The 57,671-nt window shown below is 34.3% G+C and carries 49 protein-coding genes and 1 pseudogene (1 of these 50 only partly in view); 19 read left to right on the top strand and 31 right to left on the bottom strand.

All coding sequences use genetic code 11. The features are described 5' to 3' along the window. The 3 genes in view from HX004_RS10975 to HX004_RS10965 are tightly spaced (at most 33 nt apart) and all read left to right on the top strand, a layout consistent with a single transcriptional unit that may run on beyond the window. A protein-coding gene (locus HX004_RS10975) for a dihydroorotase (RefSeq protein ID WP_286442540.1) crosses the window boundary here: on the top strand, positions 1–951 show its 3' portion. Its footprint begins 303 nt before the window's first position; 951 of the gene's 1,254 nt are visible here — the last part of the coding sequence; the start codon falls outside the window, past its left edge; the stop codon is at positions 949–951. 33 nt (positions 952–984) lie between these two features. Beyond that, on the top strand, positions 985–1,329 hold the full coding sequence (locus tag HX004_RS10970; RefSeq protein ID WP_286442539.1) for a hypothetical protein: 345 nt from the start codon (positions 985–987) through the stop codon (positions 1,327–1,329). Positions 1,330–1,331: 2 nt separating this feature from the next. Next, positions 1,332–1,982, top strand: coding sequence for an alpha/beta hydrolase (locus HX004_RS10965; RefSeq protein WP_286442537.1), 651 nt, complete (start codon positions 1,332–1,334; stop codon positions 1,980–1,982). 416 nt (positions 1,983–2,398) lie between these two features. Here the strand turns inward: HX004_RS10965 and HX004_RS10960 are convergent, their stop codons facing one another. Beyond that, on the bottom strand, positions 2,399–5,239 hold the full coding sequence (locus tag HX004_RS10960; RefSeq protein ID WP_286442536.1) for a T9SS type B sorting domain-containing protein: 2,841 nt from the start codon (positions 5,237–5,239) through the stop codon (positions 2,399–2,401). 206 nt (positions 5,240–5,445) lie between these two features. On the opposite strand from HX004_RS10960, the gene HX004_RS10955 reads away from it, so the two are divergent. Beyond that, positions 5,446–5,766 carry a hypothetical protein gene (locus HX004_RS10955; protein ID WP_286442535.1) on the top strand — a complete coding sequence of 107 codons (321 nt, stop codon included), beginning with the start codon at positions 5,446–5,448 and terminating at the stop codon, positions 5,764–5,766. Positions 5,767–5,784: 18 nt separating this feature from the next. Here HX004_RS10955 and HX004_RS10950 read toward each other — a convergent pair whose 3' ends face one another. Beyond that, positions 5,785–10,380: a choice-of-anchor J domain-containing protein gene (locus HX004_RS10950; protein WP_286442534.1), complete on the bottom strand. Its 4,596-nt coding sequence runs from the start codon at positions 10,378–10,380 to the stop codon at positions 5,785–5,787. Between the two features lie 356 nt (positions 10,381–10,736). Here HX004_RS10950 and HX004_RS10945 point away from each other — a divergent pair, with 356 nt between their 5' ends. Beyond that, positions 10,737–12,203 carry an amino acid permease gene (locus HX004_RS10945; RefSeq protein ID WP_286442533.1) on the top strand — a complete coding sequence of 489 codons (1,467 nt, stop codon included), beginning with the start codon at positions 10,737–10,739 and terminating at the stop codon, positions 12,201–12,203. A 212-nt stretch (positions 12,204–12,415) separates the two neighbouring features. Here the strand turns inward: HX004_RS10945 and HX004_RS10940 are convergent, their stop codons facing one another. Further along, positions 12,416–13,084: a MarR family winged helix-turn-helix transcriptional regulator gene (locus HX004_RS10940; RefSeq protein WP_286442532.1), complete on the bottom strand. Its 669-nt coding sequence runs from the start codon at positions 13,082–13,084 to the stop codon at positions 12,416–12,418. A 395-nt stretch (positions 13,085–13,479) separates the two neighbouring features. Between HX004_RS10940 and HX004_RS10935 the strand changes: the two genes are divergently transcribed. Beyond that, entirely contained in the window at positions 13,480–15,675 is a 2,196-nt protein-coding gene (locus HX004_RS10935; RefSeq protein WP_286442530.1) for a S9 family peptidase, read from the top strand. A gap of 153 nt (positions 15,676–15,828) precedes the next feature. Here HX004_RS10935 and HX004_RS10930 read toward each other — a convergent pair whose 3' ends face one another. Beyond that, entirely contained in the window at positions 15,829–16,362 is a 534-nt protein-coding gene (locus HX004_RS10930) for an SMI1/KNR4 family protein (protein ID WP_286442529.1), read from the bottom strand. Between the two features lie 101 nt (positions 16,363–16,463). Further along, positions 16,464–18,017 (bottom strand): helix-turn-helix domain-containing protein, encoded by a 1,554-nt coding sequence (locus HX004_RS10925; protein ID WP_286442528.1) that lies wholly within the window; start codon positions 18,015–18,017, stop codon positions 16,464–16,466. Between the two features lie 680 nt (positions 18,018–18,697). Between HX004_RS10925 and HX004_RS10920 the strand changes: the two genes are divergently transcribed. Next, positions 18,698–19,186 (top strand): hypothetical protein, encoded by a 489-nt coding sequence (locus tag HX004_RS10920; protein ID WP_286442527.1) that lies wholly within the window; start codon positions 18,698–18,700, stop codon positions 19,184–19,186. A 38-nt stretch (positions 19,187–19,224) separates the two neighbouring features. Here HX004_RS10920 and HX004_RS10915 read toward each other — a convergent pair whose 3' ends face one another. After that, positions 19,225–19,611: a hypothetical protein gene (locus HX004_RS10915; RefSeq protein ID WP_286442526.1), complete on the bottom strand. Its 387-nt coding sequence runs from the start codon at positions 19,609–19,611 to the stop codon at positions 19,225–19,227. Between the two features lie 318 nt (positions 19,612–19,929). Between HX004_RS10915 and HX004_RS10910 the strand changes: the two genes are divergently transcribed. Then, positions 19,930–20,622 carry a TetR/AcrR family transcriptional regulator gene (locus HX004_RS10910; protein WP_286442525.1) on the top strand — a complete coding sequence of 231 codons (693 nt, stop codon included), beginning with the start codon at positions 19,930–19,932 and terminating at the stop codon, positions 20,620–20,622. 59 nt (positions 20,623–20,681) lie between these two features. Here HX004_RS10910 and HX004_RS10905 read toward each other — a convergent pair whose 3' ends face one another. From HX004_RS10905 to galE, 4 genes are all read right to left on the bottom strand, one after another. Continuing rightward, positions 20,682–21,326, bottom strand: a complete 645-nt coding sequence (locus HX004_RS10905) for an HdeD family acid-resistance protein (RefSeq protein WP_286442524.1) — start codon at positions 21,324–21,326, stop codon at positions 20,682–20,684. A gap of 120 nt (positions 21,327–21,446) precedes the next feature. Further along, entirely contained in the window at positions 21,447–23,009 is a 1,563-nt protein-coding gene (locus HX004_RS10900) for a phosphoethanolamine transferase (protein WP_286442523.1), read from the bottom strand. 197 nt (positions 23,010–23,206) lie between these two features. Continuing rightward, a complete protein-coding gene (locus HX004_RS10895; RefSeq protein ID WP_286442522.1) occupies positions 23,207–23,695 on the bottom strand; it encodes a DUF4199 domain-containing protein in 489 nt (162 codons plus the stop codon). 20 nt (positions 23,696–23,715) lie between these two features. Then, complete coding sequence (gene galE / locus HX004_RS10890) at positions 23,716–24,729, bottom strand: UDP-glucose 4-epimerase GalE (protein WP_286442521.1); 1,014 nt, start codon at positions 24,727–24,729, stop codon at positions 23,716–23,718. A 438-nt stretch (positions 24,730–25,167) separates the two neighbouring features. Here galE and HX004_RS10885 point away from each other — a divergent pair, with 438 nt between their 5' ends. Next, positions 25,168–26,568, top strand: coding sequence for a glycosyltransferase family 2 protein (locus HX004_RS10885; RefSeq protein WP_286442520.1), 1,401 nt, complete (start codon positions 25,168–25,170; stop codon positions 26,566–26,568). Between the two features lie 423 nt (positions 26,569–26,991). Here the strand turns inward: HX004_RS10885 and HX004_RS10880 are convergent, their stop codons facing one another. After that, entirely contained in the window at positions 26,992–27,450 is a 459-nt protein-coding gene (locus tag HX004_RS10880) for a PaaI family thioesterase (protein ID WP_286442519.1), read from the bottom strand. Between the two features lie 57 nt (positions 27,451–27,507). Then, on the bottom strand, positions 27,508–28,416 hold the full coding sequence (locus tag HX004_RS10875) for a hypothetical protein (RefSeq protein WP_286442518.1): 909 nt from the start codon (positions 28,414–28,416) through the stop codon (positions 27,508–27,510). A 316-nt stretch (positions 28,417–28,732) separates the two neighbouring features. Between HX004_RS10875 and HX004_RS10870 the strand changes: the two genes are divergently transcribed. Further along, a complete protein-coding gene (locus HX004_RS10870; protein ID WP_286442517.1) occupies positions 28,733–29,311 on the top strand; it encodes a hypothetical protein in 579 nt (192 codons plus the stop codon). 61 nt (positions 29,312–29,372) lie between these two features. On the opposite strand, the gene HX004_RS10865 is transcribed toward HX004_RS10870, so the two are convergent. Next, the gene (locus HX004_RS10865) at positions 29,373–30,206 is read right to left on the bottom strand and encodes a universal stress protein (protein ID WP_286442516.1); all 834 of its coding nucleotides are present in this window, start codon (positions 30,204–30,206) and stop codon (positions 29,373–29,375) included. A gap of 270 nt (positions 30,207–30,476) precedes the next feature. Between HX004_RS10865 and mnmE the strand changes: the two genes are divergently transcribed. From mnmE to HX004_RS10835, 6 genes and pseudogenes are all read left to right on the top strand, one after another. After that, positions 30,477–31,868 carry a tRNA uridine-5-carboxymethylaminomethyl(34) synthesis GTPase MnmE gene (gene mnmE, locus HX004_RS10860; protein ID WP_286442570.1) on the top strand — a complete coding sequence of 464 codons (1,392 nt, stop codon included), beginning with the start codon at positions 30,477–30,479 and terminating at the stop codon, positions 31,866–31,868. Positions 31,869–32,048: 180 nt separating this feature from the next. Continuing rightward, the gene (locus HX004_RS10855; protein ID WP_286442515.1) at positions 32,049–33,182 is read left to right on the top strand and encodes a site-specific integrase; all 1,134 of its coding nucleotides are present in this window, start codon (positions 32,049–32,051) and stop codon (positions 33,180–33,182) included. A gap of 99 nt (positions 33,183–33,281) precedes the next feature. Next, entirely contained in the window at positions 33,282–33,575 is a 294-nt protein-coding gene (locus HX004_RS10850; RefSeq protein ID WP_286442514.1) for a type II toxin-antitoxin system HigB family toxin, read from the top strand. A 3-nt stretch (positions 33,576–33,578) separates the two neighbouring features. Further along, positions 33,579–33,935, top strand: a complete 357-nt coding sequence (locus HX004_RS10845; protein ID WP_286442513.1) for a helix-turn-helix domain-containing protein — start codon at positions 33,579–33,581, stop codon at positions 33,933–33,935. Between the two features lie 157 nt (positions 33,936–34,092). Beyond that, a pseudogene (locus tag HX004_RS10840) lies at positions 34,093–34,320 on the top strand (tyrosine-type recombinase/integrase); the annotation flags it as partial. A gap of 120 nt (positions 34,321–34,440) precedes the next feature. Beyond that, positions 34,441–34,734: a helix-turn-helix transcriptional regulator gene (locus HX004_RS10835; RefSeq protein ID WP_286442512.1), complete on the top strand. Its 294-nt coding sequence runs from the start codon at positions 34,441–34,443 to the stop codon at positions 34,732–34,734. 320 nt (positions 34,735–35,054) lie between these two features. Here the strand turns inward: HX004_RS10835 and HX004_RS10830 are convergent, their stop codons facing one another. The 16 genes from HX004_RS10830 to HX004_RS10755 all read right to left on the bottom strand — a co-directional run bounded on the left by HX004_RS10830 (position 35,055) and on the right by HX004_RS10755 (position 48,698). Then, complete coding sequence (locus tag HX004_RS10830) at positions 35,055–35,987, bottom strand: restriction endonuclease (protein ID WP_286442511.1); 933 nt, start codon at positions 35,985–35,987, stop codon at positions 35,055–35,057. 91 nt (positions 35,988–36,078) lie between these two features. Then, positions 36,079–37,098 (bottom strand): hypothetical protein, encoded by a 1,020-nt coding sequence (locus HX004_RS10825; protein ID WP_286442510.1) that lies wholly within the window; start codon positions 37,096–37,098, stop codon positions 36,079–36,081. Between the two features lie 32 nt (positions 37,099–37,130). Next, positions 37,131–38,411, bottom strand: coding sequence for a hypothetical protein (locus HX004_RS10820; RefSeq protein WP_286442509.1), 1,281 nt, complete (start codon positions 38,409–38,411; stop codon positions 37,131–37,133). 151 nt (positions 38,412–38,562) lie between these two features. Then, the gene (gene traN, locus HX004_RS10815) at positions 38,563–39,435 is read right to left on the bottom strand and encodes a conjugative transposon protein TraN (RefSeq protein ID WP_286442507.1); all 873 of its coding nucleotides are present in this window, start codon (positions 39,433–39,435) and stop codon (positions 38,563–38,565) included. Positions 39,436–39,465: 30 nt separating this feature from the next. After that, entirely contained in the window at positions 39,466–40,749 is a 1,284-nt protein-coding gene (traM, locus tag HX004_RS10810) for a conjugative transposon protein TraM (protein ID WP_286442506.1), read from the bottom strand. After that, on the bottom strand, positions 40,727–41,005 hold the full coding sequence (locus tag HX004_RS10805; RefSeq protein ID WP_286442505.1) for a hypothetical protein: 279 nt from the start codon (positions 41,003–41,005) through the stop codon (positions 40,727–40,729). The genes traM and HX004_RS10805 overlap by 23 nt, the downstream gene beginning before the upstream one ends. Positions 41,006–41,016: 11 nt before the next feature. Next, positions 41,017–41,640 (bottom strand): conjugative transposon protein TraK, encoded by a 624-nt coding sequence (gene traK / locus HX004_RS10800; RefSeq protein ID WP_286442504.1) that lies wholly within the window; start codon positions 41,638–41,640, stop codon positions 41,017–41,019. 29 nt (positions 41,641–41,669) lie between these two features. Further along, positions 41,670–42,665 (bottom strand): conjugative transposon protein TraJ, encoded by a 996-nt coding sequence (traJ, locus tag HX004_RS10795; RefSeq protein ID WP_286442503.1) that lies wholly within the window; start codon positions 42,663–42,665, stop codon positions 41,670–41,672. A 2-nt stretch (positions 42,666–42,667) separates the two neighbouring features. After that, positions 42,668–43,267 (bottom strand): DUF4141 domain-containing protein, encoded by a 600-nt coding sequence (locus HX004_RS10790; protein WP_445640815.1) that lies wholly within the window; start codon positions 43,265–43,267, stop codon positions 42,668–42,670. A gap of 88 nt (positions 43,268–43,355) precedes the next feature. Continuing rightward, positions 43,356–45,872, bottom strand: coding sequence for a TraG family conjugative transposon ATPase (locus HX004_RS10785; RefSeq protein ID WP_286442501.1), 2,517 nt, complete (start codon positions 45,870–45,872; stop codon positions 43,356–43,358). Beyond that, entirely contained in the window at positions 45,856–46,200 is a 345-nt protein-coding gene (locus tag HX004_RS10780; RefSeq protein ID WP_286442500.1) for a DUF4133 domain-containing protein, read from the bottom strand. Before HX004_RS10780 ends, HX004_RS10785 begins: the two co-directional genes overlap by 17 nt. Before the next feature lie 11 nt (positions 46,201–46,211). Continuing rightward, a complete protein-coding gene (locus HX004_RS10775; protein WP_039328054.1) occupies positions 46,212–46,520 on the bottom strand; it encodes a DUF4134 domain-containing protein in 309 nt (102 codons plus the stop codon). A gap of 171 nt (positions 46,521–46,691) precedes the next feature. Next, positions 46,692–47,207, bottom strand: coding sequence for a hypothetical protein (locus tag HX004_RS10770; RefSeq protein WP_286442499.1), 516 nt, complete (start codon positions 47,205–47,207; stop codon positions 46,692–46,694). A gap of 3 nt (positions 47,208–47,210) precedes the next feature. Next, positions 47,211–47,483, bottom strand: a complete 273-nt coding sequence (locus tag HX004_RS10765) for a DUF3408 domain-containing protein (protein ID WP_286442498.1) — start codon at positions 47,481–47,483, stop codon at positions 47,211–47,213. A gap of 11 nt (positions 47,484–47,494) precedes the next feature. After that, positions 47,495–47,926, bottom strand: a complete 432-nt coding sequence (locus HX004_RS10760; RefSeq protein ID WP_286442497.1) for a DUF3408 domain-containing protein — start codon at positions 47,924–47,926, stop codon at positions 47,495–47,497. Positions 47,927–47,930: 4 nt separating this feature from the next. Next, complete coding sequence (locus HX004_RS10755) at positions 47,931–48,698, bottom strand: ParA family protein (protein ID WP_286442496.1); 768 nt, start codon at positions 48,696–48,698, stop codon at positions 47,931–47,933. An 893-nt stretch (positions 48,699–49,591) separates the two neighbouring features. On the opposite strand from HX004_RS10755, the gene HX004_RS10750 reads away from it, so the two are divergent. The 3 genes from HX004_RS10750 (at position 49,592) to HX004_RS10740 (ending at position 54,585) form a co-directional block, all read left to right on the top strand. Then, positions 49,592–52,030 (top strand): HD domain-containing protein, encoded by a 2,439-nt coding sequence (locus tag HX004_RS10750; protein WP_286442495.1) that lies wholly within the window; start codon positions 49,592–49,594, stop codon positions 52,028–52,030. Between the two features lie 264 nt (positions 52,031–52,294). Next, on the top strand, positions 52,295–53,308 hold the full coding sequence (locus HX004_RS10745; protein WP_286442494.1) for a nucleoid-associated protein: 1,014 nt from the start codon (positions 52,295–52,297) through the stop codon (positions 53,306–53,308). Beyond that, positions 53,308–54,585, top strand: coding sequence for a hypothetical protein (locus tag HX004_RS10740; RefSeq protein WP_286442493.1), 1,278 nt, complete (start codon positions 53,308–53,310; stop codon positions 54,583–54,585). Before HX004_RS10745 ends, HX004_RS10740 begins: the two co-directional genes overlap by 1 nt. Positions 54,586–55,028: 443 nt before the next feature. Here the strand turns inward: HX004_RS10740 and mobB are convergent, their stop codons facing one another. Beyond that, positions 55,029–56,297, bottom strand: coding sequence for a conjugal transfer protein MobB (gene mobB, locus HX004_RS10735; RefSeq protein ID WP_286442492.1), 1,269 nt, complete (start codon positions 56,295–56,297; stop codon positions 55,029–55,031). A gap of 3 nt (positions 56,298–56,300) precedes the next feature. Continuing rightward, complete coding sequence (locus HX004_RS10730) at positions 56,301–56,729, bottom strand: plasmid mobilization protein (protein ID WP_286442569.1); 429 nt, start codon at positions 56,727–56,729, stop codon at positions 56,301–56,303. Between the last annotated feature and the right edge of the window lie 942 nt (positions 56,730–57,671).

Genomic DNA, 57,671 nt, shown 5'->3' with positions numbered 1-57,671 from the left:
AATCAAAGTATTGTGAGCTTTATCAAACAAAAGGCCTTCGGACAAACGACAGAGGCTTTTCCGATTGGTGCTTTAACCATGAAAAGCGAAGGAACGGATTTAGCAGAATTATACGATATGAAAAACGCTGGTGCAGTGGCATTTGGCGATTATAAAAAAGCAATTGACAATGCGAATGTCTTAAAAATCGCCTTGCAATATGTACAGGATTTCGATGGATTGGTATTGGCCTTTTCACAAGATAAGAGCATCAAAGGAAAAGGAGTGGTTCACGAAGGTGTTACCAGCACAACCTTGGGCTTAAAAGGAATTCCTCCTTTAGCAGAGGAATTGCAAGTAGCACGCAACTTATTCTTATTGGAATACACCGGAGGCAAAATGCACATTCCGACAATATCTACGGCTAAATCCGTGGAGCTTATTCGCGAAGCAAAAGCAAAAGGATTACACGTAACTTGTAGTGTGGCGGTTCACCAATTGGTATTAACCGACGCTAAATTAACTGCTTTTGACAGCCGCCATAAAGTAAGTCCTCCATTGCGAGATGAAGCAACCAGACAAGCGCTATTAGCTGGTGTATTAGACCATACTATCGATTGTATTACAACGGATCACACGCCTTTGGATATTGAACACAAAAAACTAGAATTTGACCTTGCTACTTCGGGAACTATCGGATTAGAATCTGCATTTGCTGCGCTCAATACGGTTTTACCTATCGAAGTAATCGTAGATAAATTAACCGCAGGGCGTGCAATATTCGGACTACCTACAGTTCATATCCAAGAAGGAAATGAGGCAAACCTCAGCTTATTCACTACAGAAGGAACATGGACGTTTACAAAAGAAAATATTCTTTCTAAATCGAAGAACTCCGCATTCTTAGGTAGTGCTATGCAAGGAAAAGTGCATGGAGTAATTCGCCAAGATAAGCAAACCTTTAATTTTTAGTTTAACTAAAAAAACAATTTATATTCAAGTATTATGATTAAAACTTTTACGGCTAAAGAAATTGAAAGCGGAAAGAATATGGCCTTGGCATCCCACCTTACGATTTTAGGGTGTATGATTGTCATCTTTATGAATATTGAGCCTAAGAACAAATACGCTGGATTTTACATCAAACAGACCTTTGGTTTACACTTGATGTTTTATGTATTCGGGTATTTTGTATCTAATGTAGATTCTCTATTTGCAACTGTTCCCTTTTATGTTTGTTTTGTTGTTTTATGGTTCTATAGCTTTTTGGGATCCATTCAAGGAGAAGTACGTGTACTACCTGGTTTAGGTGGTTATTTTCAAAAATGGTTTGACAAATTATCTGCGTAAATATGGAAACATCATTATCAATCAATTACTTGATTCAAGAACCTAAAATAAAAAAAGATAAAAATCCTTTAATCCTCTTACTACATGGTTATGGAAGTAACGAAGAAGATTTATTTTCTTTTGCCAGTGAGCTTCCAGAAGAGTATTATATTGTATCGGCTCAAGCGCCCTACCCTGTTCCGCCTTACGGTTATGCGTGGTACGCCATTCACTTTGACGCCGATGCCAATAAATTTTCAGATGACCAACAAGCCATTGAATCTCGCGAATTAATCGTAAAATTCATTGACGAATTGGTTCAAACCTACCCTATTGATGCAACAAACATCAACTTGGTTGGATTTAGTCAAGGAGCTATATTAAGCTACGCTATTGCGTTATCTTATCCTGAAAAAATCAATAAAGTAGTGGCTTTAAGCGGCTATTTTAATGCAAATATCATCAAAGCAGGTTTTGAACAAAACGATTTTAGTCAATTGCAATTATTTGCCTCTCATGGTACGGTGGATCAAGTCATCCCTGTAGATTGGGCTAGGAAAACATCACCCATCTTAGATGCCTTACAAATCAAACACCAATACAAAGAATACCCTGTCGGTCACGGCGTTCATCCCTTGAACTTTACTGACTTTAAGAATTTCTTGATTGGTTAATTGGTTATGAGTTATCGGTTATGAGTTATATCGATATTGTATCATACAATAAGGCCAATTGCCATTGGCCCCTACGTATCCTATCGTCCCTACAACATACAAAAAAAACCACTCCTATAAAGGAATGGTTTTTTTATTATTGAAAATCTTCTGTTAACTGTATAGTGTGAGCGCGGGATGCGACCCCTCCTATCGTCGGGGTGACATACGGAGTGGAATAACGAACTGGAATAACGGAATGGTTAATTGGTTAATTGGTTAATTGGTTAGGTTAGTTAATTTTTCTGATTTAAGGATGTGTCTTCTTTAATCGATTATCTGACAAAAAAGTAACTTGCAAAAAAGCACCCCCCCCTATAAAGGAATAATTTTTTTTATTATTGAAAATCTTCTGTTAACTGTTAACCGATAACCATTTAATAATTCAGCTGTACCCAGCCTGTTCGTTGTTTTCCGTGTGAAATTAAAATATAATAATACGTCGCAGCGGGTAGTTTATTACCAGACTTATCCTGCCCTTCCCATTGATTGGTATATCCTGGACCATGACTATATACCTCTACTCCATTGCGATTAAAAATCTGAATTTTAGCGATGCCATAATCGGATAAGTCAAAGGTATCATTAATTCCATCCCCATTGGGAGAAATTCCCTTTGGAATAGGGCAATCGTCAAATTGAATCTTAAAGCTACTTTCGTCCGAACAAAACACCTCTTTCCCTCCATTATGCGCATAAATATAGAGGGTTGTGGGTTCAAAGATGATTGTTCCTGCCTTCAATTCCATTCCTTTCCCTTGGGGTTCGGTGTGATAGGTATTTCCCGTTGACAGTTCAGGTAATACAAAATTCTGGCACAGGAGGCGTTGATCTGCAATTACATCGGCTGTAATAGATTCATATAACGTTAATTTAAATTCGCTCTGCCCCCAACAATTAAATTCATTTTCTTGATAAATATACAGTACTGAATCTCCTTTAATTGCATAGCGTTCTCCCCCTTGATAGGATACACCCTGTCCTTGGGGTTGGTCATAATACATTTCCCCTTCTTTTAATTCAGGTAAAACATAACTTTCACAGGCTTCAATAGTGTTCAAGGTAGTTACCTCAATTGGTTTAGAGCGTATGGCTTGAAAAGTACTTACTTTTTCACATTTTGTTTTTCTGTTGATGACTTTGACATATATTTTTTCCTTACCGCTTACGGCAATGACATCAGACATCGGGATGGTTAGTTCCTCATCCTTATAGTATTCAATATCAAAGTTTATATTGCTATTATTATGTGTATTTATAGCCTCTATAATTAACGTTTTCTTCGGTATCAAATCAATGTTCACTTTGCCTTGGGGATCATTTGCATGACCACAAACCTCAATATTCGTTAAAGTGGGAATTTCAAAATCTTCTCTGAGGAAGCTAATCGTTCGTTCCACAATAAAATCGTCCACTTCACAACCGCTGTAGATCGCTTTTGCTGTATAGATAACCTCCTCTGAGATAACCACATCAATGATGGGGGATTTAGAGAACGGTTCTCCATTTTTATACCATTGAAATTGCACGGTAGATTCTCCATCTGGTATAAAGCGCCAAGCCTCATTTCTTGTCGTCCACGGACCTGTATTACGTCCTGGAGGAACCTGAAATTGAGCTGTTGTTCTTCCTTGAATACCAATTAATCCATTTCCACTATTATGACTGAGATTTACAGGTCTATTTTTGACGTAAACGTCAATAATATTGGTTCCTTCATATAATATAATCTGAGAGGTTTGCGTACTTCCTTCAATGTCGTTGGGATTAAAAGGCACGTTAAACAAGCCCATATGGTACATATTCACCACCAACGCTCGACAAGGATAATTTCCCAACACTTGATAATTAAACGAATAATCTGGTGGCGATGTATTGGGATATAAATCTTGATACACCCCAAATACGGCGTCTACAAATGGACCAAAGGAATCTGTATTTTGAATAAAGGGAAGGGATTGTGAATATTGCCAAGCACTAAATGTATTAGGCCTATACATTCCTCCTGGGACTTCATTTTTAATACTAAAAGAAACCGCTCCATTGGTAGAAACCAGTGCTTTATTGAATTTTTTACCATAAAAGCAAAAATCAAACCCTAGGTTTATCACATTTGACCAGATATCATCTGCAGTCATGGAGATTCCACTTCCTCCTACAAAAGGAAAAGGAGGATCGTAGTCAATAGATTCTATTCTATACTTATCCGTCATTTTAATATCAACAACATCCATCTTCAATCTTCGCGTTATTGGTTCTGTTCCACACAGGTAATAGATATCCGTAGCAGAAGACTCTACCCCCTCTACTTCAATATCGAGGTCAGCACACATCGGAGGAGTAAAGAACGAATAAGCAACAGGCCCCACCCATTTGGTTGTCGTTATTCCATCTTCTCCTTGACAAACGGCACGTACATAGAATTTAAAATACTTTTCTTCTTCTACATTTTCTAGCAATAACATGGGGATGTCTTCCACTCGAATTCCCACTGTTGTAGCTGTGGGCTCAGGCTGACCTTGTTCTATGGTATAAACCTCCCAAACACGTTCATCACCTCGTGGCGTCCAAGATAAGCGTACTGTCGTTGTTCTACCAATAAATTCAGCTTGCGGATTCGCAGGACTAAAGCAACTTGTTCGAGGTCCAAAAGTCAATCGAATGTTTGGTCGTTGACTACTAGAAGCAAGATTTGAGGTTGGTGCATTGCTATCACTGCTTGCCGTAAAATGCATGGCTGCACTAGGCGAATGAGCAATTCTCAATCCATCAATACCATCTCCATTTCCACTTCCGCCAACATTAGCCTCTACTAAAACCAATAAGCTCTTTCCAGGTGTCAAAAACGGAAAAGATTCGTCAAATACAATGGGATTAAAACCTAAAACTGTAGGTGTAAAAGGCCCATCATACATTAAGGTAGCCCCTTGTATAAAGGTACTCCAGTTGGTCGCTGTGAGTGAGGTTGCGTCCACCTCTTTCAAATAAATTTTAATTGGTCTTGCTGGTCTTATTGTACCAATAGACCAAGCGATTTCGTTGATATATCCAGTTCGACCGATTTCCGCAGCGGTATAAAGTGCTGCGGACCGTTCAAACCCATACCAATTACTCAACGGCTGTCGGAAGGTCGCTGTTCCCGTTCCGATAGTTACTTCTTGTCCAAAAGCAACAAAAAAGTGGAGCAGGCATAAGAAAAGAATGGTAATTTTTTTCATCTGTATGTATTTCGGATTTTGGTTATTTCCCAAATATATACTAACAAAAATAAATTATTAACATAAAAATAACAGATTAAGTAAATTTAATTTCTCTTTAATCTGTTTTTAATTGATTTTTAATCTTATTCTAATCTGTGTCTTTTTCTTCTATAACTGTTCACTGTATGGTGTGAGCGCGAGATACACCCCCTCCTATCGTCGGAGTGACATACGAGCTGGAGCAACGGACTGGTTATGTCATAGACCAATTGCCTTTGATTTTTCCATTTATTGATATTTTATCATGTCATAAGACCAATTGCCATTGGTCCCTACGCATCTCATCGTCGCAACAACAACAACAACAACAACAACAACAAAAACAACAACAACAACAACAACAACAACAACAACAACAACCAACAACCAACAACGAACAACCAACAACGAACAACGAACAACCAACAACCAACAACGAACAAAAAAGCCAATCCTATTTTAAGGATTGGCTTTTTTATTTTAACTTATCTTCTGTCAACCGTTAACTGTTCACGGTTAACCCACTAGTAATTCAACTGTACCCAGCCCGTTTTTAATTTACCATGGGATACAATCACATAATAATAGGTACCAGCAGGTAATTTATTGCCTGATTTATCTTGTCCCATCCATTCCGTTTTATATCCTAAACCATGTGAATACACTTCCACTCCATTTCGGTTAAATACTTGAATTTTTGCGACTCCGTGTTCGGTTAAATCAAAACTATCATTGATACCATCACCATTTGGAGAGAATCCTTTTGGAATAGGACAATCTTCAAAATCGATAGTAAAGCTACTTTCATCATAACAGAATACTTCTTTATTGCCATTTCTCGTTACAATGTAAATGGTCATAGGAACGATGACTTCATAATCTTTAAAAAGTTCGATTCCTCCTTCATTTGCTTCTGTATAATATTTACTATCCTTAGGCAATTCTGGCAATGTGAATGTTTCACAAGCAAGCGTTTTACTTTCTAATACAGGAGCAACTACTTCCGGTAACACTTCGACATTAAAACTAGATTCGCCATAACACAGTTTTTCATCTTCGTGGTAGACATAAAGTGTATTTTTACCCACCACATTATAGATATCTCCTGCATTATATCGAGTTCCAGCACCATAAGGTTCCGTATAGTATGCCTCTCCTTCCGCTAAAGCAGGTAGAGACACTTCTTTACAAACGAAAATATCTTTGATTTTCGTTGCCCCTAATTGGCTATTCACTCCCAAGTTAAAGCTTACAATCTTCGAACATTCGGTAATCTTATTCGTAACCTTCATAAAGATAACATCGGTAAGAGGAGTTAGGGTTTCATACATTACCTCTAGCTTATTCACATCATTTTCAGCATCTGCCTGTGATTTGTAATAATCAATCGTCACATCCTCTACGTCAAAATCTTTAATGATATTGGCAATATTCTCATCCAAGTTGTAGTAATACGTACTACCTGGTTTTTTCGCACAATCATATAGGGTTTTAGGTGCATTGAGAATCATGGGTTCTTTTAAGAAGTTAAAACTCTTTTCGATAACCATCTCATCTCCATTACAGTGTTCATACTTAATTCTACCCGTATACGTTGTCGATTCTGTAATCGTTACCGTAATATCTGTATCTGTAGTAAGTACTTCGCCATCTTTCAACCATTCAAAACTCGCGATTGACTCACCATTTGGTGTAAAACGCCACGCTTCATTTTGTGCTGTCCAATCACCTGTATTTCTATCTGCTGGAAAGTGAGCTAAAGTACCGTCTTGGTTTTGCATCCCTATTAAACCATTACCGTCATTCCAGTCCTCACATGGTATTCTATTTTTCACATACACCTCTACAATATTGGTTCCTTCATACAATACAACCTGAGTAGTTGCAGTACTTCCTTCAATATCATCTTCATCATATCCACAATTAAACATACCCATTTGATAAATATTAAACACTAAGGCACGACATGGATATGAACCCAGAATCTGATAATTTACTGAATAATTATCTGGTGATTCTTCAGGATTAGTATCTTGTAAAACACCAAATATTGCATTGGCAAACGGAGGATCTCCAAAATCTCCTACAAAAGGAATAGGATCATTAAATGCCCATCCACCTCGAGAACCTGGTTCATATAAACCTCCTGGAACAACTCCCTCAATACTAAATGTAATTGCCCCATTGGCGGAAATTAAGACTTTGTTGTAACTATTACCATAAAAACAAAAATCGAATCCTAAATCAATGATGTTCGACCAATCGTCATCCATAGTCAAATTTACAGCATCTCCTCCGAAAAATGGGAATGGTGGCGCATAGTCAATCGCTTCAACTGCATAATCCGTTGTTGCTTTGATATCGTAATAATTCGCTTTTAAATCTAATGTATACGGATCATCGGAACAGATGATATAATCGCCATCCACCGAAATATTTAATTCAATATCATCTAAGGTAATCCCAGCACATCCAGGAGGGTGGAAAATAGAGTAATCTTTGGGGCCTGTCCACCATCCTTTTTCGGTATCTGAACAAATTGGGCGTACAAATACTTTAAAGAAAGTTTCTTCTGGTACATTCTCTACGATATAAGAAGGGTCTCCCTCTACAATAATTCCCGTATCCGATTCCGTTGGATATGGCTCTCCATTTTCAATAATAAAAACTTCCCATTTGGTTTGCCCTGGTCCTGGAGTCCAGGTAATTTCAAAATTACTAGTATTTTCAATTAACAGAGCATTCAGCTCCGTAACATCTTTACACGTATAGGGTTTCACTACGAGATTATCTACAGCCGCAGGTGGTTGTGTACCCGAGAAAGGATCTTGGATCCATTCAAAAACAAGACGCATATTTTGGCCTGCAAATGCCGTTGCATTGACAACATTTCGCTGAACTGTAAATTGATTAGTATTAGCAAAAAATACGGTTGGATCTAATTCAATTCGATTAGCCGCTGGGGTAATGGCAACATCTACTGTTGGTGTAAATGACGTTGGTACCATCCAAATCTTCATAAAATCACTTGGTTCATCATCCCATCTAGGGTTAAACTCACCCACTGCTCGCCATACAAAAGAAATATCGAGCTGCTGTGTATTGGCAGGTACGATAAAATCTTTAAACGCGTGAATCACAGTTTCTTCATCCACGGTATACCTATTCATAACCCCGTGGTTATTCGTTACATATAAAGAACGAGTTCCGTTTGCACTTACCGCATTTCCGGCTACCCACTGCTGAAAATCACTGTGATTGGTTTGAAAATACACATCTCCTTCAAAAGACTCATTGTAAGGTAGTGCCTGAGGGGTCATATTTGGAATATTAACCGCTATAGGCCCAATCCATTTACTTTTTGTCGTAGCATCACAAGAGGTTCTCATCCACACATAGTAAAAAGACCCCGTGGTAAGGTTGGTAAATGTATAAGTATTTCCTGTAGCGCTATGCGTAGGTGTATCCGTATCCAATGCTAATGGCAATGGATTTGTTTTAAGTATAAACTCGTAGGTATTCACATCGGTAACAGGTGTCCACCCCACAGTAAAACTAGTTGAAGTAACGGCATTTACTTCCAAGTTTTGCGGTCTGCTACAAAGCACATTTCTCAAATCGACATTGTCAATAGCTGCAGGAGGTTGTGTACCCCCGCTTCCGTCATTTCTCCATTCAAATACAAGGCGTATGTTTTCTCCTCGATAAGGCGTTCCATCAAAAAAGATTAGTTCACTCTGAAACGCATTATTCAAATAATAGTTGGATTGCCCTAGTTGAAGTACCCCTTCCGCATCTTCGTCAATTTCTTCATTGGCTACTATTATATAATCGACAGGTACAATCCACACTTTAAAATAGTCACTAGGCCAAAACTCACCCTCTCCCATACACATCCAATCAAACGTTAGTTGGAGTTCATTAACACCAGCATCAATTGTAAAATCTTTATAGGCATGAGCAACTGTTGATTCCCAATCCTCATCATCTGTTTCATAATGATGAGAAACTCCTTCATCATCGCTGATGTACATGGCGTGCGTTCCACCGTTATTTACAGCAGTTCCCACTACCCATTTATTCACTCTGTTTCCGAGAAACACAAAATTATTTGTTCCTTCAAAACCATCCGTAAAAGGCAGACTTACGGGAATGATTTGCGTGCTAAAGTTCACTGGTCCAACCCAATCAGAAAACTCATCCTCTGCACATTTAGCGCGAACATATACTTCGTATGCTGTATTGGCTGTAAGTTGAGTTGCACCATACGTAGCAGCTTGTACTTCTACACCTGTAGTGGGCTCACCCGTACCCGCCAATTGTACAGCTACTTCCCATTCATCCTCTTGATACCCTTCAGTCCAATTAATTTGTGCACTATTTACTGTGCGATTAGAAACCGTTATCCCCAAAGGAGTAGGACAAGGTGGAATATCCTCTATAATCACATTGTCTACATATAAACGCCAACCATCTAATCCTCCAGGAGGCACGTGCCAAGCAATATTCACATTTCCTGTAAAAGGTGCTCCATTTTCATCAACTAGATACACAATTTCTTCGCGATATTCTATATTATTATATTCGCGAAGTGGCACTAATTCGTGAACAAAACTAGCCGTTGCTGTTCCATTTGTTGACAATACAACTCTAAAATCATTGGGTTCATTCTGCGATTGTACGCGGTAGAAATAGCGCAATCTTTGATTTCCATTAAGCTGAATGGTTGGTGTAATTAACCAATCATCATTATCTCCTCCATTGTAATCAGTATACAACATCGCTACTTGATCTCCTATATAAGGATTGCTATCGTAGTTCAAATCCCATGTATTATCATTCTCGTTCCCATCCACAACCGTCCAACATTCTTTTGTTGGAGAATCTGAAGCAAAAGTTTCAACAAAAGGAAGTGTTGTGATAACATCACAAACGGGATCGTCAAAAAATAATGCTGCATCGCGATTCAACGTACTTTGATTCGGGTTAACACTCGTATCAAACCAATACACGCTCATATCCTCCATCCAAGTTTTCAGTTTGGGTGAGGCTAAAACAAATGCTGGTATTGTCAAAAGTGCAAGTATTACCACTTTGAGCAACTGTTTTCTTCTTACCATAAATCTTATTTTACTATTACTACTATGAACGCCTAAATTAAATAAAAATTTAGTTAAAAAAACATTTAGCTAATTATACAATCAAAAAATATTTCAAATAAAAAAATCAAATCAAGATTAATAACACAAAATAAAAGAGAATACCACAATTTTAAGCCACTTCATCTTTATATAAAATATTAATTTTTTAACATTTCAATTCAAGCGGTTTACCTGTCTTGAGCCAAGGAAGAAGGAACAACACAACTATAAAAAAGAAAGGTTACACTGTTATTTCCTATCTTTTTCGTATAATCTGCAGGAAAAATTCCCATACCACTTGATTAATAATTACATTTGTTAGAAATGAATCAACGATGACGGAACAAGACAACACTAATTCTGGCGTACAACGCAAACTCAAAGCTCGACACTTAACCATGATTGCCATAGGCGGTTGTATTGGAACGGGTTTATTCATGGCCAGTGGTGAAGCGATTCACCAAGCAGGACCTGGAGGAGCAGTATTAGCCTATGCCGCTATTGGCGTAATGGTTTATTTCTTGATGACGTCTCTTGGTGAAATGGCTACGTATTTACCTGTATCAGGATCATTTAGCACCTATGCTTCCCGATTTGTAGATCCTTCTTTGGGCTATGCTTTGGGTTGGAACTATTGGTTCAACTGGGTCATTACGGTAGCTGTAGACGTGTCCATCGCCGCTTTGGTTATCTCCTATTGGGAGCCGCTCAGCTTCTTACCTCCTTGGGCGTGGAGTTTACTTTTCTTTGGGATTATACTGGGATTAAACACCTTATCCGTTAAAGCCTATGGAGAATCAGAATATTGGTTTGCTTTTATTAAAGTGATTACCGTCATTGTCTTTTTAGGCGTAGGATTATTGACCATTTTTGGTATTCTAGGCGGAGAATACATTGGTTTTAAAAACTTTACGATTGGAGACGCTCCTTTTATTGGAGATGGATTTTCCGGTAAATTTCTTACTGTTTTAGGGGTTTTCTTAATTGCGGGGTTTTCTTTTCAGGGAACTGAACTTATTGGAATCACAGCAGGAGAATCTGAAAATCCTGAAAAGAACATTCCAAAAGCGATCAAACAAGTGTTTTGGCGCATCCTCATATTTTACATTCTCTCTATTTTTGTCATTGGTTTGATTATCCCCTATACTAGTCCGGAGCTTTTAGGTGCCGATATTACAGAAATTGCCAAATCACCTTTTACGCTTGTATTTGAAAAGGCTCATTGGGCATTTGCTGCAGCTTTGATGAATGCAGTAATTTTAACCTCTATTCTATCTGCAGGAAATTCGGGCATGTATGCTTCAACGCGTATGCTATATGCCATGGGGAAAGACGGCATGGCCCATCGTTCATTTGGTCGAACGAATCAACACGGTGTTCCTATTCTAGCCTTATTAGCCACTGCTTTGGTTGTTTTACTTATTTTCATCATACAATCTGTTACCCCTAAAGCCGTAGATTTTATCTTAGCTGCCTCAGGATTAACCGGATTTATTGCTTGGTTGGGAATAGCAATCAGTCACTACCGTTTTAGACGTGCCTATGTTGCTCAAGGGCACAATCCTAAACAATTGATATACCGCGCGAAACTCTTTCCGTTTGGCCCTATCTTCGCTTTTATTCTGTGCTTATGTGTGATTATTGGTCAAGATAGTAAAATGATTTTTGAAGGAATTGTCGATTGGCAGGGCATCTTCATTACCTATATGGGAATTCCCTTTTTCTTATTCTTCTACTTCTATCATAAATTGAAGTACAAAACAAAGGTGATTCCTTTAAAAGAGGTGGATTTGAAAAGATAGTTATGAGGTTTGTGCTTTGCTTTTTTGCAAGTTGCTTTTTTGTTAGATTATCGATTAAAGAAAGTATATCCCTAAATCAGAAAATTAACTGTTAGCTGTTAATTTTTAATGGATTAGGATGTTTAGGAAGGTTAGATAGTTTAACCGATTAACCAAATTTCAGATTAAAGAAAATATATTCTTCAATCAGAAAATTAACTGTGAACTGTTAACTAACTCTCCTTTTTACTGTGATTCAAAACAAGATGCAACAATTCAGTTTTACTTTTATTTTCTTTGAAGACCTCTTCGTGAAAGTCCATCAATTTAGTTAAAGAAAGGAGTAGCTGCTGTTTTTCACTGTGTCCTAATTTTCCATTAATCATTTGAGAAACCTGCTGAATTTCATTCATTTGATTCAACAGTTCGCGTTGTCCTACTGCTGTAATTTCAATAATTTTACTTCTCTTGTCTACCTCAGAATCGCTTTGGTCTACAAATTCCAGTTGAATTAGTCGATTGATAATCTGCATTCCCGTCGGTTTTTCTTGTGCAATGATACGAATCAACTCCATTTTTGTCATAGCGCCATACATCCACAAATTAAACAAGACCATCCAATTTTCTTGTGTCGCGATGGGAATATCTGCTAATAGCGATCGCCAATACATTTTACTGTAATTGGCTACTTTCACTAAGGCAATTGTAATATGTTGCTCTGTCGTTACAACGGTATCTCCCAATACTAAATCCTCGTTTATTATAGGATCCTCTTGTTTTTCTCGGATCCACTTTTTAAATCCATCAATAGTTTGGGCATATTTAGGCAATAACCCTCCCGCTGTATCCTTTTCAAATTCAAAAAGAAGATGCATAAATTCAATTAATAATTTGTGGTTCATCCTAACCTAAACGTTTAAATCATACAAAGCAACAACTGCATTGCCTTATCAAATATAGATATTTAAAAACATCGGTTTTTTTACTGTATTAGTATCAAACAAAACTCACTGCACCTATTTTAACCAATACATATTTCATTCCACAGCGAAATATCTACTGTTTTTCCTCAAACATTCGCAATTTGAGAATTCTTTGTTTTTGCAAAAAAACTAATCTTAGCCTCATTTAGAAGAAATACTTCTAAAAAAGCCATTATTTTGGGCTATTTTGAGGTTGCCACTTCTTCTTCTTTTGTTTTGCTTCGAAAAGATAGGTCATACAACTGCAACATCATATTGGTCACAAAAGAGAAAAACCCTACCTTAGTGCACGATAAAAATAATCACACAATAGCATGAAAAAAATACATTTACTTGCTCTAGCTATACTTTCGAGTAATTTTCTTTTTGCACAGCGCAATTTGACTATGCAAGAAGCTACTTTAGGGCAGTATACTTCTTTTGCTCCTCAAAAGCTTACACAACCTAGTTGGAAAGAATCCAATGCTTTAACGCATTTAAATACCCAACGAGATAGTATGTTTATTCGTACTTCATCGACTCAATGGCAATCTTCTTTTTTACTATCTGCGGCCGATTTGAACCAGGCGATTGAACAATCCATGGCAGAAGTTAAGTTTAAGGTTACTTCTTTTCCTTCCGATTTACAGTGGAAAAACGAAACCATACTCACCTTTTCAATAGTAGATACAGCGGGTAAATTCAGATGGTTATTACAGTACCACACACAAGATAAAAAAGTAGAAGTTATCCAAAAAGTACCCGCTCAAGGTCAAGACTATATTGTATCGAGAAACAGCGACTATGTTGCTTGGTTAAAGGACAACAACATCGTGATTAACGATAAAAAAGGACAACAACTGGAAGTAACTCAAGATACAGATGCAGCGATTGTCAATGGTAGTTCGAATACACACCGCAATGAGTTTGGAATCAACAAAGGAATGTGGTGGAGTCCAAAACAAGAACAATTATTGTACTACAGAAATGATCAGTCGCAAGTGACAGACTATCCTTTGGTGCAATGGAATCCGAGAGTGGCGGAGAATCAAAACATCAAATACCCCATGGCTGGCATGGCGAATGAGCGTGTTTCCTTGGTTGTATACGATGTATACACCCATGCAAAAGTTACCTTACAAACAGGAGAAGCAGATCAATTTTTGACGATGGTCACTTGGGATCCATCAGGAAATTATGTGTATGTAGGAGTTTTAAACCGCGAGCAAAATCACTTGAAATTAAACAAGTACAATGCTGCAACCGGGGCATTTGAAGCGACCTTATTCGAAGAGAAATCAACCACTTATACAGAGCCTTCACAGGGATTAATCTTCAATCCAGCGGATGGAAAATCCTTCCTTTACCTCTCTGAAAAAGGAGGATACCGTCAGCCGTATTTATATTCAACAGAAGGCAAGTTACTACAAGCTTTAGGACATGAATCTGTCATTGTAGAAGAGATTTTAGGCTTCGACAAAGAAGGTAAACATCTATATTACAAGGGAATCACCAATCAAGGTTTAGATAGACAGTTGTTTAAAGTAAACCTTAGAAAAGCAAAAACAGAATTGCTAACAACGCGTACAGGTACACATGAGGTGGTATTCAATCAAGATAAAACCTTATTCCTAGATACCTTTACTAGTATTGAAGTACCGAATCAGGTTGCTGTTGTACAAGCTTCAAATCAAAAAGAAACAACGTTATTTACAGCTAAAGATCCCTATCAAGGTGTAATTGATATGCCAAAAATGGAATTGATTACGTTAACTGCCGCAGATGGAAAAACACCTTTAAATGCGAGAGTAATCTACCCGACTAATTTTGATGCAACCCAAACATATCCTGTGATGGTATATGTATATGGAGGTCCACATGCTCAGCTTATCACCAATACTTGGTTGGGAGGTTCCTCTTTATTCTTCCAATACATGGCACAACAAGGTTATCTTGTTTTTACCGTTGACAACAGAGGAAGTTTCAACAGAGGAAGAGACTTTGAACATGTGATTCACCGTCAATTGGGGCAAAATGAAATGGCTGATCAAATGCAAGGTGTGAAATATTTACAATCACTTCCGTATGTAGATCAAGAAAAAATTGGGGTATATGGTTGGAGTTTTGGAGGTTTTATGACCACAACCTTATCTGTTACTCATCCTTCAATTTTTAAAGTTGGAGTGGCTGGTGGACCCGTAATGGATTGGAAAATGTACGAAATCATGTATGGCGAGCGCTATATGGATACACCAGAAGAAAATCCGCAAGGCTATGAACGCACAAGTTTATTAAACAAAGCGGCTCAGTTAGATAATAGATTGCTTATCATTCACGGGGCTCAAGATCCCGTTGTGGTACAACAACACTCTATGTTGTTCATTGAGGCATGTATCAAAGCTAATAAACAAGTCGATTATTTCTTATATCCAACGCATGAACACAATGTGCGTGGAATTGATCGCGTTCACTTGAATACTAAAATTGCACAGTATTTCTTTGATCATTTAGCGAAACCTCGAAGTAAATAGGCGTTAATTCAAGACAAAAATAGAGCGGGTAATCTTCGGATTATCCGCTTTTTCTATTAAAAAAAGAGCCTGTATACGAATATACAGGCCTGACAAACTAAAAAAACGCATCAATTCTTACTCCAGTGAATAAGTAATTTTTCTTTTTTATTTTTAACAGAGAAACAATTCCAAAGAATTGGTCTGAATTTCCACCATTTGACAATCTGTATACAACAAGTTAAAAATCAACTCTTCATCCATCCACAAAGGTGTTTTTCCAAGCTGTTCCAGCCGCTCCTCAATTAATTCTTCTAAGCTATCTACATCGGCATAACACAAGGCATTCAACCAAACAATATGACCTTTGCGTTTTCCTTTCGTGATTTCAGCATATTGATTGCCTACTTGATCTTGTGCAAAAACAAACAAATAATCTGATAGAATACAATCTTCATTTCGCTCTATGATATCCCATACTTCATTTATTCCATCTAACGTATACCATTGAATCCTGGTTGTTTCACCTTTAAACTCTCTTTTAGCAGCATAACAAATCTCTTCCCCTTTACCCTGCGTTTGAATCAACAACCATTTGCGCATTTCTTCTGAAAAGCCAAATCGATGTTGTAGCCTATTGATTTCTTGGTTTACAGTAATGGTAACACCAGAATCAACGAAAAATAAATGTTTGTGATATTGTTCCATTGTTTTTTTTTTGACTATTTAAATTTCATCAAAAAAAATGACACCTACTAGTGACAACCAATAAGATAACCTTTTGATAACCTCAACAAAACACAACCCTTTTACAAGTTAGAATTGGTTTTTTCTTGAATTTTTTCAATAAAAGCCGAAGGAGAAATTCCCTTAATTCGCTTAAAGGTTATGGTAAAACGACTGTGAGAAGCAAATCCACATAAATCAGCCAAATAGCTAATTTTGTATTTAAGTGTTTCTGGATTTTCTTGTAGCAACAAGACAATATAATCTATGCGCAACGTATTGATATAGCTGGAAAAGTCTTGTTGTTTGTGATGTTTAATAACATAAGATAAGTATCGGTGATTGACTCCAATCTGACTCGCAAGCTTACTCAAAGAGATTTCGTGTTTTAAAAACTCCTTTTTAACTTCGAAGGCTTGAATCCCTTTTAGAATCAGTTCTTCCGTTTCTTTTGAAATATAACCGTGATCTACAGCAGTATCCACAGGCTTAGAGATTACCTCTTGCTGAGTAACAGAATGTGAAGTCGATTGAATTTGTTGCGGATAAAGATTTTCTTGCTCCTTGAAATATTTTCTTCTACGGTAATAAAATAAAGAGATAAACAAAATTACCCCACTTCCAATAGATAAACTATATAATACATATTTTTTGTAAGCATTTTTGACCTCACCTTCTTTTTCATAATAAGATCCTACGAGAAAATCGGCAATTTTTGTTTGCACACTTAACTGTTGATCGACTAACTGGAGGTATTGTTCATTGTATAAGACGTACTGTTCATTGTTTCCAATTTTTTTAGCATAGTCAATCAAAGAAGAGAGTACTTGTTTTTTCAGCTCTACAAAATCGGCTTGTTCTCCTACTTCTTGAGCCCTAAGAAGAAGTGAAAAAGATGTTTCATAATCTTGGACAATTAAATGGGCCATACCTAAGCTATTGTATATAAAGCCTTTTAATGGACTTGCAGGAAAAGCCGATTGCTGAAGTTCTACCAGGGCCAATTGCAACACTTCAATCGCCTTTGTAGTATTTTCTAGGCGAATATAATTTTCACCAATCAATTGATCTGTACTTGCCAAATGAAAAAGGCGCAATTCGACATCTTCAATTTTTTCAAATTCTTTACGTCCTTCCGCCAAGCACTTAATTGCTTCATTATACAAAGCTGCATTCATATGATAATAAGCCTGCTCTTGCAATAAATTCCCCTTTAAAACACTTAACTCCAATGGGTTTTTAATCGAATTGCTCCAATATTTTGCTTTGATTAACGACATTTTACCTAAAGTTTCGATGCCATTTTCACGATATAAAGTCGATAGAGCCCCGTGAATACGCGCTTGTAGATTGGGATGTTTGTATTTTCCCGCTAAGCTATCTGCTTGTTTTAGAGTGGCAATAGCTCGATCGCGGTTGCCATATTGGCGCAACAAAGAAGCGCGTAACATATAAACTTCTATTTGTTCTTCACTCGTTAAAGAAGCCTTTTCAAGCTTTGATAGATGGGATAACGCAACTTGTGGAGTCGACGTCGACATCACCTTTGATAACTGCTGATACAAGCTATCAAAGGTGTTATTTTGAGCATGGCTAGCCGTGGTAACCAGAATACAAAATATTATTTTAAAGTTCATTAAAATTGCAATTTTTAAGCAATATAGCATAGGATATTGCTTCTATATAATAAATATTAGTTCTTCTAGGGGCTATCGTTACTTGAATGCAGGAAGGTAAACCTTCCTTAAAGGGGTGCACTAAATTGCAGCAACTCAAAAAAGCCTATGTCATAAACATAGGCTTACTATCAAACACAAATATAGTAATACAACAATCAAAAATGGGGACCTGAATTTATTTCAATGCAGATTTATTGTCTATCTAAATTTAGTGTTTTCAATTTAGTCTTAAATCTGTTATTTTATTTAAATAAAATAATTGTTTTATGTTTCTTTTACAAATATTTAACTAACATTCAACAAAATAAAGAAAAGCACTTTACGAATTGCGCAAAACAGCAAACAGCAAAGAATCTAAAACACTAAAAATCAAGAAAGTAAATTGAGTAAAAAAAATAAAAAAATTTTCATATTGTAAAGTTAAAACTACTATTATTCTCTAAATAAGGAAAACAAAATAAAGAGTTAAAAAAATAAACACTTCATTTTTTAACTTTTTAGCTCAACAAAGACTCTGTAAGGTACGAGACCTATCTTTGTCTCCTATGTCCCCTTTTGGTACCCTCTTTCGGTTTCAAATTCTAAGAAAGGAAGAAAAAAAAGACGTATATTTAAAAGAATAACAAAACTGTTCTGCTATGAAAACAACTGAATTATCTGCTCAGATCCAACTCTTTTTGGATTACAACGAGCCAATTGTGCTACAAGTGTATGCGATTATTGGCGATACCTTAGAACTCGTACCTCTCTTTCTCACCCGAGACGAGATTGCGCATTTAAGTCTTTTATACAGTGATCAACTTTCTAAAGTACTAAAGAAAAATCAACATCATTTAGAGGCTTCTAATGAATCAATAGAGGAAATTTTCTTTCATGGACAGGGGTTATTGAAAAGCAACAAACCTTTGCCCAATAGTGAACTTCCTTCCATCAAATATTTATTAATTGAATTGAAGAAAGAAGATCAAGAAGTACAGATGCTCAAAAAGATCACACACAAACAGCTCATTGAGGGAAGACATCAACAGTTCACGATTTCAGTACCCAAAATTAGACAACGCAATGTATTGGATTTAACCCCAAAAGTAAAGGCTATTTCCATAAACAATCACACCTATATTGCCTAATCTTCCTTAATCATTCAAGTATAAAGTCCCCACTATTTTTATTCACTTCTAGCATAAACCGTATAACTTTTAGCTCCTATAGTGAACAAGACTTCTAGTTTAGCGTGATTCAATCGAATAAAATTTGTTTCTATTGCATCGCGATTAATCATCGGCCCTCCATCTTCTTGTACCAATTCAATTTCGGCAAGGGTTGGAATATTATGTCTGAAATAGAAACTAACTTTATTTCCAATCTTCACCACTCTAATGCAACTTTTATGGCATTGAATTGTGACGTCGTCTTGTTCAAAAAGTACGACTCCACAGTATTTACCCACAAAAAAATCTGTTTTTGCAATATCTCGCTTCATGGTTCCAGTACAAAGCAATAAAAGTAAACCTATGCCCATTCCAAGAAATATTCTCCCTATTTTATCCTTCATTTTGAACTTAATTTTATTCTTTTATTTAGAATCAAATAGTGTACTACAATTCATTTTTTATACGTAATTTAACATTTTAATAGCAACATCTTGTTCAATTAAAAAGAAGTCAACAAACAGAATACACAAAATACAAGAGCTATCCTTTTATTAATGACTATATTTACTGTTTATTCGAGTTTAATACAAAAATCAATGTAAAAAAGGAATTGAATTATTTTTTTTACATTTGAAAAATTAAGCTATAAGCGAATTTCAAGTACGATTATAGCTTAATAGAATGGACGAATGTCGATTCTTCCCCTTAATTTATTGGATATGAAAAACAAAAAAGAAAAGATAACAAACACGGATCAGGGAATTGAGCCCGTAAAAGTTAGAAAAGTATCTTCTGGACCTATACGCGATAAAGCACGCACGATGAACAAAATGATAGCTGCTGTAGGTAAGGTATTACAAAAAAAGGGATATACTGGATTAACTGCGCCCAATATTGCTAAAACTGCGGGTGTGGATAAAAAATTGGTATGGACGTATTTTGGAGGTGTTGATCCTTTAGTTGAAGAATACATCAATCAGAAAGATTTCTTTAAAAGTACAGCTAAACCTGATATTGATTATCTTTTACAAGATCCTGATAAATTAACACAGAACCATATTAATCATCTTCTTCAAAATCAATTTGAGACCTTATTAACCAATCGAGCGCTTCAACGCATCATCCATTGGGAAGTAGGTGAAAGTAATGAAATATTGCGCAAGATTGCTGATAAACGCGAAGAGATAGGCGAGGAATTATTTTCAAAAACAATCCCGTATTTCGAACATTCCAGTGTAGATATTAGAGCGCGTTTAGCCTTAGTTATCAGTGGTATCTACTATTTAACACTACATGCTAAAAACAATGGAAGCAAGTTTTGTGGTATTGACATCAATACAGATGAGGGCAAACAACGTATCTCCGACGCTATTGAAGAATTAATTTTTGATGCTTACGACAAAGTAAAATAAAAAGAGGATCTATTCTAGAATAGATCCTCTTTTCATATCTTCTTTTTTACATGCTATGTTTATTCGTCTTTGTCCATTGCTTTTCGTACTTCTTCTTGAATAGCTTCCCATTTTTTTGTCAATTCATCGCTAATTTTAGCTCCTCTATTTTTCAATTTCTTCAATTTCATTCCATACAAGATACTGAATAGACCTAAAGTCATAATCGAAAAAGCTGTCCAATATACAATGGTAAAAGCTCCTGCTTCGAGATTCGTCATCATAAAGATGGCAAACAATAGACCTAAAATTCCGAAGAGCACCATGGAAGAGATTCCCTTTACTCCATAATTATTTAATTCTACCGCCATACTCAAGCTTCGCACAGAGCGAAATAATAACACACATCCTACATAGATTGGTAACACTTGTAAGGTTATGGCGGGTTTACTCAATAGGATTAAACCTAATACAACATCGACAATTCCAGAGAACAAAATCCATCCCCAGCCATCTAATTGTTTTCTATTACTCAAGGCGAAAGCGATTTCTGCAATTCCCGAAAAGAAGAAAAGCCAACTAAACAACAAGGCTAGAGATAAATAAGATGCAACAGGTGTCATCATAATAAATATTCCAGCAAGAATAAACACAACGCCTAAAATTACAGGAAGATACCAGTGTTTTACATTTTGTTTGATGCGATTTAAAATAATACTACTCATAAGTTTTCCTTTTCTTTTAAAGGTACAACTTTATTGTCTTTTGCAAAAACTTTTTTAAACATTCAAAATATCGGCATCAAAACACAATAATTCGTATTAATTTTACGTAAATATCCAATATTAATCTTGTTCTACCTCTTCGTATTTTACCACATTGAAAGAAGGAGACAGTGCTTTTAATTCCGTATTTGCCTCTTTGGGTTCAAGTCCTCTTACCCCAAGTAAATCACTAACAATGGTGTAAATATTTGTCGTAGAAATAGGTTGGGTTACTCTTCCATTCTTTTTATACTCCGCTGCTACCGCATCACTGTGCCAAATGACAAAAGGCACATCTAATCCTTTTTTTGTAAAACCGTGAACGAATTTATCTTTGCGTTCCGTTTGACCGTGATCTGCTACATACAATACCAAACTTTTCTGATGCTCTACCTTTTTAATAATTTCATCTACTACATAATCGGTATAGAGTATACTGTTGTAATACGCATTAATTAAAGGGCGTTCATCCACTTGAAAACGATCAAATGTTTCTGGATAGCGTTCGCTTACCTTCATATGACTCCCCTTTAAATGAATAAATACAAGGCGTTTCTTATGTGAATCTTGTAAAACTTGTTCTAACATAGGAAGTACCACTTCATCATACGATTTCTCTTTTGTATGTTCTCGATGTTTAGCATCTTTCGTTATAATGCTATAGAGGTTTTCGTAGATTCCAATTTCATCTTGATTGGACAACCAGTACGTTTCCCATTGTTTGGTACTATTGGCTAAACCAATAATATTATCGTTCAGCGCTTCTAATTTGAAATCTTTCTTTTCTACAGGGATTACCTTTGCTAACATAAAAGTTAAAGCTGTATTTGTAAAAGAGCTAGGTGCAACTGCCTGATCGTAAATCAACACATTAGGCAAGCGTTTCATGAGCAAAGGAGTGGTTTGAAGTGTACCTCCATAAACTTCCATTACATCTTTACGTACAGACTCCCCGAGCACGACAATAATTGTCTCCAAATCTGTATCTTCTACTGTAAAAGGAGGATATACTTTATGTTGTTTTTTGACCTCAGCCAACTCTTTAATAAAGCGGTTGGCTTCATAAAAAGAAGCGACATTATAAAGAGGTGTATTGGTCAACATATTATACTTTGCCATCCATCCCATGGATTCACCCGTTAAGGCTTTGTCTTTTTGATAAAAGTGATAAGATTTAAATCCGATGGGATAAATCAATAAAACAACAGCAAGTAGAAGGAGGTACTTCGTTTTGATTTTAAACTGAGCCACTCGATGGATTGCGTATAATAAAAAGGCATAATACAAGAGCATTAAGACAATAGTTGTCTTGAATGTCAGTAATGCTTCTACTGCTTCTGACTTATTAGTAGTTAAGAAATTATAGGCCAGGGTTACGTTAAATGATTCTTTATACAGGAGAAAGCTCATAATGGTCAATCCATTATTTAGGGTAAATAACGCTAACAACAGGGCACCAAAACCTTTGCCAATTTGAGGTATTCTCCAACAAGCTAAAACGATACAAAGCAAAACCACATTGTTTAGAAAGAGCCTAAACTCCAACATGGTATAATTGATAAAGTAAAAAATATTGGGCAAAAAAACCAATAGAAAGAATCCAATAGAAAGAACAATATCCTTCCTTTTTTTCGTCCACGCCATAAAGAAATTCAAAATAAATTAGAAGTAAAGTGATGTTTCTCAAGTTTCCTTAAAAAACAAATATTATTTTTTATTTTTTACGGAAAACTGGGTGCAAACTTATTTTAAAAAAAAGTATTTAACAATTTTTTATTAAAATTTATCTAATTCATTTTGAAAACCTTTAAAATTCTCGGCTGATTAAGGTTCAACTTGTTCTATTTTTTGCTTTTTGATTTAATAAAAATCATAACAATAGCTGTTGTAATCACCCCCATCATCAAAGCCATTAAAAAACCTTGTCTGGCGTAATTACCATAATTGAAGTAACTGGCAGCATCCGCTTCATTGGCGTAGAATCCCAACTCCACTGATCGTTTAATTACGTTTGGAAAAAACTCAGGTGTGATGATATAGCTTGTAATCCACTGTGTTAAGGGGCTTAATATAGCGATAACCAAAGACAGTACAACACCCGACAACATTCCCTCTCCATAGGTCATATCTCCTTCATAAAAGTTTTTCTTTTTATCTTTTAAAGCCAACACCATGACTACAATAGCGGGAATAGCGAATAGGTTTGTTAGGTATAAATGGTAATCAATATAAGGGCCATGTAGTCCGGCTACTTTTTCTAAAACCATCCACAAGAGGCCTACAACAGAAAAAATAACGCCCCACTTAATTTCAATGCTAATCTTTTTCATTGGAATACTTTCTAATTTTATTAATTTCTTGATTTTCGTTCCCAATTCCATGCGCTGGCTAACATATCATCTAAGGATTTGGTGGGCTTCCATCCCAAGACTCTTTCAATTTTAGCTGTATTAGCCCAAGCTTTATCGACATCTCCAGGGCGGCGTTCTACGATTTTATAGTTGATTTTGATTCCGCTTACGCGTTCAAAAGAATGCACAAGTTCCAAAACCGAATAACCTTGACCATTTCCTACATTAAAAACTTCAACTTGTGTTGTATTTTCCTTTTTCAACAAGTATTCCATCGCTCGAAGGTGTGCGTCAGCCAAGTCAACCACATGAATATAATCACGCACACAAGTACCATCTGGTGTATCGTAATCATCCCCATAGATGGAAAGAAACGGACGTGTACCGACAGCAGTTTGAGTAATATAAGGGATCAAATTATAAGGTACCCCTACTGGTGATTCCCCAATACATCCTGATTCATGTGCCCCGATGGGATTAAAATAGCGCAGCAAAACGGCTTGTAAAGGATAGACTTTGGCTAAATCTACAATGATCTCCTCCCCTACTTGTTTGGTATTTCCATAAGGAGATAGCGCTGTTTTAATGGATTCTTCTTCCGTAATAGGCATGATTTCTCCTTGCCCGTAAACTGTACAAGAAGAACTAAAGATAATTTTATCTAATCCTATCTGTTTCATTGCCGATAACACATTGATTAAAGAGAAAAAATTATTCTCATAATATTCCAAAGGCAATTTCATGCTTTCGCCTACTGCTTTTGAAGCTGCAAAGTGAATAACTCCAGCAATATCGCGATGTTTATCAAAAAAATGAAAAACTGCTTGTTTATCTCGTAAATCAATTTGTTCTAAGGCTGGTTTTTGGCCCGTAATAGTGGTAATTCCATCTACTACCTCTATCGTTGCATTAGACAAATCATCAATAATCACCACATCATATCCTTTTTGTTGTAAAGCGACTACAGTATGAGAACCTATAAATCCTAGTCCACCGGTTACTAGTATTTTCATCTTAATATATTGTAAAAGTTATCCCTTCAAAGATAGCAGATTTTTTAACGTTTGAGCTTTAAAATTCAGTGGTATCCTTCAATAAAATGAAGAGCAGTAGGTTTACAATTTGAATCCCCCCTCTAAATACCAGGTCAATTATTCTCATTTTGCGTATTCTTCTTCCTATACTTCTTCCTTAAAAACAGATTCAAAAGAGAGAATCAACGGCATTTAAATTGCCTATGCACTTTGGACTCAATCTAAACAATGTGTTGTCCAATTCAACAATATGGGGAAGCCAATACGTTAAAAACAGCTGAAAACCCCAATAAAATCAAATGGCACGCATCTTGTGTTATAAGTAGCGAAAGGTTGTCATTGCATCCTTATTTCTTCATTTTTACTCGATGCAAGAATTAAACTGAGGCATAATCTTTTCCACTAATTGACATACATATGAAAACAAACCAAGTCCCCAAGCTTGCGCATTCGCCCCTAAGCAATTCGCAAATCTCGAATAAACAGCAGCGCTTTAGTCTTACCGATTATTTAGTGTTAGCGCTAACCTTTGTCCTATTGTTTAGTAGTGTGGTGATTCTCTATCACTTTCACCCTTATTTTGAGCGTATGCAATTGAAGCGTTTAGAAGGATGGGGCGGGCAATTATTTTTTGGTCTTAGTATGGCTCTTTTGGCTGTACAAGTACTTTTCTTGCTTTATATTTTCTATCAATATTTTAGATACAAACCAGTTGCCCCAGTTTCTGATGATGAATTGCCTACTTGTACGGTTATTGTACCTGCTTATAATGAAGGGCGCTTGGTTTATGATACCTTATTGAGTTTAGCTCAAAGTGATTACCCCGCCGACAAATTAGAGATTATTTCTTTTGACGATGGCAGCAAAGACGATACGTGGATTTGGATGCAAAAAGCAAAAGCGGTATTGGAATCTCGCGTTGAAATATACCAACAACCCCGTAATATGGGGAAAAGACATGCCTTATATCGCGGTTTTAAACTGGGTAAAGGTGAGGTGTTTGTAACCGTTGACAGTGATTCTATCGTCAGACAAGATACCTTAAGACAATTGGTTAGTCCTTTTGCTCACAACGAATTATGTGGAGCTGTAGGGGGGAATGTATTGGTTTTAAATACAGAAGATGGAATTATTCCCAAAATGCTCAACGTGAGTTTTGTCTTTAGTTTTGAGTTCATTCGATCGGCACAAAGTGCGTTAAACAGTGTGCTGTGTACACCAGGCGCTTTAGCGGCTTATCGAAGAACAGCTGTGATGAACTGTTTAGAACAATGGATCAACCAAACGTTTATGGGTACGCCTTCTGACATTGGCGAAGATCGCGCCATGACCAATATGATTTTAAAACAAGGGTATCATGTATTGTTTCAAAAAAACGCCTATGTTCTAACCAATACACCAGAGAATTTCAAAGGATTGTACAAGATGTTTATCCGTTGGGAACGCAGTAATGTCAGAGAGAATATCATGATGAGTAAATTTGCCTTTCGCAAGTTTAGAGCAGGTTCTACAACAGGACCGCGTATTTTACTCTTAAACCAATGGTTGAAAGTAATTTTAGCTTATCCGATGATGCTCTTGATGTTGTATTTGATTCTCAGTTATCCTATTATGTTCATCAGTAGTGCTTTAGCTGGTATTTTAATCTTCTCTTCCATTCAGGTGTTGTTTTACGCGAAGAAATACAATCTCAAGGATTCCTTTTGGGCCTATACCTACAGTATTTTCTATACGTTTACCCTATTTTGGATTACACCTTATGCGATTGCTACGGCAAAACGAAGAGGGTGGTTAACAAGAACTCTTCCTACTAAATAGTAGATTCCATAGTTTTTTAAAAAAGCGAGTCATCTCAAAAGATGCTCGCTTTTTACTTTATGTATAAGCTACGGCAAAACAAATAGGTAGTTAACAAGAACTCTTCCTACTACATAGTAGATTCCATAGTTTTTTAAAGAAGCGAGTCATCCCAAAAGATACTCGCTTTTTACTTTATGCATGAGCTACGGCAAAACAAATAGGTAGTTAACAAGAACTCTTCCTACTACATAGTAGATTCCCTAGTTTTTTAAAGAAGCGAGTCATCTCAAAAGGATGGCTCGCTTTTTACTTTATGTATGAGCTACGGCAAAACAAATAGGTAGTTAACAAGAACTCTTCCTACTACTAGTAGATTCCATCGTTTTTTAAAGAAGCGAGTTCTCTTTTGAGATCACTCGCTTTTATTATATTCCTATAGCTTTATTCTTCTTTTAATCGAATGGCGAGAATCTCGCCCGTGGCACAGAGGATATCTCCTGCTGATAGAGTCATATCGACCCAAATTTTTCTACCTTCAATACTTCTCAATTTTCCTTTTAATACTAAGGGAACACCCATCGGGGTCATCGCTTTAAAATCTATTTTTAGCGAAGCGGTTACACAGCGCACTGGAAGGGGTGTTTCAAAGGGAATTTTATCTTCTATACAGACAAAAGCTGCGGCTGATCCTGTACCGTGACAATCTAATAGAGACGCGATTAATCCGCCATATACACTTCCTAGCAAAGCAGTATGTTCACTTTTCGGGGTAAAATGAGCCATGGTTCCCCCCTCTTCATCGAGATAGGTTTTCAGTTGATGTCCAGCTGGATTTAACTTTCCACAACCATAACAATGGGCTAAATTTTCTGGATATAAATCTTGTATTGCTTTTTTCATATTATATTTTTTAGTTAAACCAAGAAGGTAAGAATTTTTAACCGCTTGGAAAAACAATTATAGCTTGAATTCTTTCAGAATAGCAGCGTACAACTGATATGCTCGTTGAAAATCACCTGCTTCTACATAATAATTGGCTTGTTCCAACAATTGATCTTCCTCTGTTATATTGATCTTATACTGCATTTCCTTTTCATAGGTTTGTTTACTCGTGCGAAATCCCGAAATCGTAACGATTCCCTCTTCGTTGACATATAGGTATTCGAACTCTTTGAGGTAGGCTTCGGCCAATTGCCATTTGCGATCTTCAATAAAGGTATGTAAACGACGAAGTAATTCGTGCGGATAGCTTGCTTCCACGATAGAGACCACAGATTCGAGATTCCAGTCTTTGTATTTCTTTTGTTTGAACGTCATGTGATTGGGAAATAAATCTTCTCGCGTTGTATAGTTTTTTTCGATGTATTGAACAAAATCTGCTTGCAAAGCCTCAGGTAGTTGAGTCAATTGACTTTTTAGGTTGCGCTTTTTAAACACGGGAACGCAAGTTCCCCAAACTTCAGGCTTACATTGAAACGAGAGATGAACCACCTTCATTTGTTGGTTGTACAAAATAATATAAGACAATGGCATGGTGGCACCGTGCTTTTGACTGCAGTAAAAAAGAGGAATAAAAACCGCCTGTTTCCACTCATAGGTTTTAAACCATACAGCCTCGCTGTAAAACATCAACATGGACGATTCATAGCGCGGATGTTTGTACACAAAAGTTGTGTCTCCTAAATCATTTTTTAATTTTAGTGTAATCGCAGAAGGCAATCCAATATAATCAAAAGCTCTTTTGCTGTCGTAATTGTTACAAGCCGCACTGACCTTTATATATAAGCTAGTATCCCCATCTTCGTCTAACCACATTTTGACCGCTGTCAATTCATCCTGATTAAGCGATTGTCCATACTGCGTCATTGTCCCAGAAAGAAAGAGGAACCAACAAAAAAACAATCTACTACTAGAAAAAAGATTTTCTATCATTTATTTTCAATTTTACTTCAAAACTAACGTTATAAAATACAATATGGTATATAATACATACTATTTTTTGACTATCAAACAATTACCTCAACAGAATTCCCTTTTTTTTATATTAATACCATTTTTTTTGCTAATAGTATCAAAATAAAAAATAAATTTTTCTTAAAAATTATATTTCATAAAGCTTTTTTATAATAATAAATAACTTATCTTAGACCTCTATAAAATTGTAATACAAAATAGTTACTCAATGAAAAGAATAAAACGTATTTTACTGGTTGCAACCCTAGCACTGACGAGTACAGTTTTTGCACAGGGCAATATCAAAACTATCACAAATCAATTCTCTACCTTATTTAATAAATCATCCAATTATCAAAATTTCAAAATTGTTGATAAGCAAAGTCTCTTGGATTTACAACAAAATGTAGAGGATTCTCTTCGTCAATACAAAACCAAAGAAGTAGCAAACCAGGCGTTAATTGAACAACATAAACAAGAATTAGATACAGCGACTCAAAAGTTGGCTACGGCTGAACAGGAATTAAAGACGTCTTTAGCGAAAGAGGACCACTTTGATTTCCTGGGTATTCGCGCAGATAAAAACGTGATTCAAACCACTATACTAGCAATATTTGGCTTTCTTCTTGTGCTGGTTACTTTGTTTTATTTCCGCTTTAAAAAAGGGCATGTGGATACGAAAGATGCCATTAAGAAATTAAAAGAAACAGACGAGGAATTTGAGGAGTTTCGCAAATCTTCTTTGGAAAGAGAACAAAAAATAAGAAGACAACTTCAAGATGAAATCAATAAAAATAAAGAGGTTTAAACTCAAACGTTTAAACAATAAAAAAGTCGTAAAGCAATTCACTTTACGACTTTTTTTATTTTTATTCTTCATGGAAAGCAATGATTGGCACATGGGTATGATAACTCAATTTTTTTGTCATACTCGACGTGAACAATTTGTCTAAGAAGCTTCTGTTTCTCTTCACTGATACAAGCAAATCAATATTTTCTTTATCTAAGAATGTGAAGATTTCTTTTTCTACATCTTTTCCTTCTACAATAGCGAAAGTAATTGGATTTCCTTTGTAGTGCTCCAACCAGCTATCTACTACTTCTTGTTTGATTTTATCGACGTCATCTATCACGTGAATACACTTAATCGTAGCATCATATCCCTTTGCAATCTTGACTAATTTATCTAATACAATTTTGTCGTTTGTATTGAATAAGGTAGAGAATGCAATTGAATTGATTCCGTTGAACACAGCATCATGTGGTACACTTAATACTGGTGCTTTTAAAGAGTTGATCGCATTTACCGTATTGGATCCTAACAATTTTCTATCCCATCCTGAGTTCCCGTTGGTTCCCATGACAACTAAGTCGATTTCCTCCTCCTCTACTCTTTTCTTTAAAATGGTATTCAAGAAGCCTTCTTCTAGGATAAAATGCATAGGTACGTGATCTAAGTTATTTTCTTTAGCGATATCGCGAATGAAAGGTACTTGATCTTTAAAGTTTTCAAAATTGCTTAACTCAATGGATTTATATACGTCTTGTACCATTACTGGATTCGCTGTTGCAGAAATTACTGGCATCTCATAAGCATGTAACACAAAAAGGGTTGCTTTTTGGCTGTCCGCCATCTTTAGCGCGTATATTAAAGCGTTATTTGCTGTTTCTGAAAAGTCTGTTGGAAAAAGTATTTTTTTCATAGTAGTGTTAATTTTGATTTCTATAAAGATAAGAAATTAAGTTTAGCTTTTTCGTTTCCAATACTCAAAAAAATGCTGTATTTATCACGCTTTTAAATGAAAAAACAACACTTAAATAGATGAAAATTGTACATGTTTTTTTGTTGGTTGCTTTTTTGTGAAGTCGTAAATTCTCTACAAAGAGCAAACCTCACAAAGAGCAAAGAGCAAAACCTCACCATCTCAACATAAATGAATAAATACTATCTTTGTGCTTATTTAGATATACCCATGATATTACAAGATACTATTGTTGCTTTAGCCACTCCTTCGGGTGCTGGGGCAATTGCCATAATACGTGTATCGGGAAAAGATGCTATTTCTCTGGTAAATGGCATCTTTCAATCGATCAAAAAGAAAGATCTGACCAAACAAAAAACGCATACGCTCCACCTCGGACATATCGTAGATGGGGAACGCGTACTGGATCAGGTACTGGTTTCTGTATTCAAGAACCCGCATTCGTATACGGGAGAGGATACGATTGAAATTTCTTGTCACGGTTCTACTTTTATTCAACAGCAAATCATTCAACTGTGCTTGCGCAAAGGGGCTAAAATGGCTCAACCGGGTGAATTTACCATGCGCGCTTTCTTGAATGGGAAGCTGGATCTTTCTCAAGCGGAAGCGGTAGCGGATTTGATTGCTTCGGATAATGAGGCGAGCCACCAAATTGCCATGCAGCAAATGCGCGGGGGTTTTTCCAACGAGATTGCTCTCCTTCGTGAGCAACTACTCAACTTCGCATCGCTCATTGAGCTGGAATTGGACTTCTCGGAAGAGGATGTGGAATTTGCTGATCGCACGCAGTTCAAAGCGCTTATCGATCGCATTGAATTCGTCCTCAAGCGTTTAATTGATTCTTTTGCGGTTGGAAATGTAATCAAAAACGGAATTCCGGTTGCGATTGTTGGGGAACCGAACGTAGGGAAATCGACTTTACTCAATGCTTTACTCAACGAGGAACGCGCCATTGTTTCGGATATCGCAGGTACTACGCGTGATACGATTGAGGATGAGCTAGTCATCGACGGCATCGGTTTTCGCTTCATCGATACGGCGGGAATCCGCGATACGAAAGATGTGGTGGAAAGCATCGGTATCCAAAAGACCTTCGAGAAAATTGAAGCGGCACAAGTTGTAATCTACTTGATCGACGGGGGTAAATTGACATCTCAATCCATCGATCAAATCAACGTGGAACTGGAGAAATTGAAGAATAAATACCCGCTAAAACCACTGCTGGTTGTCTGCAATAAACAGGATCTTTTGTCGCAAGAGCAAATCGACTTGTTTCAATCGAAAATTGAGCATTTAATGTTGATGTCTGCCAAGGCCAACCTGGGTATTGATGAACTGAAACAAACGCTATTGGGCTTTGTTAACACCGGGGCTCTCCGCAACAATGAAACCATCGTTACGAATACACGCCACTACGATTCTCTCCTCAAAGCTTTAGAGGAAATTGAAAAGGTGAAATGGGGCTTACAAACGAATCTCTCGGCTGATCTTATGGCTATCGATATCCGCCAAGCACTCTACTTCTTCGGGGAAATTACGGGTCAGGTGACCAATGATGAGTTGCTGGGGAATATTTTTGCTAATTTTTGTATCGGTAAATAACCTGTCTTTTTAATACTTTTATTTGATTTGAAATACTTTGAAAATCAAATAGTTATGTGTTAAATATTTTTATAAGATGTCCTTATTTTCTATATTTAGTACCGCATTTGTACCACACTTTAAAATTATGTGGTACAAATGTGGTACAAAATGAGTCTCCCTAACCTAATATAGAAAATTATGAACATCACACTTAAACAAAGAAAATTACCAAGTGGTAAGATTAGTCTGCATATTGAATACTATAAAGGATTTGAAGTTTCCTTAGAAGGTAAAAAAAGGCATATCAGAGAATTTGAAAACCTAAAACTCTTTTTACATGGCGCTCCTAATAGTCCAAAGGAGAGAAAGGAAAACAAAGAAGCCCTTCAAATGGCTGAGAATATCTTAGCTATTCGACAAAGTGAAAACCTTAGAGGTAAATATGGAATTAAGAATAAGCACAAAGGACAACGTTGCTTCCTGGATTTCTTTCTTGAGAAAACAGAAGAGAAATATGAAAGTCCTAAAAACTACGGAAACTGGACGGCTTCTTTTCTTCATTTAAAACGCTGTATCTCCCCTACTTTTACTTTTGATGAAGTAGATGATGAATTTTTAAAGAAAGTCAGACATTACTTTGATACAAAAGCCCTTACAAAAAGTAAACTTCCGCTTTCATTAAACTCAAAATACTCCTATCTCAATAAATTTAGAGCTGCTCTTCGATTAGCCTTTGAAGAGGGGTATCTAACGATAAACTATGCTCAAAAAGTAAAGAGTTTTAAACAGGCGGAAAGCCAAAGAGAGTATCTTACTTTTAATGAAGTACAACGTCTGGTAAAAACTGATTGTAAATACGAAGTGCTTAAACGAGCTTTTTTATTCTCTTGTTTAACTGGTCTTCGCTGGTCGGATATTAATAAGCTTGTTTGGTCTGAAGTAAGAGATGAAGATGATGTTTGTAGAGTTATCTATAGACAGGAGAAAACGGAAGGTGTTGAGTATCTCTATATCTCCAAACAGGCAAGAGAACTCTTAGGGGAAAGAGAATCACTGAATCAACTCGTTTTCACTAATCTTAAATACTCGGCTATTTACAATAATGAAATTGTTCGTTGGTGTAACAGAGCAGGTATTCACAAGCATATTACCTTCCATAGTGCGAGACATACCAATGCGGTGCTACTCCTAGAGAATGGCGCCGATATTTACACGGTTTCTAAACGTTTGGGACATCGTGAAATTAGAACTACACAAATCTATGCTAAGATCATAGATAGTAAAATGAAAGAAGCCTCTGAGCTTATTCCAGAGCTTAAATTTGGATTTTAAACAAGGTGTTGATTACATCTTAGAGAGCAATTCAATAAAATACTTGAAAAAAGTTCCCGAATTGGGAAATAATTTTTAAATTTGTATAAACTATTTTAATTGAGAGTAATAGCGATAAAAACGTTACGTGTGTTTTGGACAAAACATGCAGACAGTGAGCAACAATTAAAGGCTTGGTATCAAGAGGCAGAAAAAGCAACTTGGAAAAATAGTAATGAAATAAAGGCCGAATATCCAAGCGCAAGTATATTAGACGACAATAGAATATGTTTTAATATTAAAGGGAATCATTACCGATTAATTGTCAAAATGAACTTTGGGCATCAAATGATGTGGATTCGCTTTATAGGGACCCACGCAGAATATGATAAAATTAATGCTAATACCATTTAAATTATGAAATTGAAACCTATAAAATCAGAACAAGATTACGAAGCTGCTTTAGAAAGACTAGAGTTGATTTTTGATGCACTTCCTGGATCAGAGGATAGTGATGAGTTAGAGATTTTGGGAATGTTGATTGAAAAATATGAAAAAGAACATTTTCCTATGGATTTACCAGATCCAATTGAAGCGATTAAATTTAGAATGGAGCAAATGGGCTACACACAAAATGATTTAGCAGAAATGATCGGATTAAAAAGTAGAGCAAGTGAAATTTTAAATCGAAAGCGAAAATTATCTTTAGAGATGATCCGAACCTTAACCAAAAAATTGCATATTCCTTCAGAAGTTTTAATTCAAGCATATTAAAAATAAAGCCTCCCAAAACGGAGGCTTTACTACTTATAGATCCTTATATAAATACAATCTAACTAATAAAAGACCTTCCAAGTTAGTTCGCTATCATTAAGATAAAAAAGGCTTGTCAGAGGATTTGAATACTTCAAACTCTTTCTATTACAATAATGAACTTAAGCATTGGTGTAACAGAGCGGGTATTCACAAGCATATTACCTTCCATAGTGCGAGACATACCAATGCGGTACTACTCTTAGAGAATGGCGCAGATATCTACACGGTTTCTAAACGTTTAGGGCATCGCGAAATTAGAACGACTCAAGTGTATGCTAAAATCATTGATAGTAAAATGAAAGAAGCCTCTGAGCTTATTCCAGAGCTTAAGTTTGGGTTTTAAACGAAAAGTTTAACTACAGATTATAATTACACTAAAGCCAAGTGGTACTTGAAAGTACACTTGGCTTTAGTCGTTTATGATATAGCTGTAGTTTGCTTCTAAATCCAAAAACAATTAATTATGGAATCTATTAAACTTATACTTGAAAAGCTTGATTATTTAGAGCAACTAATTATCTCTAATAATAAGGAAATATTATCTGTTGAAGAACTAGAGAAATATACTGGTTTTAAAAAATCATATATCTATCACTTGGTTCATTTTAGTAAGATCCCCTACTCTAAACCTAATGGTAAATACTTATTCTTTGAAAAATCTGAAATTGATGAGTGGTTACTTAAAAACAAGTCTTTATCTGATGATCAACTTCAGGAAAAAGCTCGCGAATATGTCTTGAAAAAGAGGAATATTTAGGAGGTTTTTCTTGAATTAAAATGTCGGCGCAAAAAGTTATGGTCCTTTATTGGTGAAGGATAAAGGAGAATGTAGTACACTTGAAATTTACATTTGAAAAAAAATGTTAGCGTAAAATTATAAAAAGTAGAATAGTGTAAACATAAAAAACCGATAGCATAAGCTATCGGTTTTTAAGTACCTTAAAAAGGTTTTACACCCTACTCCGTATGTCTTATAAATTGCGGTTTTCAGGCTTTGTTTTTTTGTGTACCATGAATTAGATCAGCTTTTAAGTCGAAGATTTTTAATGCATTAATACTATTTAAAATATAAAAAGTTTATCTATTATCATCTTCAAAACTATCCCAAAAATCAGCATCTAACTTTTTAATTTCAATAGTTTGTTCTACTTGCATACCAAGTCCATACTCATAAATATACTCTGCCAAATCCTTTCCGTCAATCAAAACAACTGTAGTAGATCCATTTAAACTCTTTACATAATCCTTCGCTCCTTGTGTAAAATAAGATGTCGTGATAAATACCCCTTTATTAGATTGAGCTACAGCTAATGCACCTACAAAACCTTGTATATCTTGTCTCCCTACCGATAACTTAGAGTTGAACCTTTTAGCTTGAATGTGAATACGACCAAAACCAAGCACATCTTCCTTTATAACACCATCTATACCTCCATCGTTAGAAATCTGCGTTACCAATCCTGAATCTTTAACTTCACCACCATATCCCATTTTTTGCAATAACATCACAACTAATCGTTCAAAAGATGCTGGACTCTTACTAAGAATACTTTCAATAATCTCATCATAAACAGCATTTTTAATATTTGTAAAAGAGGCATACAACTTTTCAGAAGGTGTAGCATCTTCTTGTATTCTCGAAATTCGAAAATCATTTATCAACTCCTCTCCAGAGTTTTTTTTCTTTTCCCTCTTAGACATTTTATCATCTATATAATAATTTATCTTTTCAGGTGTCTTTAAAAGTTCTTTAGCCTTCGTATTAATAACATAAACTCCACGGCTGGGTTTATCTAATAAACCAGCCATATTCATATAGCTTAATGCCCACGAGATACGATCATAAAAAACATGCCCATTACCTGATGGATACATTTCATTAATCTCTTCATCTGTTAATTTAAACCTCTCTGCTAAAGGCTTTTGAAACTGTTTTAATTTATACTGTTGACCATCACTTAAAATTTCAAGTATTGGTACTCTTAGTTCATCATGTTTAGGTATAGCCATTTCATTCTATTTACAAAACTAATTAGTAAAGATAACTTAGGTTTAGAAGATAACAAATAAAAAAACACCCAATCATACAGCACTATTTTATTCATCTTATCTCTTTAAGAATCCTAAGTAAATCTTCTTTCACTGAATATCCTTTAATATGAGCACTTAAAAATCCTAATTTACAGGAAACACTATTTACATCTAATCTCCAGTTAGTTGAGAATAAAACTTTTTGAATTATTTGTACCAGCTTATTTACGCTATTAGTTTCATTTCTATCAGATAAATCTTGAGCTAAAAACTCTACAGTTAAATATCTACCAACTTGAGGTTTTTCAAATTGAATTTTAGTGAATTTTGCTTTTTCAAGTTCTTCAGATAATACCTTTTCTACTTGTGCTATATTTAATTGTTTCAATTTATTGACATCAATTTCGCTATCTTGATCAAGACTAATACTTAAATTAGTTATTGCCTCTAAATCTTCATAAAAAGTATTTGATCCTATAAAATCTGTACAATATTTTTTTCGTTCATCTTCATTGATAGGTAATATCTTTTTACCAGAACGATTTATTTCTATAGTTTCAACTTGATTACATTGTTCACAGGTATCAATTAAAGTCAACTTACCATTTGTTTCATTTTTAGTACTATTAAGCTTCCCTCCACAATAGCTACATAGATGTTTGGCAACATAGAACTCTCTACCATCTGCATAAATTGCTTTTTTAGGTAGATGTTTATGATTACATGAAAAAACAAATATTATCTCTGAATCATTTTCTACAAAATCAAACATATCAAATTTCATCTGTTCAAGGCAAGTATTACACCTTACATTTTTAGGTATAGGTACTGATTGAATTGATCTATCCCTTTTTTCATCTTCATAAATACGGGACTGTATAAGTTTCTCTCTTTGCCTCGCAAAATGAACAGCTGTATCTTGATACTGCATTTGAAGCTTAAAATAATCAGAATCATGTTCTGAATTCTGATTAGTTTTTATTTTTTTGTAAACTTTCTCAATTTGCAACTCTAACTCTTTAAGCTCTTCTATTGTATGTCTATCATATTGATCAATATAAAACTGATCAGATTTTCTAAATTTTTCCATACTCAGATTTCCCTCTTTTATCTGATTATAATCTATTTAATCGTATTATTACCATATAAAAGCACGTTTGATATTAGATATCTAAGTTTGAACTTAAGATCAAAATCCATGTCTAACATTTCTGCCTTCCCACACATTTCAAGTAAATTTTGAAGATTAGTAATCTGTTGATCTTTTTTCCTTTCAAACAGCCCTTGTAGTTTTGTTAGCCCCTTAAACATACCTTTTGTATTACAAACTTTTTCAGCGATTTTTTGCCTAAGTTCATCTGGATGCTGAGCATCATTATAAAATTTAAAATCTTTTTCTACTTGTTTTAAATAATCAAATAAATCTGATATTGATTCAAATAACTCTAATAACGTATCTTGATTTATGGTATGGTTTGCAGTTGTTTTATTTTCAATTTTGTTACTATCCTTATCTTTTTTAGGGAACAAGTATATCTTATTGTTATCCCCGTTATTTTTAGGATAAAACTCTATACTTGTATGTACTCCTAAGGAAGCATTTCCTGTATCTTCATTTCTAATTGAAATAGAAGGTCTAAAATAACCGACATCTTTTATTAATACCTTTTTATCCAAAGAAATAATCATATCTATTTTTGATTCTCTCAACGAAATAGATGAAATAGTAAAATTAACCTCCTCTCTCAAATGAATTTTATTCAATTCAAGCATTGATAAAACAAAAGATTCAGCTATCCCATATTCCTTATATAGCTTACTATTTATACTTTTGACGTAGTATAAGTCTTTATTTTTTAATACTCTAAATATTTTTGGTTTAACATCTTTGGGATACTTCTCAAAGTGTCTTTTCCAAGAAACATTCAAATCATCTAATAATTGACTTTTATTTAAGTTCTTAGATTTATTTAAAGACTTTACATATTGTGATAAACTTCGATCTTTATAAAACAAATCAAGTGAATCATAAATAGCTACCGCCTCAAGGTTCTCTATCATTTCTCCTGTATTTTCATCAATACAAGCTTCTTTGATATTAAAATAATAGTCGTACTTCTTCTCTTCTGGATTCTCTTTCAAAAAAGTATCTACTTTATTCTCAGGGACAGTTAACCTCAACAACTCAAATCTATCGACATAGCTCTTGATTTGATTATATACTATATCAGCCTTATCAATATTGATCAGGATATTTTTATCTAAGTCATATTTATTGATAATTAATTCTTTTAGTTCAGTATCCTTAATTAAATCTAAGAGATCATCACTGAAAATATCATTTTTTGATTCTACATTATATAAGTAATCTGTTTTTGTTTTAAAATAGACATAATTTGACATAACAAATAGGTTTTTAGAAGGTTAACTTCAAATATATCCAATTATTCCTTTTAAAACTCAAATACATATATGAACTTATTAAAACTTAAAACAAAGGCGTCTAATCAAAACTTAATGATTGATAGACGCCTTCATTTTTATTATTAAAAACTTAAAATTTAATTTTATTCACCATCAATACATTCTGAATTTTATTTTTATTAACAGCTAATTTTTGTTTTCTAATTCCATTCTTTTCATTGATTTCGATTAAAAGCACCTGTTTATCAGGCAGAGTAAACTGATCTAATATAAAAACATTATCTTGCTTACTTTGGCTATTTATCGTTTGATAGTCAGAATAACTTCTAATTGGTTTTAAAGCCACTTCTTGAATTGTTGTTCGTTTTGAGGTTCTTCTATCTTTAATTTTAAAACTGACATAATCAACCTCATATGGTAAATTACTTTTGTTACTAATTGAGATGTGAAAGTAAAGTTTACCATCTTGAGTATAAATACTTTTTAACCATGCTTCTACCCCGTATGTTTTGCTTTTAATGTTTAGCTCTTTCTTATTCTTTTTGATAATTGCTTTCATCAAAAGATCAACTAAACTTGGACTGATACTACCTAAATCTTTAAATAGGACTTCGCTTTGCTTTTTACTTTTCTGTTTTTCAAACTTAGTTAGGTCATAGCTAAGTTGTATTGGCTGTTCATGATAGGTAGCATTAAAACTATAGTATTTACCATCGTTTGTAATGACTGTAAAATTTGTAGCTGTGATGTCTTCTTTTATTGTTTTTAAACGAAGTACATTAGAAGTAGCCTCTACTTTATTAGCAATTATTTCACTGCTTCCTAAGTCCACATACTCAATACTGCTTGGAAAAAGGATGTGAGTTGTTTTGTTTTGGGTAAGCTCTATCTCATATGGTGTTACCTCAGCATTAGATAAATTAATAGATTGACTGTTTTGTTGAGCCGTTACAGTGTTTACTGCTAGTAAGCACAATAGCATATATTTAATAATTGTTTTCATAATGAATTGTTTTTACTTGATGATTAATTTTTATTCTTTAGGAACAAGAAACAGCTCTTGTCCTTGTTTTAAGGTTACTCGTTGGGCTTTTACTTTCTTTGAAAAATATCCTGACACGCCTTGAATGAGTCCTTTGGTTAGATCTCCTGCTATTTGATCTGAAGCAGATCTACTCATCGATATACTTGTACCTGCGGTCTGTCCCATATTAGCTATGATTTCTTTCGAAGCGCTTATTTCTTGAAGGTCTAATACCTCTAAGCCTTTTTGTCCATAATTATCATAACCAATAAGCTCTGTTTCTATGATGGTATTGTCGATTTTAATAGAGTTTACACTAAGCTCTAATCTACCGTTACTTACTTTGACTTTAGCAATAAGCGTACTCGTCTCAGGTAACAGAGCTCCGTTTATTACTATACTTTCTAAGAGTTTTAATTTAATATAACCTTCGTTTATAATGACCTGATCTTCTTTGAAACTAACTCGTATGCTATTTTTATGAGTTTGCGTTTTACGCTCTCCTTCTGCTGTATAAAAGGTTGGATTATTTTCAAGATTAATAGGTAAGAAATCCTGTAAACTCATCGGTTTTACAAGTGAAGAGACAATATCTTTATTTGTTTTGTCAACCACTATTATAGCCTGTTTTTTACTTGAAATTGTTTTGACATTTGTAGTTTCACTTGAATATGGTAATTCAGTTTGGTTTTGTCCACCTGGTAAATACTTTGCCGCCATCTGAAATGACTTTTCCATAAGCTCTAATTGATTATCCATCGTAAGAGCAGTTGGAGTTTCTTTTTCTTCAAGTCGTTTTTCTAACTCTTCTATTTGCTTTTTAAACTTATCAGTTTCAGAGTTTGTTGTATTATCATAAAAACTGCTGAGTACCTCTTGGCTTTGCTTATAGTTCTGAAATGATCTTTCATAAGAAGTGTTGGTAGGCTCCTCGTTGTAATCTTGATGATTATAATGGCTAGTTGACTCTTCTTGAGACTCATTCCAATAATCCGCTAAGGAGTGCATCTGGTTTTCATTTTCCTGCTTTTTTTGTTCCCATAGCTCTTTTTCATAGGCTTTGACCTTGTCTGTTGGCATCCCCTGTGTTATTGCTTCGGGAACTGAATCATTGTGTGTGATAAGCTCCTTATCTTCTGGTTTAAACAAAAGATACATTGCCCCTAAAAATACAATCCCCATTAAAGCAAAAACAATATACTTTTTGTGTTTTTCTATAAGCTCTTGAAATACTTTATTTTCTTTGGGTACTTTCTCTATCTGGTGGGTTTTATTTGTTTGATTGTGGTTCATAACTCTTGATTTTAATAGTTGATTTTACCTTTTGCTTTTCAAGCAAATACTTTACAGGCCTGATATTGTTTTGTTTCTCTTGACTATCTGATGTTAGTTTAGAACTAAAGCTTGTCTTTACAATAAAAAAGCAAACAAGGCTATAGAATGTAAATACAGTAAGTAATAAAGATTGTTGCCTTTTTATTGAGAGGCTATTCCAATAGGTCTGTAGCCTACTGGAATAACTATGTCTTAAAAATTGTAGCTTATTCATAAGTTTTGTTTTTAGCGTTTAACAACTTCTAAGTCTTTGTTCTCTAAAACAGTAAACTTCTCAATGATAAACCCCTGAGGGTTGTTATCGGATCTAACCGCAGATATGAGCTGACTACTTGTAACAAGGTTTCTTTTGGTTAGATTACTTGATCGTATGATGTACTGGGTAGCATAGGTCGTTGTTTTATAGGGATAGGCATTAAAGTCTATTTTAATGCTATCTACCTCAACTCGTTGTTGAATATTTCCTGAGATAACCCTACTGTAATACCCTTTTTCAAGTAGATCTTTGTAGTAATCAAAGGCAGTTTTATCAGAGAGATTAAACGCTCGTTGCATATTGCTCTCAATAGCAGCTTTTTCAGGTGAGAGGGTAAAGAACAGCTCGTGAAAGCGCCTTACGTGTTCTCTTGCCTCTACTGGTCTATTTATACTCGCATCTTGAGATAGGGCAAGCATAAGGGATTTCCCCTTGTCAAGAACATAGATTTTCTCTCGTTGCTCTTTAGCAAAATCATAACTTTTGTAGATAGAGAAACCGACAATTAGTAAGCAAACTGTAGCAAATACAATGGCATAAAGCCGAATCTGTTTAAAGCTATTTTCTATATTTCGAAGTGATTTAAATTCCATAGTTTATTGGTTTTTATAATTTATCATGTCTATTTCTTCATGAGTTTACCAGCAATATTGCCAACTACTGCTCCTGCGCCCGCTGTTGCCATATTTCCTGTTTTCATCACCGTTTGATTCATATTGCGCATAAAGTTTCCGGCTCCACCGGCTTGAATTACCCATCCTGTTACCGTTGGAATCGTAAAGTATCCTACAATGCCAATAATCATAAATATGACATAAACGGTATTAGAGGTATCGGGAATAAAACTGGGATCTGAAAGCATCTGCATATCTCTTTCGATAATTAGCGATTGGATCTTAGCTAGCATGGCGCTAAATAAATCCGCTACTGGAAGCCAGAGATATACGCTTATATACCTTGTGAGCCACTGGGTAAGTGTAGATTCAAAACCACTCCATATTGAGATGGCAAAGGCAATGGGCCCCAGTATGGAAAGCACAACTAAAAAGAACGTGCGAATCGTATCAATAACAAGGGCTGCGGCTTGAAAGATCATTTCTAAAAAATCTCTAAAGGCATCTCTAATTACTTTCTGCGTTTCATAAATTCCCTTTTCTATATACATCCCACTCATGGTTGCTAAATCCGATGGAGACCAACCTAGCTCATCGAGTTTTTTGTCAAATTCTTCCTTAGAAACTAAATATGCTGTCTCTGGATTTCGGAGCATCGCTTCTTTTTCTAAAACGTCTTTTTGCTGTTGCAAACCCGTTAAATCAATCACTTGATTCTCTAGTATCTGATGTGTCCCTTTAACCACTGGGCTAAGCACCGTGTTTAGTGTTCCAAGTACAAGGGTTGGAAAAAACATGATACAGATGCCCAAAGCAAACGGTCTTAGCATTGGATATACATCAATAGGTTCTGCGCTTGCTAGGGCTTGCCATACTTTCAAGCCAATATAAAAAAGAGCCCCCAGACCAGCTAAGCTTTTAGCCACCCCTGCCATCTCAGCCGATAGTGGCATCATATCATAATAGAGATTTTGAAGTACCTCGTGTAAATTACTCTCTCCCATAGCTACCAGTATTTTTGATTGGAGGTTCCATAGAGATCAAGTACCCTCTGAGTATTATTTTTCTTTTTTGCTCTTAAGATGCTAATACCTATATTTTTTCTAGTGTAGTAACTAACAAGGTTATGATAGTCCTTTACTTCATTGTAAACTCTGTCTATTACATCCATGCGCTCTTTGTCATTTAAAGAAAGACTCGAAGCGCTTATAATCTGCTTGAGTTCTTTTAAAAGCTCGGTACTCTCATTTAAAAGAATGCTATACCCATTGGCAATAGCGACAAGTTCCTGAGCAGAGAAATTTGGATCATTGAGCATTTTGCCAAAGTTTTTGACATAGAGCTCTGAGACGTCTCCAACTAGCAGCACTGTTTGTTGCACTTTCCTTGCATCTTTAATTAGATTATTGACCGCTTGCAGTTTGTCATAATACTCTTTGCCTTGTTTATAGACTTTTTCTACTTCTTTAAAATTTTTAATTACATTATCCACCGTGGCAGAAGTTTGAATAATTTCATTGGCACTGTTTAGTATTCCTGAGGCTAAATTTCCAGGATCACTCACCACCCATTGGGCGCGAATTTGTATGGGTAGAACCAGTAGCATCACTACTATAACTACCTGAGTTAGTTTTTTCATTTTGATTGTGTTTTAGTTGATTGTTTTTTCACTCGATTTTCCTTGCGAAGTTGGATTAGAGCACTGTCTTGTATTCTTCTTCTTCTTGCCTTTCTTGCACCAGGCGTTTTATTGCCATTTCTACATTACCATCAAGTGCTTTAGCCAGGTTCATTACCTCTAGCTTTTCGGTCTCCTCTGTAGTATAAGCGAGATATTCCGAGTAGCTTACTTCTGTAGCATATACGCCAGAGAGAGTTCCCCCAAGACCAATCCACACTTCTTTGTAAAGGCGATTTGGATTGTTGTTTAGATTAATAGAAAGTATCTGCGCTTTTTCTTTGTCAGTGAGTCCAAGCATCGCCTGTATATCATCAAACTTGTTCATATATTTACGCTGATCAAGCAGGATCTTACAATCTGAATTATTGATGATACTTTCCTTTACAATCGGAGATTGGATGATGTCATCCACCTCTTGAGTTACCACAATTGCTTCTCCAAAAAACTTTCTAACAGTCTTAAACAAATACTTTAAGTAATCTGCCATACCCTCTTTAGCTATTGCTTTCCAAGCTTCTTCAATTAAAATTAGTTTACGCTGTCCTTTAAGTCTTCGCATCTTATTTATAAACACTTCCATAATGATAATAGTCACAATGGGGAAAAGAATTTTATGGTCTTTTATTGCGTCAATTTCAAAAACGATAAAGCGTTTATTAAGTAAATCAAGCTCACTTTCTGAGTTTAACAAATAGTCATATTCACCTCCTTTAAAGTAGGGTTCAAGTACATTTAAAAAGTTAGCCAGATCGAAGTCTTTTTCTCTAACTTGTTTGTTTTCTAACTCAGCTTTGTAATCAGTTTTGATATACTCATAGAAAGTGTTGAAGCTTGGTTTTATATCGCTATTTTGAAGTTTTTGAATGTACCCACTAACTGCGTTTGAAAGTGCTACTTCCTCAGCTCGTGAGGGCGGCTGGTCATCCCGCTTCCAAAGCGTTAAGATCAGGGTTTTAATACTCTCTCTTTTTTCAATATCAAATACACCATCGTCGGTATAAAAGGGATTAAAAGCAATTGGGTTTTCTTCAGTGTAGGTAAAATATACGCCGTCCTCCCCTTTTGTTTTGCCTTTAATGAGCTCACATAATCCTTGGTAAGAATTCCCTGTATCAACTAAAAGCACATGAGCGTTTTGCTCATAATACTGACGCACCATATGATTGGTAAAAAAGCTCTTACCACTTCCCGATGGTCCCAAGATAAACTTGTTGCGGTTAGTGATAATTCCTTTTTTCATGGGGAGATCTGAAATATCCAAATGAATTGGTTTACCAGTTAATCGATCTGCCATTTTAATTCCAAAGGGAGATAACGAGTTCTGGTAGTTGGTCTCCCCTGTAAAAAAGCATAAGGCAGGTTCAATGAACGTATAAAAGCTTTCTTCACTTGGAAAATCCCCGCTATTCCCTGGCATACCTGCCCAGTAAAGTGTGGGAGCATCCGCTGTATTGTGTCTTGGCACACACTCCATAGAAGCGATTGCACTTCCTGTGTCGTTTTTAAGCTGTTTAAGCTCACTATGATTATCAGACCATGCCATTACATTAAAGTGAGCCTTAATGGATGTTAATCCTTTACTATGAGCTTCATTTAGATACTCTTCTATCCACTGCTTGTTTATTTGATTAGCTCTGCTATATCTAGCTAGAGAATGCATATTCTTGGCAGACTTTTCAAATTGCTTTAAATTAGACTCACTGTCTTCAATAAACAAATACTGATTATAAATGTGATTACAATTAAGTAGTAGTCCAACAGGCGAGGCAAACGACAAAGCCATGCTACTTTTATCGGTTGATAGTTTTTCATAACGAGATAAATAAGACACCTCAGTAGGCAAGTCATCTGTACTTGAAAGGGTATGTAAAGAGAGTTTATTATCTCCTACTCTAACCTCCTCAGCACTGATGCCAATATCCTGAAGACTTCCTCTTTTAGTAGAGCTTAGAGTCAGATACTGTTCTAAAAGTCCACTTTTATCTTCTGAGCCTATGATATCCTCTTCTGTTAGTTTAATTAAGTGAATGAGTCCACTATCATTGACGATTTTTTCAAGTTGAGTAGTTGCCTCTAAAAAGCTCTGAACCGTGTCTTTATCTCTGATTTCTTTTGGAATTAGGTCCCCTCTTGTAAGGGATGAAAAATTACTCTGATTTTTAATTCGCTCCTTGGTAGTTTTTGTGATAAACAAATAACAGCTGTGATTCAGATAGGGACGCTCATTAAAATGCCTTTCAAAGCTTCTGCTTAAATAGCTTTGTTCTGCGTCTTTAAAATCAGCCTGATAACTCTCTTTTACAAACCAATCTTGTTTGTGAAAAACCGTAAACTCAGGAAGCGTTTTAATCGCTTTATGCCACACACTGTGAATAGTTTCATATTCTTTATCTGAGATGGTAAATATCTCAGGTAAGATGACCTTGTAACAAACCGTTATATCTCCTTGTTTGGAGACCATACAGTTGTTCTCTACCGAAAGAATCGGAAACATTCTTTCAAGTGTATTTGTCTTAGCTGTATTTCTCATAACTTCTTAATTTTAAGTTTCTATTGAAATACCCTTTTACCTCTTTTCTTGAGATGATATACTTTGGAAAGTATTTTCTTGCTTGAAGCTTCATAAGTCCATACTGACCATATTTCTTGTTTAGTGAAAATACTTTGTAGATCAGATAGCCTGATGTACCAAGCCCAAAGGCTAAACAAATAAAATTGTTTACCCCAGCCATATACATCACCATAACAAGAATAAGATTCCCCAAAAGTCCACCTGCAAAATAAAACAGATACTGAGCCTTGAGCCCTTTAAACTCTACGCTTGCTCCAATGCCTTTATTGATACTATACTTTTTCATAAGCGCATCATTTAAAGGAAAAATGAGCGAAGAATTGTAGCAGCTACAATTAAGAAAATACAAGCTCCAAACCAGCTTGCTGCTGTCTTGCTTGTATCGGGATCACCACTAGAGAATTTGTTGTACACCTTTACCCCTCCAATAAGTCCTACTACTGCTCCAATGGCATAGATAAGTTTAGTGGCTGGATCAAAGTACGAGGTGACCATTTGGGTAGCTTCGGTGATTCCTGCGGTTCCATTTCCTTGAGCTAAGAGTGGTAAACTGCTAAGCACAACAAGTAGTAAGAATAACCTTTGTTTGATTGTTTTTGTTTTCATAAGAATGACATTTAATTAGTTATAATCATGCCCTTTGCATGATATTTTGGTAAATGTCTTTTGAAAACTGTTTGAGAGAGGAGTTGTGGAAGCTAGTGGATGTAAATGGCGATAAGGTGTAATAAAAAAGGCGTTAAGTGTGGTTTACTATAACGCCTTCAAAGTTTTTCTTTACACAAAATCATTTATATTAAAATCTTCACTACCTATTACTTCTTCTTCTTTTTTTGGTGATTTTTCCTTTAAGGATTGATCTAATAATTTTGCTATTGTTTTAGCAGAATCAGGCATTGCCTGTTGAAGTAATTCCAATAACTCTGAACCTTCTATTTTTTTAGCTGTTTTTACTGTAGTCTCATTAATTAACTCTTCTTCGATATATCTAACAAAACTATTAAGTTCATCTGTACTAACCCTTTGAGTAAACTCATTATCTAAAGGTTCTAAATTCTTGCTTAACTCTTTTTCTTCCTCTTCTAAATCAAGTTCATCTTCTGTTTGACTCATTAGCGATTGCTTTAGAACAACTGGTTTACTTTCACCTATAATACTTACAGGAATATCTTGTTTAAAAGGTAGCTCTTCTGTTTTAATTGGGTTCTCCTGTTTACTGGTTTTATTTTTATCTAATAACAAAAGAGCAAGTACAAGTACAAGTACAAGACTGATTATGATAACGATTTCCATAAATTAGAGAATTGGTTTAAAATGTTCTTGAAAATAAGACTTGATATCATCTGAATGATCCTTAAGATGTTGTTCTAAGATATTATCAATATAAGCATAGAGCGTTGTCTTATTTTCTTTAGATAATTGAACAAGGCGAATGAGTACCTCATGGTGTTCAGGGCGGATGTACACCACTTTTCCTTTACTATTTGCAGGTAATCGATTAACTAAAAACTGATCCTCATATTTCTTAGTATCGTTTTTTGCTTCTGTTTTTTTGAATATATTTTTCATTTTCTTTCTTATTAGATTGGTTTATACTTGTCATTGTAACTCTTGGTAATCTGCTGAGCAAACTCATCAAAGTGATTGTCTAACAAATTATCTAAATAGGCATAAATTGTTATTTTGTCCTCACCTATTATATGAATGATACGAGTTAGTTTTTCATGAAACTCAGGTCTTATATACACTGTCTTACCATCTCTGGCATTGGTATCTGATTTTTTAAAAAAGATAGTTTCGTAATCTGTTTCAACAGATTGCTTTGTTTGCTTCTTTTGTTTTGAAACAGAGTTCTTCTTTAAAGGTGTCTCCTCTATCTTTCTCTGTTCTTCTACTTTTTCAATCTCTAACTGAGATGGTTCTTTGATTCCTTCTTTTCTAACTCCATCAACCATTAGACTCATCATTAGTTCTTCATCAATATGCGGTTGTTTTTTGCTTTCTTTTTCCATGATATTATAATTGGATGATTGTTAAAAATTCTTCTATAAAAAGGTCTAAGCCACTTGCTTTACTCAGACGTTTATCTGGTGGTAGTAAAGTGGAGCGGAAAACAAGTTTACTTATAGTTTCACTCTCCTTTCGAAATCTGCTACTACTTTTAATCTGACTTTGCATTAAACTGAAATCAAATTCCTTAATAGCTTGGTTATAGATATCATACAAAGGAGTGCTTTCCCTGCCATCCACTTGGTTCCAAAATAGATTGATACTTTGTATTGCTGTCTCTGATTTTTTCATAACAACATCTCGTAAAAGTTGTGTAAAAACAAGTGTGCTTTCCATCACTACTCTATCGGCTGTGATAGGCGTAAAAATATAATGCATGCCCGACAATGCGTTTAGAATTCCAGCGGTATTAACCGTACCTGGTAAATCGAAGAAAACTATATCAATAGGAATTGGTGATTCAATAACAAACTGTTTTGCAGCGCCTAATACATTATCCGCTTTTTCTTGTAAAATCGGATATGCTTTTTTATTAATCGTTGTAAACTGCTTATAAGCGAGTTTTTTAAGCACATCGTTTTTCATCACGATGGATAAATCTCGTTCTTTCATTTTCATAAGACTGTGTTGTGGGAAATCTGCATCAAAGACAACTACATTGTAATCCATTTGATAATGTAAAATACTTGCCACTAACGTTGTAAATGTGCTTTTACCAACTCCTCCTTTTTGAGATGAGAAAGCAACAAAGATTGGTTCCTTTTTTGTTTTCATAATTGTATGTATTTAGCTATCTGCATAAGTAAATAGATACGTTAGTCTATCAGTAAGTTTGTGGTCATCTATATCAGTAGTTTTTTACTTAGTCAAGTAGTGAACTATAAGCCGAATTAAATACTTAGTTAATTAATTACCTGTTTAGCTATATATTTTTCTATGTAATGCTTTACATAAATAGTTAAACAGCTACGCTTGCACGTAACATAATAGATACTTAAATAACTACTTGTTACTCTAATTATATACTAATGCGCGTAATGACCTTTTTACTTACTTTTTTAGATACATCAGTACAAAGCAACTGATCTATCTACCTATGCAAATATGATTATACATACAAAGAAACTTCATAAACCAGCTAAATCTGATTTATGGCATTTTGTGGTAATACTTGGCATTTTAATGTCAAATAGCGGGTGATTTACTACTATGAAATCACTTTAGATTTTACTTTGTAAAATTGATGGAATTACTAATCGAAAGATTAGAGCAAGTTATGTTTTGAGGCACTCGAAATACAGTTTGTGCCATCAAAACGACTTGCTCTTGCAGAGGGCTGGAAAACTACTCCGAAGTCGTTAGTTTTTTGTTGAAATAATAGATAGACTCAAAATATTGAGTGGTTTACGGATTTCCGTAATAAAGATTAAGAAAATTAAGTTATGTTTGAAGAGAATAAATAATCTTGTTGAATTGTTTTTGCTATCTATAATCAGTTACTTTAGTAAGTATCTTAATTCATAAAAAACTGATTATCGTAGTAAAAGATTTAATAAAATACGCATATAGGTGTTATTTTAGGATACTACACTGTGTTGTGTAAAAAATAATATTATGCCTCATGCAAAAAGATAGACAATACTAATATTAATGTGAACTAATTTAAAATGCTAGACGATTATAAAGATGAATACCTATTGAGGCTTCAAAAAAATTTAATTTATAATACATTAAAAAATAAATGTCAGGATAAGGACACTGAGGTAATTGCATTAATAGATGAAGCTGTATCATATGCTTTTCAACGTACAAAAACCATAATAAAACACATGGGTGAGTTTACACTCCATGACGGAGACCATTTATTTAGAGTGTTAAATTTAATGGAAAAACTTCTAACAGAGCCTGTAATAAAAAAACTCTCCTCACCCGAATTGATGCTACTTATATTATCTGCTTTTTTTCATGATATAGGCATGTCACCAGATGAAAAAGATGTCTTAGCATGGAAAAAAAACTGGGACACTGAACCTGTATTTGAAGATAGTGGTGAAGAGAAATCATATAATGAATTTAAAAGATTTTATTCAGCAAGACCTGACCAAAATGAAATAATTAATCGATTAATAACACAAGGAAAAAATACAGAGGCCGATACTATTAAATCATATTTGGTAACAGAGTTTATTCGTCAAACACATGCGGATCGAGCTAGAGAAATTATTGACAGAGCTTGGAATGGAAAAATACTTTTTCGTGATACAGATTTGACTGTTGAATTAGCTCAAATTTGTTTTAGTCATAATGAAGACGCATTAACCTTGCTTGAACTTGATAAAAACTTTCTTTGTGGTTCAAATAATTTTGCTTGTCTTCCTTTAGTTGGAATTATTTTGAGGCTCTCTGATATTTTAGATTTTGATGCTAAAAGAACTCCACCAGTTCTTTATTCTCATCTATATGTAAGACACCCTGTATCAATAAATGAATGGAATAAACACAGAGCCGTTGAAGCTTGGGAAATTAATCCTGAATTGATTCAATTTAACGCGAAGTGCAAACATCCTGCAATTGAAGCATCAATACATGCTTTCTGTAACATGATTGATCAAGAACTTAGCATCTGTAATAATATTGCTAATTCTCTTAATGAATTTAACAAAAGTAAAAATAGAGAAATCAATCTGAAATTTCCGTTTAAAGTTAATCGTGACAAAATAAGAACAGAAACAGATATTCGTAACAAACCTAAGTACATTTATAGAGATACACAGTTTAACTTAAGTAAGAGACAAGTTATTGACCTTTTAATGGGCACAAAACTTTATGGAAATCCAGAGGTTGCTTTACGAGAATTATTGCAAAATTCTATTGATGCTTGTCTTTTAAGGCAGGCACAAGAAACAAAATGGGGAAATCCTTACCTACCTGAAGTAACTATTAAATATTATATTGAGGATAACGATATAATACTTGAAATTGAAGATAACGGAACAGGAATGGATCAATATATAATTGACAATTACTACTCAAAAGTTGGTTCGTCATTTTATAAATCAACAGACTTTTACAATTTAAAATCTGAATCAAATGCTGATTTTACCCCGACATCAAGATTTGGTATTGGAATTTTGTCATGTTTTATGGTAGCAGATACTCTAATTGTAGATACAAAAAGAGTTTATGCACCTCATAAATCTAGTGATGCCTTGAATATAACTGTTGAAGGTCAGGAAAGTATTTTTTGGATTAAAGAAGGTAAACGAGAAACCCCTGGTACCACTACAAAATTAATTCTTCGAAAAACTCAGAATCCTTGGGAAAGAATGAGTGAAGAAGATTTTATTCAATCTGTTGAAAATGTTATTCCAAACCCACCATTTAAAATTAATATAGAAACTACGTCCCATAATAAAATCAGAGATGAAAATAGTTTTAAAGAATTTACATCTAACTCAATAAAAGATAATTCTTGGAAACAGAATGAAAACATTAGAACTTTTGAAATATTGCTTGACAATAAAGAGATTGGAATTGTTGGATCAGCAACAGTTGCTGTTTTAGAAAGTCACGGCAAACCTGTTAGTAGAATTGATTTAAACTCTAGAGACGTTGAAATCGAAGGTAAAATATATACTTTAGAAAGAAGTATTCAATTATCAGAGAATTCTATTTCTGAATCTTCAAAATCAATAACAATTAATGATGATGGAGAAATAAATGAAGACAGTACATCAAGTAAATTTTCACGTTCAAATTCGAGACTTTCATTGCATGGAATTGAAGTACCTTCTACTTTATTTCCTGAACCATGGATAAGAAAAGATAATCAAGTTAAGATATCATGGCCTTTCCCATTAGTTTTAGTTGTTGATATTTTAGGCAATAGAGATTTAGACCTAAATTCTCCAAGGACAGAAATAATAATGAGTGAAAAGTGGATTGATTTTGAAGAAGCAATCGCATTTTTAATTTGTAATAGTATTTCAAAATCCGTTGAGATTGAATATTGGAATGAACTCAAAACCATATTAGTTTCTAGAACAACAAATGAGTCATTTCTAAGAAGCATTAATAAGATTAATCTTACTAATATAAAAAACTAGTATAATAAATAAAGTACGAAGGCGTAACAATGGCTTGAAGCAAAGGCAGGCTAAGGTTAAAGTTTTGGCCTTCTTTTTTGAAAAAATCCAAATATGCGGTCTTTTTCTTAAAATTTATTCAATTAATTAGATTTTTGCTTATCATGTCGCTAAACTAAAAATTTTCGTTTCAATTTCCGCCACGTGCGGCAAGCCCTGAAACGTTGTGTGGCATTTTTTATAAAATACAAAAAACAATATATCTACAAAAAAAGAGACAATAAAATGGAATTAAGGAAAATAATAATTCACGAATTAATAAAAGAAAAAGAAAGCAGAGAAGTTGCAATAGAGCTGTCAGAGGAATTAATTCCAAATAATGAAGAATCGGCAGCTTTGGTATCAGCACTTTCAGATAGCTATAAAACCGATAAAATTTTATATGCAATCTTTGACAATTCAGAAGGTAAATATTTTCCTGAAAAATTTTCAGAATACAGAGAAACAGATAGAAATGATGCTGATTTCATTAGTTTCACGAGACTTGTAATGGGGAATTTGGTTGAATTTATAAGACCCGTAATTTTTGCAACGGGTGGATATTTTGTTTTTTCAGAATATAGTGAAAATGGTTATGACTTTATTTCAATTTTTTTAATTCGTGACGTTGAAGGAAGAATTTTAAGAAGAACCCAAAATTCATTTTCAATTCAAACTGTTGAATATGTAGATACCAAAAATCTTGCAATGGCTTGTCGGATAAATGAAAATCGAATTAATAGTGAAGGAACAAATTACATTTCTTTTACACAATTAAGACAGCAAGAAGTTTCTGAATATTTTAAAACTTGGGTTTCTATTCAGCAACTTGAAAGTAGTAGTGATTATACAAAAGCATTATATACAATAATCAGCCAAATTATTCCCCCAATTAACCCAGAAACTAATGTTCAATATCCAATTGAAGCTTTTAGAAATTTAGTATATAATTATACTTCTTCAAGTCCAAATAACACTGTCAACATTCGAGATTTAAGTCAACATTTCTATGGAAATCCTAATACTGTCTCAGATTATGCAGATGAAAACAATATATCATTAGATACAGAATTTAGATATAACAAAAGACAACTTAAAAAATTCATCAAACTTGAAGTAAATCGTGATGGAATAAATTTAAAATTTTCAAGAGGAACTTTAAACGATAAAATTAGAATTTCTGAAGAAGATCCAAATATTGTCATAATTGAATCAGAAAGCTTTGCAAATGCATTAAGAGTTGAAATAGATAACAACTAATGATAGATAACCATAAACATATATTTGAGGTATTTAAAAAATCTGAATTTTCTATAAATTCAGATGATATCGTTTTTTGCTATTCTAAAGATATTGAAAAAGAATTATCTGATTTGAATATAAATTTTCTAAAAATTAGAGAAGAATCTCTTACTGTTGAGAAAAATGATTTAGATTTCTATGTTTTTGAAAAAACAATTGATTATCTAAAAATGAATGAAGTAGTAAAAACGGGAAACGTTTTAATAATCAATAAAGAAGGTATTCCACTCTCGTTAATTGATGGCAAAACTTTTACTAATTTTATTGAAGATGAAAATAATTTTTTATTTTCAAATTCAATATCATTCAACGAATTCATCGAATTTATAAAATCACAAGAAATCGATTCTGATGAAGCATTCCACTTTGTAGATTATGTAAACAAAACAAACAGAAAAATTGTATTTACAAGTTTAAGTGAGAAAGGAAGAATAATCATAAATTACTATAATGAAATATATCACTTCGATAGTAAAATCGATTATAGTATTCCTGTTGAAGAATTTAAATCTTGTTTTAGTAAAGAAAATTTACATTTGCCAAAATTTTTAAAAAATTCAATCATTGAATTTTCTTCAAAAAGTAAAAAAGACATACGAATTAATGAGTTATTTGAAAATTTAGACAAAATAATAAAAGATGCAAAGATAAATTTTGAAATTTATTTGAATAATTTATCTATTAACTCAATCAAAAAAGAATATGATGAATATAAAAGTAAATATTTTAAAGAAATTTCTGAGATTCTCTCTAATATCACTCAAAAAATAATAGGTTTACCCATTGTTATTGCGACAACATTATTTGCTTTAGAAAAAGTTCAAATTTCTGTTCAATTTTTATCAATGATTATTATTACAGTATTAATAACTAATGTTTATTTAGTTCTCTTGCTAAAAATTAATTTTAATGATTTAGCATACATAAAAACAGTTTCTGAAAGAGATTATAAAAAACTAATTTCAAATAATTTTTTTTTAGTTTTCCCAGAAGAAAAAAAATATTTTAGAGAAATTAAAACAAGGTTAGAGGAAAGAGTAAATCAATTGAAAAACATTTGCGAAACTTATTACTGGATAATTGGGTTAACAAATACAGGGCTAAATGTATTGATTTTTAGTAAATTAAATCTTTCAACAGAACTGATTTTTATTATAAGTTTAATATCTATAGGAGTACTTGCATTTATAAGAAATAGTATTTTAGAAAAAACAGAAAAAAAACATCTTAAATAACTAAGCTTTCGTCTTGCCCAAAGGGCACAACATCATTACACATGATGATTTAACCGTTAGATTAGAAGGTATAGTAGAAAAGTTTACATAAACTATCTTTAAAAAGGAAAGTATAAACAAATGTCAAACATCCAAAATATTATTTATTTCAAAAAGACTATCTTTACGTAATGAATCAAATGATTCCAATCATAGCCCAAAACTTTCCGAATAAGGTGCTCACCACAATTTAAAAAAGTGAACATCCCTATTTATAAAGCATACGGAACAAAAGAGGCTAACCCTCTTTCTCCACAACATAATTAGAATAATTACCTTATAAAGGTTTCAAAACGAAACAAAAGCCTGTAAATTTAATGAGTTTACAGGCTTTTATATTTGACTTAGATAGTTATTTGTTTTAAAAGTGCTCATAATATGAATATCTAATTAGGTGCACTGTCTCAGAAAGATCTTTTTTTTCTTCTTTTGATTCTTTTCTCAAAACTCAACTCTTCATAATCTATCTCTTGGTTATTATTTAAAAGATTAAACAATGATAAAAACTCATCATTATTAAAATTGGTAGTATCAGAATATAAATGTTCAAACATTGGATGTAACTCGTCTGATTCATTAGTATTAGCCTGTTGAGAAAGTATTAAAATTGAACGAGGATAATCTTCTGTACTACTCCATTTTTGATTCAGTGTATTAGCAGATAACTCTTTACTTAAATCAGAGCCTTTGTAGACACCTTTTAAGTTATGGTCGATAAAAGTTACACCATAGATACGATTGTCTTTGTTTTGAAAAATAACAACGTTTATTCCGTGATTTAAAAGTTCTCCTTTAAACTCTTGTAATGAGTTGGTTGTGTTTAAGGCTACTTCAATTGTCTGTTTTAAATTAACTTTGTTTGGGGATCTTCGTAAAATCTCCTTTGATTTTGAAAAGCACCCTTTTAATGATTGATAGCCTGCATCTTTATCAAATAGTGATGCCTTAAACGGATTACTAACCTTCTCCCCTTTTTCATTTAAAGCAAAGTACACTAAACCTTTTTTTGTTTGCTCGTTGTAAATAGCTTCCACCCTTTCAGCTCTGATATTAAATAGAGATAATAAGGCATTATAACTTGTGAGACTATCATACTTATAATACTTGGGTAGATATCTTATTACTGAGGCAATTTGAGCTTTTAAATTATGTTTGGTATAATCAACTGGTTTCAATTGAATTTGTTTAGATTCCTCTTTTGTTTGATTTATAGAAGAGGTTAGATTAAACTTCTTTTCAATTTCACGACAAGTTTTCATTGATTTTAGATGATCGTATTTATCATCAATTTTCTTTCCTTCTAAATCTGTACATACTGTTACGATATGAATGTGTTCTCTTTCTATATCACTATGCTTATAGATGATGTAAGGTTGATTTTTATAGCCCATACTATCCATATATTGTTTAGCTATTTCATTTAATGTATCATCAGATAATTTATCATTGGGATTGGGATTTAAAGAAATATGTCGTACAACTTTTTCTGTCTTGTTATTTAAAAGTAAATAGGGTTCGAAGTGCTTGTAAAGTTGAGCGATATAGTTTGAAGTGATATTTGGTTCTGGCAGATTGTTTGTAAACAAAACGGAGCCTTGTCCTTTATCAACTTTTAATTGATTGTAGGACAAGGCTCCTATAAGATTACTCCCTTTACCAATCTTAACTATCATAATTTATAGATTAGAATTTAGGTATTTCTCTTCAAACTCCTTGGTTAGCTTGATAATGTAATAACAAAGCTTTGATAAGTCCTTTGTATACTCTTCAAGTTTTGAGATAGAACGTTTGGCTCTATTTTCTGAGAAGTATTGATTGCATAGCTTTACCATTTGGTTGTAGTTTACTCCTACTGCTCTAAATTGGTTAATTAGTTTAGTTAGTGTAGCATGATATTGCAATGCTGCCACATCGATCTTGACTGTTTTAACTTGTCTGTCTAAAAGCATAGAAACAAGAAAGCTTGCTTTGTTTGTCATTCCAGATGATGCAAACAAAGCAAGCAATCGTTGGTTTTCAGATTCAGTAAGTCTGAAAACATGTCTATATTTTTTAGGATTAGATTTTAGTTTTCTTCCTCCTTTGTTTTTAGTGATGGTTTGTATCATGTCTTATCTTGATTTTTGTCAAGATAAGTTTAGCTTCTAATACTTCTACTTTATAGGTACTTAGTGGTCTACCATGGCGGAGATTGGACAAGCAAACAAAATATGATCTTCTATTTAAAAATTAATTATTCTTATTGAGTTCAACAAACTTTTCTGTTTTAGTGTTTTTAAAACCAAAAGTAGCCTTGTTTAGTTTCTTTAAAGAAGCCGTTAGTTCACAAAATTCAGCATAGGAAAGTTGATTTATCATTTGATCGTTAATCGATGTAACTTGATCTCCTATTTTTATGTCGGCTTGTTCTAATTCAGATCAATCCCATATAAAGCAAACTTCTACTTGTTTACTCTCATTTAGACAAAATTTAGCTCCCCAGTCGGTTTGGCTTTTACTGCTAGAACTCGAATGATAATTGATCAATAAGACTATTAAAAACACAGTTATCATAGCCAAAAAAAAATCTATTGGTGGCAATTCTGCTAGTTGTTTTTCCTGAAGGACACTGCACATTGATACTTTTCATTAAAAAAGATTAAAGAATTTGTGTATTTCGAAATTATAAGTTATGTTTGCGCCAGAAAAACAAAAAAAATGTACAATTCAATTATTATTTCTTCTATTATTTTTACAGGTGTGGTTTCACAATCTGAGGGGGAATAATTTTGATACAATCAAAATAATATAAAAGAAGAGCCTCCTGAGAAATTAGGAGGCTTTTTTTATAAAAACAAATTAGAAATTGACAAAATGAAATTATATAACAACACTATTATTATCAGCATTATTATTAACTCGCCACTGTGAGAGATGCTGCTATATGCCAAATTGTAAGCCTTTCTCATTCTGGGAAAGGCTTTTTTTATGAAACAAATTAGAAATTGACAAAATGAAATTATATAACAACACTATTATTATCAGCATTATTATTAACTCGCCACTGT

Origin of the sequence: Myroides sp. 1354, assembly GCF_030324495.1 — a bacterium.
Taxonomy (GTDB): Bacteria; Bacteroidota; Bacteroidia; order Flavobacteriales; family Flavobacteriaceae; genus Flavobacterium.
Note: the sequence above shows the minus strand (reverse complement) of the source record. Positions and strands in the feature narration are given on the sequence as shown.

What these genes read in the sequence shown, in the direction of transcription:
- HX004_RS10970 (WP_286442539.1), top strand. Translation starts at nt 985, where the DNA reads ATGATTAAAACTTTTACGGCTAAAGAAATTGAAAGCGGAAAGAATATG.
- HX004_RS10965 (WP_286442537.1), top strand. Translation starts at nt 1,332, where the DNA reads ATGGAAACATCATTATCAATCAATTACTTGATTCAAGAACCTAAAATA.
- HX004_RS10960 (WP_286442536.1), bottom strand. Translation starts at nt 5,239, where the DNA reads ATGAAAAAAATTACCATTCTTTTCTTATGCCTGCTCCACTTTTTTGTT.
- HX004_RS10950 (WP_286442534.1), bottom strand. Translation starts at nt 10,380, where the DNA reads ATGGTAAGAAGAAAACAGTTGCTCAAAGTGGTAATACTTGCACTTTTG.
- HX004_RS10945 (WP_286442533.1), top strand. Translation starts at nt 10,737, where the DNA reads ATGACGGAACAAGACAACACTAATTCTGGCGTACAACGCAAACTCAAA.
- HX004_RS10940 (WP_286442532.1), bottom strand. Translation starts at nt 13,084, where the DNA reads ATGAACCACAAATTATTAATTGAATTTATGCATCTTCTTTTTGAATTT.
- HX004_RS10935 (WP_286442530.1), top strand. Translation starts at nt 13,480, where the DNA reads ATGAAAAAAATACATTTACTTGCTCTAGCTATACTTTCGAGTAATTTT.
- HX004_RS10930 (WP_286442529.1), bottom strand. Translation starts at nt 16,362, where the DNA reads ATGGAACAATATCACAAACATTTATTTTTCGTTGATTCTGGTGTTACC.
- HX004_RS10925 (WP_286442528.1), bottom strand. Translation starts at nt 18,017, where the DNA reads ATGAACTTTAAAATAATATTTTGTATTCTGGTTACCACGGCTAGCCAT.
- HX004_RS10920 (WP_286442527.1), top strand. Translation starts at nt 18,698, where the DNA reads ATGAAAACAACTGAATTATCTGCTCAGATCCAACTCTTTTTGGATTAC.
- HX004_RS10915 (WP_286442526.1), bottom strand. Translation starts at nt 19,611, where the DNA reads ATGAAGGATAAAATAGGGAGAATATTTCTTGGAATGGGCATAGGTTTA.
- HX004_RS10910 (WP_286442525.1), top strand. Translation starts at nt 19,930, where the DNA reads ATGAAAAACAAAAAAGAAAAGATAACAAACACGGATCAGGGAATTGAG.
- HX004_RS10905 (WP_286442524.1), bottom strand. Translation starts at nt 21,326, where the DNA reads ATGAGTAGTATTATTTTAAATCGCATCAAACAAAATGTAAAACACTGG.
- HX004_RS10900 (WP_286442523.1), bottom strand. Translation starts at nt 23,009, where the DNA reads ATGGCGTGGACGAAAAAAAGGAAGGATATTGTTCTTTCTATTGGATTC.
- HX004_RS10895 (WP_286442522.1), bottom strand. Translation starts at nt 23,695, where the DNA reads ATGAAAAAGATTAGCATTGAAATTAAGTGGGGCGTTATTTTTTCTGTT.
- galE (WP_286442521.1), bottom strand. Translation starts at nt 24,729, where the DNA reads ATGAAAATACTAGTAACCGGTGGACTAGGATTTATAGGTTCTCATACT.
- HX004_RS10885 (WP_286442520.1), top strand. Translation starts at nt 25,168, where the DNA reads ATGAAAACAAACCAAGTCCCCAAGCTTGCGCATTCGCCCCTAAGCAAT.
- HX004_RS10880 (WP_286442519.1), bottom strand. Translation starts at nt 27,450, where the DNA reads ATGAAAAAAGCAATACAAGATTTATATCCAGAAAATTTAGCCCATTGT.
- HX004_RS10875 (WP_286442518.1), bottom strand. Translation starts at nt 28,416, where the DNA reads ATGACGCAGTATGGACAATCGCTTAATCAGGATGAATTGACAGCGGTC.
- HX004_RS10870 (WP_286442517.1), top strand. Translation starts at nt 28,733, where the DNA reads ATGAAAAGAATAAAACGTATTTTACTGGTTGCAACCCTAGCACTGACG.
- HX004_RS10865 (WP_286442516.1), bottom strand. Translation starts at nt 30,206, where the DNA reads ATGAAAAAAATACTTTTTCCAACAGACTTTTCAGAAACAGCAAATAAC.
- mnmE (WP_286442570.1), top strand. Translation starts at nt 30,477, where the DNA reads ATGATATTACAAGATACTATTGTTGCTTTAGCCACTCCTTCGGGTGCT.
- HX004_RS10855 (WP_286442515.1), top strand. Translation starts at nt 32,049, where the DNA reads ATGAACATCACACTTAAACAAAGAAAATTACCAAGTGGTAAGATTAGT.
- HX004_RS10845 (WP_286442513.1), top strand. Translation starts at nt 33,579, where the DNA reads ATGAAATTGAAACCTATAAAATCAGAACAAGATTACGAAGCTGCTTTA.
- HX004_RS10835 (WP_286442512.1), top strand. Translation starts at nt 34,441, where the DNA reads ATGGAATCTATTAAACTTATACTTGAAAAGCTTGATTATTTAGAGCAA.
- HX004_RS10830 (WP_286442511.1), bottom strand. Translation starts at nt 35,987, where the DNA reads ATGGCTATACCTAAACATGATGAACTAAGAGTACCAATACTTGAAATT.
- HX004_RS10825 (WP_286442510.1), bottom strand. Translation starts at nt 37,098, where the DNA reads ATGGAAAAATTTAGAAAATCTGATCAGTTTTATATTGATCAATATGAT.
- HX004_RS10820 (WP_286442509.1), bottom strand. Translation starts at nt 38,411, where the DNA reads ATGTCAAATTATGTCTATTTTAAAACAAAAACAGATTACTTATATAAT.
- traN (WP_286442507.1), bottom strand. Translation starts at nt 39,435, where the DNA reads ATGAAAACAATTATTAAATATATGCTATTGTGCTTACTAGCAGTAAAC.
- traM (WP_286442506.1), bottom strand. Translation starts at nt 40,749, where the DNA reads ATGAACCACAATCAAACAAATAAAACCCACCAGATAGAGAAAGTACCC.
- HX004_RS10805 (WP_286442505.1), bottom strand. Translation starts at nt 41,005, where the DNA reads ATGAATAAGCTACAATTTTTAAGACATAGTTATTCCAGTAGGCTACAG.
- traK (WP_286442504.1), bottom strand. Translation starts at nt 41,640, where the DNA reads ATGGAATTTAAATCACTTCGAAATATAGAAAATAGCTTTAAACAGATT.
- traJ (WP_286442503.1), bottom strand. Translation starts at nt 42,665, where the DNA reads ATGGGAGAGAGTAATTTACACGAGGTACTTCAAAATCTCTATTATGAT.
- HX004_RS10790 (WP_445640815.1), bottom strand. Translation starts at nt 43,267, where the DNA reads ATGCTACTGGTTCTACCCATACAAATTCGCGCCCAATGGGTGGTGAGT.
- HX004_RS10785 (WP_286442501.1), bottom strand. Translation starts at nt 45,872, where the DNA reads ATGAGAAATACAGCTAAGACAAATACACTTGAAAGAATGTTTCCGATT.
- HX004_RS10780 (WP_286442500.1), bottom strand. Translation starts at nt 46,200, where the DNA reads ATGAAAAAGTATAGTATCAATAAAGGCATTGGAGCAAGCGTAGAGTTT.
- HX004_RS10775 (WP_039328054.1), bottom strand. Translation starts at nt 46,520, where the DNA reads ATGAAAACAAAAACAATCAAACAAAGGTTATTCTTACTACTTGTTGTG.
- HX004_RS10770 (WP_286442499.1), bottom strand. Translation starts at nt 47,207, where the DNA reads ATGGAAATCGTTATCATAATCAGTCTTGTACTTGTACTTGTACTTGCT.
- HX004_RS10765 (WP_286442498.1), bottom strand. Translation starts at nt 47,483, where the DNA reads ATGAAAAATATATTCAAAAAAACAGAAGCAAAAAACGATACTAAGAAA.
- HX004_RS10760 (WP_286442497.1), bottom strand. Translation starts at nt 47,926, where the DNA reads ATGGAAAAAGAAAGCAAAAAACAACCGCATATTGATGAAGAACTAATG.
- HX004_RS10755 (WP_286442496.1), bottom strand. Translation starts at nt 48,698, where the DNA reads ATGAAAACAAAAAAGGAACCAATCTTTGTTGCTTTCTCATCTCAAAAA.
- HX004_RS10750 (WP_286442495.1), top strand. Translation starts at nt 49,592, where the DNA reads ATGCTAGACGATTATAAAGATGAATACCTATTGAGGCTTCAAAAAAAT.
- HX004_RS10745 (WP_286442494.1), top strand. Translation starts at nt 52,295, where the DNA reads ATGGAATTAAGGAAAATAATAATTCACGAATTAATAAAAGAAAAAGAA.
- HX004_RS10740 (WP_286442493.1), top strand. Translation starts at nt 53,308, where the DNA reads ATGATAGATAACCATAAACATATATTTGAGGTATTTAAAAAATCTGAA.
- mobB (WP_286442492.1), bottom strand. Translation starts at nt 56,297, where the DNA reads ATGATAGTTAAGATTGGTAAAGGGAGTAATCTTATAGGAGCCTTGTCC.